General features: G+C 61.8%; 44 protein-coding genes, 2 tRNA genes, 2 rRNA genes and 1 riboswitch (2 of these 49 running past the window's edge). Of the genes, 27 read left to right on the plus strand and 21 right to left on the minus strand.

The features are described 5' to 3' along the window. Both HNQ36_RS12830 and HNQ36_RS12835 read left to right on the plus strand, forming a co-directional pair. A protein-coding gene (locus HNQ36_RS12830) for a 3-hydroxybutyryl-CoA dehydrogenase (RefSeq protein WP_184085590.1) crosses the window boundary here: on the plus strand, positions 1-851 show its 3' portion. Its footprint begins 28 nt before the window's first position; 851 of the gene's 879 nt are visible here — the last part of the coding sequence; its start codon lies off the left edge, out of view; it ends in the stop codon at positions 849-851. A 93-nt stretch (positions 852-944) separates the two neighbouring features. Next, positions 945-1124, plus strand: coding sequence for a putative motility protein (locus HNQ36_RS12835; protein WP_184085592.1), 180 nt, complete (start codon positions 945-947; stop codon positions 1122-1124). Between the two features lie 6 nt (positions 1125-1130). Here the strand turns inward: HNQ36_RS12835 and HNQ36_RS12840 are convergent, their stop codons facing one another. The 9 genes from HNQ36_RS12840 to tlpA all read right to left on the minus strand — a co-directional run bounded on the left by HNQ36_RS12840 (position 1131) and on the right by tlpA (position 6016). Continuing rightward, entirely contained in the window at positions 1131-1508 is a 378-nt protein-coding gene (locus HNQ36_RS12840; protein ID WP_184085594.1) for a VOC family protein, read from the minus strand. Between the two features lie 65 nt (positions 1509-1573). After that, positions 1574-2122, minus strand: a complete 549-nt coding sequence (locus tag HNQ36_RS12845; protein WP_210311998.1) for a VOC family protein — start codon at positions 2120-2122, stop codon at positions 1574-1576. Continuing rightward, entirely contained in the window at positions 2106-2582 is a 477-nt protein-coding gene (locus HNQ36_RS12850) for a VOC family protein (RefSeq protein WP_184085596.1), read from the minus strand. Before HNQ36_RS12850 ends, HNQ36_RS12845 begins: the two co-directional genes overlap by 17 nt. Before the next feature lie 23 nt (positions 2583-2605). Beyond that, positions 2606-2968 (minus strand): DUF1428 domain-containing protein, encoded by a 363-nt coding sequence (locus HNQ36_RS12855; RefSeq protein WP_046828743.1) that lies wholly within the window; start codon positions 2966-2968, stop codon positions 2606-2608. Between the two features lie 54 nt (positions 2969-3022). Further along, positions 3023-3814: a DUF899 domain-containing protein gene (locus tag HNQ36_RS12860; RefSeq protein WP_184085598.1), complete on the minus strand. Its 792-nt coding sequence runs from the start codon at positions 3812-3814 to the stop codon at positions 3023-3025. A 41-nt stretch (positions 3815-3855) separates the two neighbouring features. Beyond that, positions 3856-4482 (minus strand): glutathione S-transferase family protein, encoded by a 627-nt coding sequence (locus HNQ36_RS12865; protein WP_184085600.1) that lies wholly within the window; start codon positions 4480-4482, stop codon positions 3856-3858. Between the two features lie 33 nt (positions 4483-4515). Then, a complete protein-coding gene (locus tag HNQ36_RS12870; RefSeq protein ID WP_347339966.1) occupies positions 4516-4863 on the minus strand; it encodes an SRPBCC family protein in 348 nt (115 codons plus the stop codon). After that, positions 4830-5279: an ArsR/SmtB family transcription factor gene (locus HNQ36_RS12875; RefSeq protein ID WP_019199975.1), complete on the minus strand. Its 450-nt coding sequence runs from the start codon at positions 5277-5279 to the stop codon at positions 4830-4832. The genes HNQ36_RS12870 and HNQ36_RS12875 overlap by 34 nt, the downstream gene beginning before the upstream one ends. Positions 5280-5341: 62 nt before the next feature. Beyond that, complete coding sequence (tlpA, locus tag HNQ36_RS12880; protein ID WP_184085602.1) at positions 5342-6016, minus strand: thiol:disulfide interchange protein TlpA; 675 nt, start codon at positions 6014-6016, stop codon at positions 5342-5344. A 113-nt stretch (positions 6017-6129) separates the two neighbouring features. Here tlpA and argH point away from each other — a divergent pair, with 113 nt between their 5' ends. From argH to lysA, 3 genes are all read left to right on the plus strand, one after another. Then, positions 6130-7527: an argininosuccinate lyase gene (gene argH / locus HNQ36_RS12885; protein WP_184085603.1), complete on the plus strand. Its 1398-nt coding sequence runs from the start codon at positions 6130-6132 to the stop codon at positions 7525-7527. Positions 7528-7650: 123 nt separating this feature from the next. Then, positions 7651-7932: a hypothetical protein gene (locus HNQ36_RS12890; RefSeq protein WP_184085605.1), complete on the plus strand. Its 282-nt coding sequence runs from the start codon at positions 7651-7653 to the stop codon at positions 7930-7932. Positions 7933-7939: 7 nt separating this feature from the next. Further along, positions 7940-9199 carry a diaminopimelate decarboxylase gene (lysA, locus tag HNQ36_RS12895; protein ID WP_184085607.1) on the plus strand — a complete coding sequence of 420 codons (1260 nt, stop codon included), beginning with the start codon at positions 7940-7942 and terminating at the stop codon, positions 9197-9199. 16 nt (positions 9200-9215) lie between these two features. Here the strand turns inward: lysA and HNQ36_RS12900 are convergent, their stop codons facing one another. Continuing rightward, a complete protein-coding gene (locus HNQ36_RS12900) occupies positions 9216-9944 on the minus strand; it encodes a methyltransferase family protein (protein ID WP_347339959.1) in 729 nt (242 codons plus the stop codon). A 172-nt stretch (positions 9945-10116) separates the two neighbouring features. On the opposite strand from HNQ36_RS12900, the gene HNQ36_RS12905 reads away from it, so the two are divergent. From HNQ36_RS12905 to HNQ36_RS12935, 7 genes are all read left to right on the plus strand, one after another. Continuing rightward, on the plus strand, positions 10117-12690 hold the full coding sequence (locus HNQ36_RS12905; protein ID WP_184085611.1) for a TIGR02302 family protein: 2574 nt from the start codon (positions 10117-10119) through the stop codon (positions 12688-12690). Positions 12691-12830: 140 nt separating this feature from the next. After that, the gene (locus HNQ36_RS12910; protein WP_184085613.1) at positions 12831-13223 is read left to right on the plus strand and encodes an ArsR/SmtB family transcription factor; all 393 of its coding nucleotides are present in this window, start codon (positions 12831-12833) and stop codon (positions 13221-13223) included. A gap of 71 nt (positions 13224-13294) precedes the next feature. Next, entirely contained in the window at positions 13295-13744 is a 450-nt protein-coding gene (locus HNQ36_RS12915) for a VOC family protein (RefSeq protein WP_184085616.1), read from the plus strand. 18 nt (positions 13745-13762) lie between these two features. Next, positions 13763-14284, plus strand: a complete 522-nt coding sequence (locus tag HNQ36_RS12920) for an SRPBCC family protein (RefSeq protein ID WP_184085618.1) — start codon at positions 13763-13765, stop codon at positions 14282-14284. Positions 14285-14361: 77 nt separating this feature from the next. Further along, the gene (locus HNQ36_RS12925; RefSeq protein ID WP_184085620.1) at positions 14362-14760 is read left to right on the plus strand and encodes a DoxX family protein; all 399 of its coding nucleotides are present in this window, start codon (positions 14362-14364) and stop codon (positions 14758-14760) included. A 39-nt stretch (positions 14761-14799) separates the two neighbouring features. Beyond that, positions 14800-15333, plus strand: a complete 534-nt coding sequence (locus tag HNQ36_RS12930; RefSeq protein ID WP_184085622.1) for an SRPBCC family protein — start codon at positions 14800-14802, stop codon at positions 15331-15333. 18 nt (positions 15334-15351) lie between these two features. Then, positions 15352-15672: an MmcQ/YjbR family DNA-binding protein gene (locus HNQ36_RS12935; RefSeq protein ID WP_184085624.1), complete on the plus strand. Its 321-nt coding sequence runs from the start codon at positions 15352-15354 to the stop codon at positions 15670-15672. A 23-nt stretch (positions 15673-15695) separates the two neighbouring features. On the opposite strand, the gene soxR is transcribed toward HNQ36_RS12935, so the two are convergent. After that, entirely contained in the window at positions 15696-16172 is a 477-nt protein-coding gene (gene soxR / locus HNQ36_RS12940; protein ID WP_184085626.1) for a redox-sensitive transcriptional activator SoxR, read from the minus strand. A 103-nt stretch (positions 16173-16275) separates the two neighbouring features. Here soxR and HNQ36_RS12945 point away from each other — a divergent pair, with 103 nt between their 5' ends. Then, entirely contained in the window at positions 16276-16680 is a 405-nt protein-coding gene (locus HNQ36_RS12945) for an antibiotic biosynthesis monooxygenase family protein (protein WP_184085628.1), read from the plus strand. 31 nt (positions 16681-16711) lie between these two features. Here the strand turns inward: HNQ36_RS12945 and HNQ36_RS12950 are convergent, their stop codons facing one another. After that, positions 16712-17500: an SDR family NAD(P)-dependent oxidoreductase gene (locus tag HNQ36_RS12950; RefSeq protein ID WP_184085630.1), complete on the minus strand. Its 789-nt coding sequence runs from the start codon at positions 17498-17500 to the stop codon at positions 16712-16714. Between the two features lie 152 nt (positions 17501-17652). Between HNQ36_RS12950 and HNQ36_RS12955 the strand changes: the two genes are divergently transcribed. Next, positions 17653-18855 (plus strand): multidrug effflux MFS transporter, encoded by a 1203-nt coding sequence (locus HNQ36_RS12955; protein ID WP_184085632.1) that lies wholly within the window; start codon positions 17653-17655, stop codon positions 18853-18855. Position 18856: 1 nt separating this feature from the next. On the opposite strand, the gene HNQ36_RS12960 is transcribed toward HNQ36_RS12955, so the two are convergent. Continuing rightward, a complete protein-coding gene (locus HNQ36_RS12960; RefSeq protein ID WP_184085634.1) occupies positions 18857-19234 on the minus strand; it encodes a response regulator in 378 nt (125 codons plus the stop codon). Continuing rightward, positions 19235-20116 carry a zinc-ribbon domain-containing protein gene (locus tag HNQ36_RS12965; protein ID WP_184085636.1) on the minus strand — a complete coding sequence of 294 codons (882 nt, stop codon included), beginning with the start codon at positions 20114-20116 and terminating at the stop codon, positions 19235-19237. Positions 20117-20456: 340 nt separating this feature from the next. On the opposite strand from HNQ36_RS12965, the gene ftsE reads away from it, so the two are divergent. The 4 genes from ftsE (at position 20457) to HNQ36_RS12985 (ending at position 23876) form a co-directional block, all read left to right on the plus strand. Next, positions 20457-21116 carry a cell division ATP-binding protein FtsE gene (gene ftsE, locus HNQ36_RS12970; RefSeq protein WP_184085638.1) on the plus strand — a complete coding sequence of 220 codons (660 nt, stop codon included), beginning with the start codon at positions 20457-20459 and terminating at the stop codon, positions 21114-21116. Then, positions 21109-22071 (plus strand): cell division protein FtsX, encoded by a 963-nt coding sequence (locus tag HNQ36_RS12975; RefSeq protein ID WP_046828762.1) that lies wholly within the window; start codon positions 21109-21111, stop codon positions 22069-22071. The genes ftsE and HNQ36_RS12975 overlap by 8 nt, the downstream gene beginning before the upstream one ends. 219 nt (positions 22072-22290) lie before the next feature. Beyond that, positions 22291-22923, plus strand: coding sequence for a YdcF family protein (locus HNQ36_RS12980; RefSeq protein ID WP_184085974.1), 633 nt, complete (start codon positions 22291-22293; stop codon positions 22921-22923). A 176-nt stretch (positions 22924-23099) separates the two neighbouring features. Further along, the gene (locus HNQ36_RS12985) at positions 23100-23876 is read left to right on the plus strand and encodes a lysophospholipid acyltransferase family protein (RefSeq protein WP_184085640.1); all 777 of its coding nucleotides are present in this window, start codon (positions 23100-23102) and stop codon (positions 23874-23876) included. An 11-nt stretch (positions 23877-23887) separates the two neighbouring features. On the opposite strand, the gene HNQ36_RS12990 is transcribed toward HNQ36_RS12985, so the two are convergent. Beyond that, a complete protein-coding gene (locus HNQ36_RS12990; RefSeq protein WP_184085642.1) occupies positions 23888-24472 on the minus strand; it encodes a gamma-glutamylcyclotransferase in 585 nt (194 codons plus the stop codon). A 191-nt stretch (positions 24473-24663) separates the two neighbouring features. On the opposite strand from HNQ36_RS12990, the gene HNQ36_RS12995 reads away from it, so the two are divergent. Continuing rightward, entirely contained in the window at positions 24664-25791 is a 1128-nt protein-coding gene (locus tag HNQ36_RS12995) for a DUF2125 domain-containing protein (RefSeq protein ID WP_184085645.1), read from the plus strand. A 3-nt stretch (positions 25792-25794) separates the two neighbouring features. On the opposite strand, the gene HNQ36_RS13000 is transcribed toward HNQ36_RS12995, so the two are convergent. From HNQ36_RS13000 to HNQ36_RS13010, 3 genes are read right to left on the minus strand one after another with little or no spacing between them, the layout of a single operon-like run. Continuing rightward, positions 25795-26739: a prephenate/arogenate dehydrogenase family protein gene (locus tag HNQ36_RS13000; protein ID WP_184085647.1), complete on the minus strand. Its 945-nt coding sequence runs from the start codon at positions 26737-26739 to the stop codon at positions 25795-25797. Next, positions 26736-27830, minus strand: coding sequence for a histidinol-phosphate transaminase (gene hisC / locus HNQ36_RS13005; protein ID WP_184085649.1), 1095 nt, complete (start codon positions 27828-27830; stop codon positions 26736-26738). The genes HNQ36_RS13000 and hisC overlap by 4 nt, the downstream gene beginning before the upstream one ends. A 23-nt stretch (positions 27831-27853) precedes the next feature. Next, on the minus strand, positions 27854-28693 hold the full coding sequence (locus HNQ36_RS13010; protein WP_184085651.1) for a chorismate mutase: 840 nt from the start codon (positions 28691-28693) through the stop codon (positions 27854-27856). A gap of 205 nt (positions 28694-28898) precedes the next feature. Further along, positions 28899-28978: riboswitch (SAM riboswitch) on the plus strand. A gap of 88 nt (positions 28979-29066) precedes the next feature. Here HNQ36_RS13010 and metX point away from each other — a divergent pair. The 3 genes from metX (at position 29067) to HNQ36_RS13025 (ending at position 31739) form a co-directional block, all read left to right on the plus strand. After that, positions 29067-30269: a homoserine O-acetyltransferase MetX gene (gene metX / locus HNQ36_RS13015; protein ID WP_184085653.1), complete on the plus strand. Its 1203-nt coding sequence runs from the start codon at positions 29067-29069 to the stop codon at positions 30267-30269. Between the two features lie 10 nt (positions 30270-30279). Next, positions 30280-30939 carry a methionine biosynthesis protein MetW gene (metW, locus tag HNQ36_RS13020; RefSeq protein ID WP_184085655.1) on the plus strand — a complete coding sequence of 220 codons (660 nt, stop codon included), beginning with the start codon at positions 30280-30282 and terminating at the stop codon, positions 30937-30939. Between the two features lie 188 nt (positions 30940-31127). Then, positions 31128-31739 (plus strand): NlpC/P60 family protein, encoded by a 612-nt coding sequence (locus tag HNQ36_RS13025; RefSeq protein WP_184085657.1) that lies wholly within the window; start codon positions 31128-31130, stop codon positions 31737-31739. On the opposite strand, the gene HNQ36_RS13030 is transcribed toward HNQ36_RS13025, so the two are convergent. Further along, positions 31723-32508 (minus strand): MOSC domain-containing protein, encoded by a 786-nt coding sequence (locus tag HNQ36_RS13030; RefSeq protein WP_184085659.1) that lies wholly within the window; start codon positions 32506-32508, stop codon positions 31723-31725. The two genes, HNQ36_RS13025 and HNQ36_RS13030, sit on opposite strands and share 17 nt — an antisense overlap. A 221-nt stretch (positions 32509-32729) precedes the next feature. On the opposite strand from HNQ36_RS13030, the gene clpB reads away from it, so the two are divergent. Next, on the plus strand, positions 32730-35363 hold the full coding sequence (gene clpB / locus HNQ36_RS13035) for an ATP-dependent chaperone ClpB (protein ID WP_184085661.1): 2634 nt from the start codon (positions 32730-32732) through the stop codon (positions 35361-35363). 53 nt (positions 35364-35416) lie between these two features. Here the strand turns inward: clpB and HNQ36_RS13040 are convergent, their stop codons facing one another. Together HNQ36_RS13040 and HNQ36_RS13045 are read right to left on the minus strand one after the other, a co-directional pair. Next, positions 35417-37048: a Vgb family protein gene (locus HNQ36_RS13040; RefSeq protein ID WP_184085663.1), complete on the minus strand. Its 1632-nt coding sequence runs from the start codon at positions 37046-37048 to the stop codon at positions 35417-35419. A gap of 167 nt (positions 37049-37215) precedes the next feature. Next, complete coding sequence (locus tag HNQ36_RS13045; RefSeq protein ID WP_184085665.1) at positions 37216-39246, minus strand: LysM peptidoglycan-binding domain-containing M23 family metallopeptidase; 2031 nt, start codon at positions 39244-39246, stop codon at positions 37216-37218. Between the two features lie 1118 nt (positions 39247-40364). Between HNQ36_RS13045 and HNQ36_RS13050 the strand changes: the two genes are divergently transcribed. The 4 genes from HNQ36_RS13050 to HNQ36_RS13065 form a co-directional block, all read left to right on the plus strand. Then, a 16S ribosomal RNA gene (locus tag HNQ36_RS13050) occupies positions 40365-41853 on the plus strand. Positions 41854-42076: 223 nt separating this feature from the next. Then, a tRNA-Ile gene (locus HNQ36_RS13055) sits at positions 42077-42153 on the plus strand. 98 nt (positions 42154-42251) lie between these two features. Beyond that, positions 42252-42327, plus strand: a tRNA-Ala gene (locus HNQ36_RS13060). A 498-nt stretch (positions 42328-42825) separates the two neighbouring features. Beyond that, a 23S ribosomal RNA gene (locus HNQ36_RS13065) occupies positions 42826-43013 on the plus strand (it continues 2632 nt past the right edge of the window). Together the 16S and 23S rRNA genes with 2 tRNA genes alongside form the textbook arrangement of a ribosomal RNA operon.

Here is a 43013-nt window from a genome sequence, read left to right on the forward strand (position 1 = left end):
TTGGGTCGGGGCAGATGGGCAACGGCATTGCGCACGTTGCCGCGCTCGCCGGGTTCAATGTCGTACTTTACGATGTGTCCGCCGATCGCCTGAAATCCGCGATGGCCACCATCAACGGCAACCTGACGCGTCAGGTCACAAAGAAGACCATCACCGAAGACGCGCACAAGCATGCGCTCGCCAGGATCACGTCATCCGACAGCCTCGACGGTCTGGCCGCCTGCGATCTCGTAATCGAAACGGCGGTTGAAAAGGAAGAGGTCAAGCGCAAGATTTTCCACGATCTCTGCGCGGTGCTGAAGCCCGAGGCGATTATCGCGTCGAACACGTCGTCAATCTCGATCACCCGGCTGGCGGCCTCGACGGACCGGCCTGAGAAATTCATCGGCATTCATTTCATGAATCCGGTCCCGGTCATGGAACTGGCCGAACTGATCCGCGGCATCGCCACCGACGACGCGACGTTCGATGCCGCGCGCGCCTTTGTCACCGCGATGGGCAAGCAGATTGCCGTCTCCGAAGATTTTCCCGCCTTCATCGTCAACCGCATCCTGCTGCCGATGATCAACGAGGCGATCTACACGCTCTATGAGGGCGTCGGGAACGTCGAAGCCATCGACGCGGCAATGAAGCTTGGTGCGCACCATCCGATGGGGCCGCTCGAACTGGCCGATTTCATCGGCCTCGATACCTGTCTGTCGATCATGCAGGTGCTGCACGAGGGGCTAGCCGATTCGAAGTATCGTCCGTGCCCGCTGCTGGTGAAGTATGTCGAAGCCGGCTGGCTTGGCCGCAAGTCGCAGCGCGGCTTCTACGATTACCGTGGCGACAAGCCGGTTCCGACGCGGTAATTCTCCCGCGCGCGGCTGAATCCTTCAGCTAAAGTTTGTTAACCGCCTCCCGCTAGGTTCACTCCACTTGAGTCGCGGAGAGAGTGCGTTTCCATGGACGTAATGAGCATCGTTAGCAGCATGATGGCCATGCAGGCTGCCAATACCCAGCAGCAGATCGCAACCAGCATCATGAAGCAGAACATCGATTCGGAAAAATCGGTGCTGCAACTGCTCCAGCCTGCGGCGAACAATCCGCCGGGCGTCGGTGGCAATCTCGATATTTCGGCCTGAACGCGGTCAGGAGGCCGGGGTGATCCACCCGATACCGGCGCCGCCGGGCTCGGTCAGGATCGCGATGCGGCCGACATGCGGCACATCGAAAATCGGCCGCATCAGTTGCGCGCCGGATGCAATGGCCGTCTTCACCCGCGCATCGACATCATCCACCGCCAGATACGGCATCCAGCCTTCGGGGACACCCTCGAAGGCCGGGCGGTTGGTCGGAAAGATTCCGGCGGCCATTTCGCCGTTCGCATAGGCGACCCAGTAGGTTGCGCCGTCTTCCATCGGCATCGGTTCGAACGTCCAGCCGATGGTCGTCTTGTAGAACTGCATGGCGCGCTCCGCATCTGGCGTCACCAGTTCATTCCAGTGAAAGTGTCCGTGCGACGTCATGGCCGTCTCCTTCGTTGAAGTCCTGACGCGCCATCGCGCGATGAAAGCGCAGACCAATGGTCGCGCTACATCGCACCGTTGACGTCGAGCACCGACAGGATATTGCCTGCGGGGTCCTTGAACCAGGCGATCGTGGGTCCGCCGTTGTCACGCGAGATGCCTTTCGCGTCGGTCTTGATGCTGGGCTCAGTGTAAATTTCGAACCGGACGCCGCGTTTCGTCAGCTCATCGACCGTCTTGTCGACGTCGTCGACCGGGAAATTGAGCACGGTGAAAGTCGCCGGGGCGTGGTTGTCTTTCGGATAGATCAGCACATCGGCGCCGCCGCCCAGATGCAGGTTCAGAAGTCCGTGCTCTTCGGACACCTCGAGTCCCAGCGTGCGGCCGTAGAATTCTTTGGCCTTGCCGATGTCGTTGGTCGAGAAGCCGCTGAATGCATGACTTGCTTTCAACATGGCTGCACTCCTTTGCATCACGATGGTTTCGGCTTGCGCCCACGCGGCAAGAAACGCGCGGGTGTAGAGATTGGTTGCGCCGCCCGGCGCCGGAATGATGCTGAAGTCATTCCGGCCCGGGAGCCCGCAGCGCTGGATCGCGCTAGGCATCCTGTTCATAGGCCTGCTTCAGGGTCTTGATCTCAAGTTTGACCATCTTCATCACAGTTTCCATCACCTTCTGTGATTGAACCGGCGTGCCGTTCTTCATCATCTCGCCAAGGGCGGTGGGCACGATCTGCCAGGACAAGCCGAACTTGTCCGTCAGCCAGCCGCATTGCTGGATATTGCCGTCTTCGGCGAGCTTGTTCCAGTAGTCATCGATTTCATCCTGGGTCGCGCAGTAGACCATAAGCGAGATTGCCGGCGTGAACTTGAAATGTGGGCCGCCGTTGAGGGCGATGAATTTTTGCCCGTTGAGTTCAAATTCAGCGGTCATGATCGATCCCTCTGCCCCCGGCATGTTCTTTCCGTAGCGGGCAATGGTTCCCATCTTCGAATTCTTGAAGATGGTCGTGTAGAATTTCACAGCTTCTTCGGCTTGGTTGTCGAACCAGAGGCATGTGGTGAATGGCTGCATTCTCTTACTCCCTGCCGGATTGTTTACGCCGTAACGAAGGTATCGAAGCCGCCCCAGAACATGCGCTTGCCATCGAAGGGCATATTTTTCGGATCATTCATCATTTTTGCGAGACGCGGATCCGCCATCACTTTTTTCATCACGCTGTCGCGATGCTTGCGCGATTTGTAGGTGATCCAGGAGAAGACGACGGTCTCACCGGCCTTCAGCTTCACGCTCTGCGGAAACGAAGTGACCTTGCCGGGCTTGACGTCTTCGGCAACGCATTCGCGATAATCGAGAGCGCCGTGATCGAGCCAGACCTTGCAGGCCAGCTTGGCCATGGCCGTGTAGGCTTTCATGTTCTTCTTCGGGACCGGCAGAACAAATCCATCGACATACTGCATTTCTAGCTCCTTTGGTGGTTTCCAGGTTTATGCCGGGTATCCGGCGGTGAAGTGTTACGAGTCCTGCTTGGCGGACGCGCAGCAGGCGTGTTCGCTGTCGGGCGCGCGGTAGCGGCCGGTGGCGTCGACATATCCGCCGCTGTCGTAGCGGTCGTGGAGCCGGACCCAGTCGGTCAGGTCGTGGTTCGGGCCGTTCTCGTTGCGGCCTTTCGGCGTGATGTCGAGATACATGTAGGTGCCGAGGATTTCTTCCAGCCCGCGGCCATAGGTCGAATAGGTATGGAAGATGTCGCCGTTCTCGCTCTTGATGAAAACGCTATTGCCGGAGAGATCCTCGATTGGAACTTCGGTCGCCTCATAGTTGTAATAGACCTTGCCGTTCGCAACCTGGTCCGGCGTGAACGAGACGTTGAAATCATAGTTGAAGTCGCTGTTGCCGGACGACACCCATGTGAAGTGCCAGCCCATGCGCTTCTTGTACGCCTCAATCTCTGAAAGCGGCGCGCGCGCCACAACAACATAGGTGACGTCATGATGCTCGAGGTGCACCAGCGCGCCCTCGACGTGATCGGCCTCGAATGAGCAGCCGACGCAGCCTTCAAGCTGGCCCGGCGCCAGCATGAAGTGTTTCACGATCAACTGGCTGCGGTCCTCGAACAGGTCGGCCAGTGTCTTCTTTCCCTGCGGCGTGTCGAAAACGTAAGTCTTCTCGACCTTCACCCAGGGCAGTGCGCGGCGCTCTTCGCTGATTTTGTCGCGCAGCCGGGTCAGTTCCTTCTCTCTGGCGAGCAGGGCCTTGCGCGCCGACAGCCATTCGTCTTTTGAGGCGATCTTGTGCGGTTGCATCGGAAGCTCCTCTGTCTGGAGAAAAGTCACACAGCTTTGATTCAAGCCGCCTTGGCCCGGTTGTGTGGAAACGGATCGCGCCAGGCGGGAAGTTCGTTGAGGCGGGCATGCCACCGCAGGATCTCCGGGAAGTCGCCGACCGGAATGTGCGCCCTGTCCGCATAGGGCAGGGTCACGGCGACGGCGAAGTCCGCGACAGTAAGTGTGTCGCCGACCAGATAATCACGGCCGCGCAGGTGGTTGTTGAGCACCGAGCCGTGCTGGCGCACCCATTTCTCGGCTTCCTGCACGATTGCCGCGTCAGGTTCGCCGAACCCGAGCTGCGGTTTGACGAGATTCTGGAAATAGAGACTGCCGGCAAAGCGCGTGAAATGGTTGGCGTCCCAGCTTAGCCAGCGCATCACCTCAATCTGGCGTTGATCTTTGGGCCACAGGTCCGATCCCGCGGCCCGCGCGAGATGGCACATGATCGCGTTGGCTTCCCACAGCGTCGTCTCGCCGTCCTGCAAGACGGGAACCTTGCCGTTGGGATTGATGCCGAGAAACTGCGGCGTCCGGTTTTCCAGTTTCGCCAGATCGACATGCACGAACTCCACCGGCGAGTTGAGATGCTTGGCGACTGCACACGCTTTCCGCGGATTCAGCGTCTCGGAATAGAAAAGCTTCATGTCGCACTCCTTTCGCTCAAGTTCTTTGCGCATTCAGGCGAAGAACTGTTCGAGCTTGTCGAGCGTTCCGGTCCAGCCGCGCTTGTGGCCGTCGCGAGCCGCTTCATCGAAGAACTTGTCGTGGGTCAGCGTGAGCAGCGTCACGTCGCCCTCCTCACGCAGCACGACAGTCACCTGCGAGACACGGTCCGGTGTGGAATGCCATGCCCAACTGAACACCAGCCGTTGATAGGGCGTCACTTCGAGATACTTGCCGCCGACCTGATGCGCTTCGCCGTCGTCGGTGCTGAAGTTGATGCGGAAGTGCCCGCCGACGCGCACATCCATGTCGGCCTTTACGCTGTCGCCTATGGTGTGTCCGGGTCCGAACCACTGGACGATTTTGGCGGGGTCCGTCCACGCTTCGAAGACTTTGGAGGCTGGGGCTTTGAGTCGTCGGGCGAGGGTGAGGCTTGGCTGGGTGAGCATAAATCCTTCTCCACAAAAGCGGCGAGACGATCGAGTTGTGCGGTCCAGAACCGCTGGTAGCGGCTGAGCCATTCCATTGCCTGCTCCATCGGGGCCGCTGTCAGGCGGCACGTGACTGTGCGGCCTGTCTTACTCCTGGTGATCAGTCCCGCGTCTGACAGCACATCGAGGTGCTTCATGACGGCGGGCAGGGACATCGCGAACGGTTTCGCCAATTCGCTGATGGTGACGCTGTCGCGCCCTTCAAGTTCGGCCAGCAACGCGCGCCGCGTCGGATCGGCGACGGCGGCAAACACGCGGTTCAGGCGGTCGGTAGAATAGTAAACCATGTGGTTAAGTATAAGGGCATGCGTGGTGACGTCAAGGGCGACGTCAGATGGGAACTGCGGCTTTATTTCGCGGTGGCGGCCTTGATGAGCTTTATCGCGTCGTCGCTGGCCCATTCAGCGGGACCTGCAATGGTCGCGATCTCGCATCCCGCGCCATCGACCAGCACGGAGGTCGGCATGCCCAGCGCGCGCCCGGCGCTTTTCAGATCCTGAAACACCTTCGCCTTCCGGTCATGGAAATAGGCGAGCTTGGTCAGCGCGGCCTCTTTGAGAAAATTCTTCGGCTTTTCGGGATCGCGGGTGTCGATATTGATTGCGACCACCTCAAAGTCCGCGCCGCCAAGGGTTTCCTGCAGCTTGTCGAGCGCAGGCATCTCCTTGCGGCAGGGCACGCACCATGTCGCCCACAGATTGACGAGGACAGTACGGCCCTTCCATTCCGACAGCTTTCTGGTCTTGCCCTCGGAATCCTCGAACGCGAGATCGGGCAGTTGAAGCGGAGCGGTGGCCATGGTTAATGCGGCGACCTCGCCTTTGGCCAAAGGGGCTATTTTCTTGGCCAGATCGACCGCCGGCGCACATTGGGCCTGCGCGTGCGCATTGCGCATGAACCCGCCGATCCCGTATATCCCACCCAGCCCCGCCGCGGCCGCTATAATGGCGGAAACGATGGTTACTCGAATGCGAGAAGCCTTCTTGCAGGGGAAACCGGGCGTTGATGGATCGATGTTGGGCATAGGTCTCGTCTCGGTTGAAACCGTCATGCTGCCGTCGATACAGAAACTGACGGTTTGACGGAAAAGTGTCGGTTGGCGGTTGGATCTGAGCAGGAACGCGTGAGTACCAGGATATGAGCAACAAGATGTGGGGCGGCCGCTTCGGTGAAAGTCCCGACGCGATCATGGAGGAGATCAACGTCTCGATCGACGTCGATCAGCACCTTTACGCCCAGGATATCGCTGCGTCCAAGGCTCACGCCGCGATGCTCGCGGCTCAGGGCATTATCACGGCGAACGATGCAAAAAACATCACGGGCGGTCTAGACACGATTTTGTCAGAAATCTCCAAGGGTTCGTTCTCGTTCAAGCGTGCGCTCGAAGACATTCACATGAATGTGGAGAGTCGCCTCGGTGAATTGATTGGCCCAGCAGCGGGCCGTCTTCATACCGCGCGTTCGCGTAACGATCAGGTCGCGACCGACTTCCGGTTGTATGTGCGTGACGTCATCGACGACATCGATCGGGCGCTGGCCGCGTTCCAGCGCGCGCTGGTGGATCGCGCCATCGAGCACGCCGACACGGTGATGCCGGGCTTCACGCATTTGCAGACTGCGCAGCCTGTGACATTCGGTCACCATCTGCTGGCCTACACGGAAATGGCCGCGCGTGACCGTGGCCGGTTCGCGGATGCCCGCAAGCGGTTGAACGAGAGTCCGCTAGGCGCCGCGGCGCTGGCCGGAACATCGTTCCCGATCGATCGTCACGCCACTGCGAGCGCGCTCGGCTTTGACCGGCCGATGGCGAATTCGCTCGACGCGGTGTCGGATCGTGACTTCGTGATCGAGACGCTGTCGGCGTCGGCGATTGCGGCGGTGCATCTGTCGCGCTTCGCCGAGGAGATCGTGATCTGGACCTCGCCGCTGGTGGGATTGGTTTCGTTGTCGGACAAGTTCACGACCGGCTCGTCGATCATGCCGCAGAAGAGAAATCCGGATGCAGCCGAACTGGTGCGCGCCAAGACCGGCCGCGTCATCGGCTCATTGACGGCATTGCTGATCGTGATGAAGGGGCTTCCGCTCGCCTATCAAAAGGACATGCAGGAAGACAAGGAAGGCGCGATGGAAGCCTTCAAAGCTCTTTCGCTCGCGATCCGCGCCATGACCGGCATGACGCTCGACATCATGCCGGAGGAAGCGCGCATGAAGGTAGCGGCTGGCGAGGGTTATGCCACCGCGACCGATCTTGCCGACTGGCTGGTGCGGACGCTGAAAATGCCGTTCCGCGACGCGCACCACGTCACCGGGCGAATCGTCGCGAAAGCCGCGGAACAGGGTCTCGCCCTGCACAAGGTGCCGCTGAGCGAGATGCAGGCGGTCGAGCCGAAAATCACAGCGTCGGTGCTCGACGTGCTGTCTGTCCAGGCCTCGGTGGAAAGCCGCACCAGTTATGGCGGTACCGCGCCGGCGAACGTCCGCGCGCAGGCCAAGGAGTGGCTCAAGCGGCTGGAAAAAGAGCAAAATTCGGGCTGATCCCGGATATTTTCGTTTAATCCGGGCCTCGCCAGAGCGGTACCTTCTTTGTATGGTGGCGCGGAATTTCAGGGACGGGTGGTCCGGTTCTGACATTGACGCAAACGTTGGATACACTAGCGCGTGACCTCTCGTTCGAATCGCTCCTTCTCGAAACTGACGGCCGTGGGCCTGATCGTCGCGTCGTGCGCGCTTGCAGGATGTGGCCGGAAGGCCTACCTCGACGCTCCGCCGGGGGCATCGGCAGACCAGAACGGGACGCCAACATCGGATTACGCCACCGCGAATCCGAATTCCGCCGCGGACGTTCAGACCGAAGTCTACCGTCCGCCGGGCAGTGCCAATGTGCCGACCGCGCCGCGCGGCGAAAAAAAGCGCATTCCGCTCGACGCGATCCTGGACTGATCAGGTCATGAATCACTTTCAGTATCGCAACGGCGTCTTGCACGCTGAAGACGTGAGCTTGACCCGCCTCGCCGACGAGGTCGGGACGCCGTTCTATTGCTACTCGACCGCCACGCTCGAGCGTCACTACCGCGTTTTCGCCGAGGCATTTGCCGGCGTGCCCACGCTGGTGTGCTACGCGATGAAGGCGAACTCCAATCAGTCCGTGCTGCGCACGCTTGCGAAACTCGGCGCGGGCGCCGATGTGGTGTCCGGCGGCGAACTCAAGCGCGCGCGCGCCGCGGGCATTTCGCCGCAGAAGATCCTGTTCTCCGGGATCGGCAAGACCGAAGCCGAGCTGCGACAGGCGCTTGCCGAAGACATTCTCTGCATCAATGTCGAGTCCGAGCCCGAACTCGAACTGCTGTCGAAACTCGCGAGCGAGATGGGCCGGACGGCGCGTATTTCCGTGCGGATCAATCCGGACGTCGATGCGAAGACGCATGCCAAGATTTCCACCGGCAAGTCCGAGAACAAGTTCGGGATTCCGCTGAGCCGTGCGCGCGAGGTTTATGCGCGCGCCGCGAAGCTTCCCGGCATCAAGGTCACCGGCGTCGATATGCATATCGGCAGCCAGATCACCGATCTTGGCCCTCTGGAAGATGCCTTCAAGCTGATGGTTGAATTCGTCGGCACGCTGCGCGCCGACGGCCACCCCATTTCGCACGTGGATTTCGGCGGCGGCCTCGGCATCCCGTACAAGCACGATCTGCCCAATCCGCCGGAACCTGCCGCGTATGCGGCGATGGTCAAGCGGGTGACGAAGGGCCTCGACGCCACGCTGATGTTCGAGCCGGGACGCATGATCGTGGGCAATGCCGGGATTCTTGTCGCCCGCGTGATCTACGTGAAGCATGGCGATGCGAAGAACTTCGTCATCATCGATGCCGCTATGAACGATCTCATTCGTCCGACGCTGTATGAGGCGCATCACGACGTTCTGCCGGTTCGCGAGGACGCCGCGCGCAACTTCACCGCCGACGTGGTCGGCCCGGTCTGCGAGACCGGCGACTATCTGGCCCTCGACCGCCGGATGCCGGAACCGAAGCCCGGCGACCTCGTGGCGATCATGACGGCGGGCGCTTACGGCGCGGTGCAATCCGGCAGCTACAACACCCGCGCGCTGGTGCCTGAGGTGCTGGTGAAGGACGGCCAGTATGCGGTGGTGCGGCCACGGATCGACGCCGAGGCGCTGATCGCGATGGATCGCACAGCGCCGTGGCTCTGACGGTGGGCCGTCGCGGCTACCACAATCCCGGAACCAGCCGGTAGCGCACGTCCGCTCGGTAAGCGTCGTAGCCCGGCAGATTGCGGCCGAGAAACCTCTCTTCGTCGATCAGGCGCACGGCGATCATCGCGCTCAGGATGATCGCGGGAAGGAACGCCCACCACGACCCGAGCGCCAGCGGCGTTGCGAGAAACAGCAAAATTACGCCGACATACATCGGATGCCGGACAAGGGCATAAGGTCCGGTCGAGACGACTGTCTGATCCTTGGCGACTTCCACGATGGCTGATGAGAAGCTGTTTTCGCGAAACACCAGAAACATGATGACGAACCCAAGCGCCACGCCGGCAAAACCTGTCGAGACCAGCGCGACCGGAACGTGCGACCACTGCCAGCGATAGTCGAATCCTGGCACCAGAATCAGGATAATGCCGGCCACGGACGTGAAAGCTAGAATGATCTTCTGGCTCTTTTCCTTTTCGGCAATTGGGCCGGCCTTGAGCCGCCGCCCGATCAGCGCGTCGTCATGCTTGGCGAGATACAGGATGATGGCGGCAGAGGCCGCTCCCATGATCGCGACATAGATCCACCCCTGCCAGTACGTCAGTGACCAGGCCGGGATAAAAAGCAGGGCCGCGATGACGACCAGCGATCGTAGCAATCCCGCGAGTGCCAGTCTGACGTTGAGGCTCATCGAATCGCTCCAGCCGTTCTCCAGCACGTGAAGTAGCTCAACCAGAGACACGGCCAAGCCCGGGAACCGGCGCGTCGCCGTCACGCTTTTGTGAGAAGCAAAGTCGCCATGTCGCGGATGATCGTGCCTTTTGGCAGCCGCTTTGCATGTGGGTAGCGCGTTGAGACCATGCCTCATTGCAGCCGCTGTGCTAGGCTGCAATGGCTTGAATCTGGAGAGCCAGTTGAACGGACCGACCCCAGAGCCATCGGAGCGTCCGCGCATTGCCGAGGAGGCCCGGAAACTTCAGCTCGCGCAAGCTTTGCAGCGTGCGCGGCTCGCGGTCGCATGGGAACGCGGCTGGCCGCATCTCGCGCGGCTGTTGACCGTCGCCGGGCTTTTTCTGGCTGCGTCCTGGGCCGGTCTTTGGGTTGCTCTTCCTTTCGTTATTCGCATCGTCGCCTTTGCCGCCTTCGTGCTGCTTGGATTCGCGGCGCTGGTGCCGGCGATCCGGTTTCGCTGGCCGACGCGCGAGGATGCGCTGCGCCGGCTCGATCGCGGCACCGGGATTCGCCATCGCCCCGCCACAGCGCTGACCGATACGCTCAAATCGCAGGATCCGATTACGCAGGCGCTCTGGCAGGAGCAGCACGCGCGTACGTTGGCGTCGATCAAGCGTATCCGCGCCGGACTGCCGTCACCGCGCCTCGCGCTGCACGATCCGTGGGCGTTGCGCGCGCTGGTGGTTGTGTTGCTGGTTGCGACCTATGTCGCCGCCGGCAGCGATCGCTTCGCGCGCGTCGTCGCGGCGTTCGACTGGAATGGTGCCTTCTCGGCCGCGAACGTTCGCGTCGATGCCTGGGTGACGCCGCCGCCTTACACCAGCCGCCCGCCGATCATTCTCTCGGCCTCCACCAATAAGGACGCGCCGCCGTCTGATGCCGGGCCTGTTTCGGTGCCGGCGGGAAGCACGCTGATCGTCCGGTCCAGCGGTGGCAGGCTCGATGTCGCCGCGAGCGGCGGCGTGACGGAAACGCCTGTCGCAGGGAATGCGCCGCAGGGCACCAACGAGCGGAACTTTACGATTACGGGCGACGGCACCGCGCATGTCCGTTCGCCTTCGGGGCAGCCGCAATGGACATTCAAGGCGATGCCCGATCGCGCGCCCAGCATTTCGCTGGCCAAGGACCCCGAACGGCAGGCCAAGGGTGCGCTGCTGCTATCCTACAAGCTCGAAGACGATTACGGCGTCACCGAAGCCCATGCGCAGTTCGCGCCCCGTGCGGCGAAAGAGGATGGTACCAGGGAGGACAGCGCCAAGGCGCAGCCGCTGTTCGATCCGCCGTCGATTACGCTCGGATTGCCGAACGTGCGCACGCGCAACGGCGTCGGCCAGACGGTGAAGGACCTGAGCGAAAATCCTTACGCCGGTGCGGATGTCACGCTAACGCTCACCGCGAAAGACGAAGCCGGCAACGAAGGGCGCAGCGAGCCGTTCGACATGCGGCTGCCGGAGCGGCTGTTCGTGAAGCCGCTGGCGCGGGCACTGATCGAGCAGCGCCGTAACCTCGCGCTCGACGCCAACCAGAAGCCACTGGTGCTGATCGCGCTCGAAGCTCTGATGATTGCGCCCGAGGCGTTCACGCCCGAGCTAGGGCATTATCTCGGCCTGCGTAGCGTTTCGAACCGGCTGAACCGCGCAAAGACGCGCGACGCCATGCGCGAGACCGTCGATAGCTTGTGGGCGCTCGCGATCGCGATCGAGGACGGCAACATCACCGATGTCGAGAAGGCGCTGCGCGCCGCGCAGGACGCGCTCAAGGAGGCGCTGGAGCGCGGCGCGAGCGACGAAGAGATCAAGAAGCTGACCGACAACCTGCGAGCGGCGCTGGACAATTTCATGCGCCAGCTGGCCGAGCAACTGCGCAACAATCCGCAGCAGCTGGCGCGGCCGCTCGATCCCAATACCAAGGTGATGCGCCAGCAGGATCTCAAGAACATGATTGATCGCATGGAGCGGCTGTCGCGCTCCGGCGACAAGGATGCCGCGCGCGCGCTGCTCGATCAGATGCAGCAGATGCTGGAAAACCTGCAGATGGCGCAGCCCGGGCAGGGCGACGGCGAGATGGAGCAGGCGCTGAACGAACTCGGCGACATGATCCGCAAGCAGCAGCAGTTGCGCGACAAGACGTTCAAGCAGGGACAGGAATCCCGCCGCGAACGCGGCCGCGGCGAGCAGGGTAATCAGGGCCAGATGGACGGGCTGCGCCAGGACCAGCAGGCGCTGCGCGACCGGCTGAGCAAGCTGCTCGAGGACATGAAGAAGAACGGCATGATGCCGGGCCAACGCGGCGAGAAGGGCCAGCCGGGTCAAGGTCAGCAGGGCCAGCAGGGTCAGGGCCAGGACGGTCAGGACGGCGGCGATGCGCTTGGCGACGCCGACTCCGCGATGGGCGATGCCGGCAGTCAGCTTGGACAGGGCAATGCCGACAGCGCCGTCGATTCACAAGGCCGTGCGCTTGAGGCCCTGCGCAAGGGCGCGCAGAATCTCGCGCAGTCGATGCAGCAGGGCGAGGGACAGGACACCGGGCCGGGCGAACGCATGGGCCGTCAGCAGAACAGCGGCAACACCACCGATCCGCTGGGACGGCCGCTGAGCGGCCGCGAGTGGAGCGACGATCTTTCCGTGAAGATTCCCGGTGAGATCGACGTGCAGCGCGTGCGGCGGATTCTGGAAGAACTGCGCCGCCGTCTCGCGGACCCGCAGCGGCCGCAGATTGAACTCGATTACATCGAGCGTTTGCTCAAGGATTATTGAGCCTTAGGCGCGCTTCGGCCTTCATGCCGGGCGCAGCACAGTCCCCATCCGTTTTTTCGATCAGGAGCGCTTGACAGTTTCGGCCAGCGCTTGTACTTAACCATCAGGTTATTTAACCGAATGGTTATATGAAGGCGCCGATGGACCCGCTCAGCACCAAGTTCGCTGCCCTTGCCGACCCTACCCGCCGCGCCATCCTCGCGCGGCTGGTGCTGGGCGAAACATCGGTGACGGAACTCGCCGAGCCGTTCGCCATGAGCATGCCGGCGGTGTCGAAGCACCTAAAGGTGCTGGAACATGCCGGTCTGGTGACGCGCGGTCGCGCGGCGCAGTGGCGTCCGTGCAAGATCGAACCGGCGGCGCTCCGGGAAGTTGACGACTGGCTCGAGAGCTATCGCCGGTTCTGGGAGGCGGGGCTGGACCGTCTTGAGGAATATCTCGGCGGATTGCAGGCGAAGGAAACAAGCGCCGCTAGCAAGCCCGGAAAGCCCAAGCACCGGAAGACGACAAAGCGCGCATCGCCCCGAAAATAGAATTCCCTTCGCGGCTGCGCCGCGAACCACCCGAAGACGTCACAAGTACATCCAAAGCCGAGGAGCACACCATGACCGATCAAATGCCGCCGCTACCACCGCTCGTTCCGCATCTCGTGGTCAGGGGCGCAAGTGAGGCCATTGAATTTTACAAGAAGGGGCTCGGCGCCACCGAATTGATGCGGATGCCCGCCGAGGACGGCAAGCGCCTGATGCATGCGCACCTCATCATCAACGGCGCGGTTGTATTCCTGATGGACGACTTTCCCGAGTACCGCGGCACGACCGATCACGGCGACGGCAAGACCATTCCGCCCGACGAACTCGGCGGCTCCAGCTTCCTGCTGCATCTCGAAGTGCCGAACTGCGACGAGGCCGTGAAGCGCGCGGTGGATGCAGGCGCGAAAGTCATTGTGCAGCCATGGGATGCGTTCTGGGGCGCGCGTTACGCCGAAGTGCGCGATCCGTTCGGTCACGGCTGGAGTTTCGGTCATCCGCTGGCCACCGGCTGCACGGCCTGAGCCATTCAGGAGAAAACCATGCTGACTCAAGCAAAGCCCATCGCCATCGCGGCGCACGCACTCGCTGTCACGCGCACGTTCAACGCGCCGCGCGATCTTGTGTGGAAGGCATGGTCGGAGGCAGATCGCCTTGCGCAATGGTGGGGGCCGAAAGGCTGCAAACTCGATGTTGCGAAACTCGAGTTTCGGCCGGGCGGGGTGTTTCACTACAGCATGCTGATGCCGGACGGCGCGACCACATGGTGGGGCCGTTTCGTCTATCGCGAGATCGTCAAGCCCGAGCGCATCGTGTTCGTCAGTTCGTTCTCGGACGCAAAGGGCGGAATTGCGCGCGCGCCGTTCGACCCGACGTGGCCGCTGGAAGTTCACAACATTCTCACGCTCTCCGAGCATGACGGGAAAACCATGCTGGAGTTACACGGCGCTCCCGTAAATCCGTCCGCGGAGGAGCGTGTGAGCTTCGAGGGTCTGTTCGATTGCATGCAGCAGGGTTACGGCGGCACCTTCGACCAGCTCGACGAACATCTGGCGAAGACCTGATCTCCAGATTCACTGCAATCGCTGGGCCTGCCATGGCCCGGCCAAGGTTCCGGCTCGATGCCGAAAGGATTGTCACTATGAACGAACTCGTTCCGATTTCGCCGACCGCGCTATGGACCGGCCGCATCCTCAGCGGTCTGGTCGTCCTGTTCCTGCTGTTCGACGGTGCCATCAAGCTGATCCCGCTCGATATAGTGATCGAGACGTCGCGTCAGCTCGGCATCCCGACCGATCTCGCGGTTACCCTCGGCGTGCTGACGCTGGCCGGCACGCTGCTCTATGCCTATCCCAAGACCTCGGTGCTCGGCGCCATCCTGCTGACCGGCTACCTCGGCGGCGCGATCTATGTGCATGTCCGCGCCGGAAGCCCGCTGTTCAGCCACACGCTGTTCGGCGTCTACCTCGGCATCCTGCTCTGGGCCGGGCTGTATCTGCGCGACGAGCGGCTGCGTCTGATCTTTCCCTGGCGTCGCTGACGTCTGATTTCACGCTTTCACGTAAGACGGAGTAAAAACATGACTACCCTGATGTACATCGCTATAGCTCTCGCCGTTCTGATCGCAATCGTTCTCATCGTCGCGGCGATGCGACCGGATATTTTCCGCGTGCAGCGGTCCATCGACATCAACGCGCCCGCGGAGAAGATTTTCCCGCTGATTAACGACTACAGGCACTGGGGCTCGTGGTCGCCTTACGAGAAGCTCGATCCGGCCATGCAGCGGACGTTCAGTGGCGCGCCGAACGGCAAGGGTTCGGTGTATGAGTGGAACGGCAACAAGAATGTCGGCCGCGGTCGCATGGAGATCCTGGACGCGACGCCTTCGTCCAAAATCGTCATCAAGCTGGATTTCTTCAGCCCGTTCGAAGCGCACAATACGGCTGAGTTCACCATGCAGCCCAAGGGCAACGCGACCAACGTGACCTGGGCGATGCAGGGTCCTGTGCCTTACATGATGAAGATCATGCACATGTTCATGAACATGGATCGCATGTGCGGCGACCAGTTTCAGCAGGGATTGAGCAGCATGAAGGCCGTCGCCGAAAAGTAGCTTTGATGGTGGTCTGCCATGGCAACGGGCAACGATCTGCGGCGCATCGCGCTGTCTCTGGACGGTACCACCGAGGCGCCGCATTTCGATCGGACGGCGTTCAAGGTAGCCCGGATCTTTGTGACGCTCGCCGCCGATGGCCGCACCGCCAATATCAAGTTCACGGCGGAAGAGCAGGAGTTCAAATGCATGCTTGCGCCCGGAGCATTCACACCGGTGCCGAATGCCTGGGGCAAGCAGGGATGGACGACACTAAGTCTTGCGGCGCTGGGCGTCGCTGAACTCAGGAACGCACTGGAAATGGCATGGCAACATGCGCAACCAAAGAAGCGGAAGTAACAGGTGGTGATGGTCGTCGGTTACTAGGACGGATCGAGCAGTCTTGCTCCGGAACCCTGCTTTGAAAGCTGATCTGAAGGATTGCGCAGCGGGCAGGTTTTGAGTGAGAGGCATCCGCATCCGATGCAGCCGCCGAGTTGATCACGAAGACGGGTCAGCTTGGCGATGCGTTTATCCAGATCGGCGCGCCAGCTGGCGGAAAGTCTCGCCCAGTCCCTTGCCGTCGGCGGGCGTCCCTTGGGTAACGACGTTAAGGCGTCGTGGATCGCGGCAAGCGGCACGCCGGTGCTTTGCGCCACCTTGATGATGGCGACCTGGCGCAACACGGCTCGCGGATAGCGGCGCTGGTTGCCTTGGTTGCGGCGGCTCGCGATGAGTCCCTTGGACTCATAGAAATGGAGAGTGGAAACGGCGACGCCGGAACGTTGGGCGACCTCGCCGACAGTCAGTTCGCGGGCAATCCCGGCGGATGGTTTGCCGTGGTGGTCCTTGTTCGTCATCGCTTGACCTCAACTTAAGTTGAGGTTGTAGGCTGCCTTGTCCGTCATCGCAAGACGTCGCGATGGCGGAGCTAACCTCCCATGGCAATCAGGAATGAAATCGATGAGCGGAACCATTCATCACGATCGGACACAGTCGCCGGGCAACGAGCCGCAGCCGTTTGTCCTGATCAACAGCTTCACGCCCAAGCCGGGCAAGCTCGACGAACTCGCTGCTCTGCTTGAGGCCGCCCGGGATTCGTTCTCGGAAAAGATCTCGGGGTTTCACGGTGGCCGGATCTATCGTGACGTCGATGGAAGCTCAGCCCTGCTGATCGGCGTGTTCGAGACCGAAGATCACTACGAAAGCTGGACCACGACCGATCTGTTCGCCAGTTACCGGGCGCAAATACTGCCGCTGATCGAAAGCATGGGGCAGTCACGTATAGAGGCACGCAATGCACGCAAGACCGCACACCGCAGGACGCCAGAACGCACGCGGGACGATATGGATGCCTGTGCGTCTTAAGGCCGAAACGCGAACCGGTGCCGTCTCGCCGTCAGCTGTTGCGGCCTTCGCCGCGCAGCGTCGGCAGGCCGATCCCGGTAGCCTCGAAGCCGCCGTCCACCGACAGCATCTGTCCGGTGATGTAGCTGGCGCGGTCGCTGCACAGGAAGAAGATCGCCTCGGCGAGTTCTTCCTCGAGTCCATAGCGATTGAGCGGGATGGTATCGTGATAGTCAGCGCGGATCGCGGGTGTATGAACCGCTTTCGCCATTGCAGTATCGACCGGGCCGGGCGCGACCGCGTTGACGCGAATGCCGAGTGTCGCGAGTTCGACGGCGAACTGCTTGGTGAGATGGGCGAGGCCAGCCTTGCTGGTCCCGTATGCGGTGCGCAGCGTCGAGGCGCGAAGCGCCGAAATCGAGGTGATGTTCACGATTGCGCCGCCGCCGTTCTCGCGCATCAGCGGCGCGGCCGCCTGGGTGCAAAGGAACGGTCCGGTCAGGTTCACCGCCAGCACGCGGTCCCAGTCGGCTTGCGTGGTTTCGAGCAGCGGTTTGAAGATCGCGATACCGGCATTGTTGACCAGTGCGTCGAGCCGCCCGAAATGCTGGACCGCCTGCTTGAAAGCGGCGGCAACGGCGTCGGCGTCAGAGACGTCGCAATGGATCGCCAGCGTCGTGTCGGGTGCCGCGAGCGTCTTGAAGGTCTGCGCGAGCAGGTCCTTTTCGATGTCGAGCAGCGCGACATGCCAGCCGTCGGCCAGAAATCGCTTCGCTGCGGCCAGTCCAATGCCCCGCGCGGCGCCGGTCACCAGCGCGACCTTCTTGTGTCCCTTGGTCATGTCCCGTTCCGTTTCTTGATTGATGCCGTCAGAACTTCCCATGGCATTGACCATTTTTCACGGCTCATCACAACAGCCGCCCGCGCCTGTCGCGCGAATTGACTGTCTAACCCCTCACACAATCGACAAGAATGTTCAGGATACGTCACGCCATGTCTTCAAGCTTTGCAAAAAACGCGATCGTGCTCGGTCTGTTGTCCGCGATCGGCCCTTTCGCCATCGATATGTATCTCCCTGCGCTGCCGGCCATCGCGTCGGACTTGCAGGCATCCACCGCGGCCACGCAGATGACGCTGATGGCGTTTTTCGTGGCGTTCGGGGTGTGCCAGATCGTCTACGGGCCGGTCTCGGACATGGTGGGCCGCAAGCCGCCGCTTTATTTCGGAATCGTGGTCTTTGCGCTCGGCAGCATCGGCTGCGGTCTTGCGCCGAGCATCGCATGGCTGATCTTCTTCCGCTTCGTGCAGGGCCTCGGCGCGGCGGCGGTGATGGTGATCCCGCGCGCGGTGATCCGCGATCTGCATACCGGCGTCGATGCGACGCGCCTGATGTCGCTGGTGATGCTGGTGTTCAGCGTCTCGCCGATTCTGGCGCCGCTGGTCGGCAGCGGCCTGATCGTTCCGTTCGGCTGGCGCTCGGTGTTTGCTGCTGTCACCGCCGCCTCTATCCTCTCATTCCTGCTCGTCGCGTTCGTGCTGCCCGAAACGCGGCCGCCCGAAGAGCGGGTCGAGGTCAGCGTCCGCAGCGTGCTTGACGGCTTCGGCGAACTGTTCCGCGACTGGCGTTTCCTTGGGCTGACCTTCATCGGCGGCTTCGGCATGGCGAGCTTCTTCGCGTTCCTTGCCAGCTCGTCCTTCATCTATATGGGCCACTTCGGCCTGACGCCGACGCAGTACGGCCTGACGTTCTCGGTGAACGCCATCGGCTTCATCGGCGCCTCCCAGTTCAGTGCTTATCTGGCGTCGCGCTTCGGCATCACGCGCGTGGTCTCGGTGGCGGTAACTTGCTTCACAGTGGCGACGCTTGCCCTGTTCGCGGTGACGGCTGCCGGTGTCGACAGCCTCATTGTGCTCGTTGTGATGCTGTTCATCGCCAACGCCTGGCTGGGGCTCGTGATTCCCTCAACCATGGTGCTGTCGCTGGAAGATCATGGCCCGATCGCCGGCATGGCGTCGGCGCTGGGCGGTACGTTGCAGATGATCACGGGGGCCGTGATGATCGTCGTCGCCAGCGCTTTCTTCGACGGCACGGCGATGCCGATGGTGGCGACCATCGCGGTGTGCGCGGTTGCGGCCTTCATCCTGACGCGCATGACGTTGCGCTCCGGCAAGGCCGCGCCGCAGTTGGCGGAATAGCTTAGTCGGGGTCGCGCGATGCCAGTGCATCCGCGACCGCGGTGCGGATGTCCGCCACGGCGAACGGCTTAGTGATGACGTCGTGGACGATAGCTTCCAGTCCGGACGCGCGTTCGCGCTGATCGGCAAAGCCCGTCATCATGAGGACCGTTAGTCGCGGGAAGTCGCGTGCGACGGCCAGCGCCAGCGCGATGCCGTCCATCACAGGCATCTTGATGTCGGTGAGCAGAAGATCGAACGCGCCTTCTTCGCGCGTGAGGATTTCCAGCGCCTCGGCGCCGTCTTCCGCGGTGACGATCTCATGGCCATCCATGGCGATCGCCCGCGCCACAAGCAGGCGCATCGACTCTTCGTCGTCTGCGATCAGGACGCGCGACATTCAGGTTCCTCCGGACGCAATGTCCAGCTTGTGGAAGAACCTCACGGCAATTTCGCGGCCTTCCGCCGGCGGGGAGGCCAGCCGCGTCTTGAACCAGGCCTTCTCGCCGGGGTTGAGCGTTGGCTGCTCCAGCACGGCATTCCAGGCGTAGATGTCCGCACCCTTGGCGTCGCGCACGATGAATCGCAGCCGGGGAATCTCGACGGACTTGCGCGTGACATCGACGATCGCGCCTTCGATCAGCAGGACCGGCTTGTTGTTCACCGTCTCGGTGCTGATCCTGAGATCCTCAAAGGCGAGGCCGCGCAGGTTCACGCCCATGCCGATCATCTTGAAGAACGCCGCAGTCTGCGGCAGTACCCGCACCACGTCGGTGCGCCAGGCGGTCAGGCCGAACACCATCGCGCCGAGCGCCACGCAGACGGTCGGCAGTGTCAGAACGCCGGGCAGGGCCTTGGCCCAGTTCGCCGATTTCAGGAAGGGCGCGACGGAGGCGCCAAGTTTTTTGAACCGGGACGATTTGGCCGGAGCGGCCTCGGTCATCGCCTCCTGCCGGGCCAGTGCGGTCCAGTTCCCGTCTGCTTCGGTGGCTGGTTGCGTGGCCTCGGGTTCGGGCCATCCGGCGGAAATCGACGGGCTTTCGACATGCGGCGCATTGTCCTCGCGCCAGTCGTCTGCCGCATCGTTTTGCGGTCCAAAACCATCCTGCGGACGGGTATCGTCCATGTCGTTCCGGGACATGGCAGCGGTGGACGCGAGTTCCTGCGGCACCGCGAGCCAGACTTCCTGACACCGGGCGCACCGGACTCGGCGTCCGGCCTCGCTGAAATTGGCCGGATCGATCGCGTAGGATGTCGTACAATTGGGACAAACGATATGCATGGACGAATCGCCGGAGTGAACGCGTCTGGTGGAGTGGATTTGACATTCGCGATCCAGTGACCGCGAATCCGCATCGCGAATGTCAAATCCAAAGCTCCACCAGAAGCTTATGCTTGCTAGTGGTCCGTCGATTCCGGCATTCGCAAAGGTGCCCGCAGCGAGGGAATGCGAATGCCGGAATCGGACCACTAGATGCTATCCGGCGTCCGTTAACGAATCGGAAACCATAACGGCCTCAAAAGCGTTTATGGCGTCCGCCCCGGCGGTTGCCGGCTGATGGGGATGTCCGGAGACATCCCGCGCAGCGCGTCTCCATCGGTCATGTCGAACGGAGCTGAGATTGGTCCGGTTCGAAAATGTCGGTTTGCGTTACGGGCTCGGCCCGGAGGTTCTGCGCGACCTGACCTTCCAGATTCCTGCGCGCTCGTTCCAGTTTCTCACCGGACCGTCGGGTGCCGGCAAGACGTCGCTGCTGCGCATGCTGTTCCTGTCGCTGCGGCCGACGCGTGGTCTGGTCAATCTGTTCGGCAAGGACGTGTCGCTGCTCGACAAGGATGCGCGCGCCGAATTGCGTTCGCGGATCGGGATCGTGCTGCAGGACTTCCGGCTGCTCGATCACATGACAACCTATGAAAACGTCGCGCTGCCGTTCCGCGTGATGGGACGCAGCGAATCCAGCTACCGCAGGGAGGTCATCGACCTTCTCAATTGGGTCGGGCTCGGCAAGCGGATGGATGCGCTGCCGCCGATCCTGTCGGGCGGTGAGAAGCAGCGCGCCGCGATCGCGCGCGCGGTGATCGCCCGTCCGCAGTTGCTGCTGGCGGACGAGCCGACCGGCAACGTCGATCCGTCACTGGCGCGGCGGCTGCTCAGCCTTTTCATTCAATTGAACAAATCCGGCACCGCCGTCATCATCGCGACCCACGACATCGCGTTGATGGATCAATACGAGGCGCGGCGCATGGTGCTCCATGAATCGCGGCTGCACATCTATGATTGATGACCGCAAGATCATGATGGATCTGGGCGACAGCAAGTCGGAAGTCGCGGCGAGTGCGCGAAATCTGTCGCCAATCGTTCCGCGCGGCTCGATCGCCGGGCGCGCGCTGATCGCGGTCGTGGCCATCATGACGTATCTCGCCTCGATGACGACCGGTGCGGTGTTGCTGGTGCGGTCGTCGGCGGCCCAATGGCAATCCGACGTGTCCAGCGAATTGACGATCCAACTGCGGCCTTCGCCGGGGCGCGACATCGAGCGTGACATTCGCAGTGTCACCGAGGCGACGCGGACGCTGCCCGGCATTTTGGAAGTGCGCCCCTTCAGCAAGGACGAGTCGGCCAAACTTCTTGAGCCGTGGTTGGGCACCGGATTGTCGCTCAACGACCTGCCCGTTCCACGCGTCATTGTCGTGCGCATCGCGCCGGGGGCGACGCCGGATCTCGCGGCCATGCGCCGCAGCGTCGCGCAGGCGGCTCCATCCGCAACCATCGACGATCATCGCGCCTGGATCGAGCGGATGCGCTCGATGACCGGGGCCATCGTGCTGGCGGGCACCGGCATCCTTATTTTGGTGATCGTGGCGACGGTGATTTCGGTGTCGTTTGCCACCAGAGGTGCGATGGCCGCCAACCGGCCAATCGTCGAGGTGCTGCATTTCGTCGGTGCGCAGGATCGCTATATCGCCAACCGCTTCCTCCGCCATTTTCTGCGGCTGGGCCTGGAGGGCGGCCTGATCGGCGGGCTGGCCGCGATGCTGACCTTCGGCTTTTCGGAATCGATCGCGAGTTGGTTTTCCGGCACGCCGGTCGGCGATCAGTTCGCAGCGCTACTCGGGACATTCGCGTTGCCCGCTTCGGGCTATCTGGTGCTTGCCGCCCAGACCCTCCTGATTGCTGCTGTGACCGCATGGGCGTCGCGGCGGACACTTTTTGCAACCCTTGAGGAAATCGATTGAGCGCATTTTCGAGCGGGCAGGCATCGGCTAGAATGAAATCGACGCGTCAAAACATGGTGTTGGTGACGTTTGAGGCCACAGCCGCGCCGGATTTTGCGATAGACTGATGCAGGAACGGGTGGCACTCCATTGATGCGCCTGAGCGAGTTGAGATTGTCCGAGACCTCACACAGCCACGATGTCACGCCGACGCGCGGGCGCTTGCGCCACCGTGTGGTGATGCTTGCGGCTGCCGGCATCCTTCTGTTTATCGGGCTGGGCTTCGTCGATTTCCTGTCGCGGGTGCCGCCGGCCGAGGAAAAGCCGTCGCGCAATGCCGACGGCATCGTGGTTCTCACCGGCGGATCGTCGCGCGTCTCCGATGCGCTGGAATTGCTGTCGGCCGGCTATGGCCGCCGGCTGCTGATTTCCGGCGTGCATCCGACCAACGGCTACAGCGACATTCAGCGCACGCTGCCCGACAGCCAGCGCCTCTTGGCCTGCTGCGTGGATCTGGATCGTTCCGCGGTCAATACCCGGAGCAATGCGACCGAGACGCGGCGCTGGGCGACGGAGCGCGGCTTTCACTCGCTGATCGTGGTGACGTCGAACTATCACATGCCGCGTGCGATCGTTGAACTGTCCCACTCGATGCCCGATATCGAACTTGTTCCGTTTGCCGTGGTCGGCGAAAAGTGGCGCGAGGAGCCGTGGTGGACGAGTGGCGCGGCGTTGCGGCTCCTGCTATCGGAATACGCCAAGTATCTTTTTGCGCAGACGCGGGTTGCTTTCGGCGGCGTAGGGCAGGGCGGCATGCCGGAAATCGGCACGCCTCCATCGCCCTTAAAACCAGCCACCGCGTCCGCCAACTAGTAACTAGTGGTCCGGTTTTGACATTCGCATCCCACCTCAGCGGCACTCTTGCGAATGTCAGAACCAAAGGACCACTAGCAATTATTATTTTCTAGTGTCCTTTCGAATCCGACGTTCGCTTGGAGGGGCTGCAACATGAGGCGAACGTCGGATTCGGGACACTAGGCGAGTTTATGATGGTTTCGGTATTTCTGCGGTCGCTGCTCTACAATATCGTCTTCTATCTGAATCTGGCGTTCTGGGTGCTGCTCGGACTTCCGACCTACGCGATGCCGCGCTGGGGCATCGTCTGGATTGCAACGAACTGGGGGAAGACGAGCATCTGGTGGATGCGGATCATCTGCAATACCAAGGTTGAATACCGCGGCCTCGACAAAATCCCGAAAGGCCCGCTGATCGCCGCATCGAAGCATCAGTCGACCTGGGAAACCTTCGCCCTGCTGCAATTTTTCGATGAGCCGCTTTACATCCTGAAGCGCGAGTTGCTTTGGCTGCCGTTGTTCGGCTGGTATCTCAGCAAGGCCGGCATGATCGGCGTCAATCGCAAAGCCGGCGGACGCACATTGATCGACATCACCAAGCGCGCGGCCCGTGAAATCCAGCGCGGCCGTCAGCTGCTGATTTTTCCCGAGGGGACGCGGCGTGCTGTCGGTGCGCCACCCGACTACAAGAGCGGCGTCAGCCTGATCTATGGGGAGGCCGGTGTGCCGTGCATTCCGGTGGCGCTGAATTCAGGATTGTTCTGGCCGCGCCGGACCTTCATGCGTTACCCCGGAACCCTCGTCATCGAATTTCTGGATCCGATCCCGCCTGGCCTCAAACGTCAGGATTTCACCGCGCGCATGCAGGCCGCCATCGAGGAAGCGACCGACCGGCTGGTAAAGGCGGGACGCGAGGAGCAGGTGCGATTGATCGGCTTTTCCGCGCCGGTGGCCGCGTCCGTCCGGTCCTGAGTGGCAACCGATCAGATGTGACGATGCAGGGCGCCTTCGCCATGCAGCAGCGCTGCGAGACGATGCAGCGGCGCGTCGCGAACACCCTGCGCCTCCAGTGCGGTCACCGTGGCGATGACGTATTCGTCATTCGGTCCGTACGCGCCGTGCCCCTGGCGCACGAGCCGCAACTGTTCGTCCATCGTCAGCCGGCCTGCGTATTGATCGTGGCTGCGGTCGGCGACATAGGCAAGCGCGCTGACGCGCTGGCGGGCGTCGCCCTGAAGCCAGACCGAACGCATCACTTCGCGGTAGACCCCCGTCACCTGCTCGCGCTCGCGCAGATAGGCGACGGTTGCTTTTCTTTCAGTTGCTGCCACCCGGAACGCGACGCCCTGACAGGCGCCGCCGCGATCGAGCCCCAGGACCAGTCCGGGTTTTTCCGGCGTGCCGCGATGAACCATCGAATAGATGCAGAGCGAGCGATGTTCGCCGATCAGCCGCGCTGGCTTCTGTTCGAGAAACGCGAAGCCCGGCTTCCAGATCAGCGATCCGTAGCCGAACACCCACAGGTCGCCCTCGGGAAATTCCGATTCTGAAAGGGTTTTTGCGGCCATGATTACGTTACCTGATAGATGACGCCTATCAGTCTGCTTCCGTAGGTGCAACCGAAGGACGTCCAACCATCTGGACTCCAAAGGGATTTGCGCGAAAGTGCATCTTTCAATTGCCCGATTCCTCTGATTTAGCTCGCGTTATGCAGACATCCCCCATCATTCCCCGGCGCCGCCTCTGGCCCGTTTTCGTAATGCCGGTTCTGGTCCTCGCCGCAGCCGCGGCATGGAGCGGGTTCTGGTTCTATGCCGCCTCCCATGTCGACGAGAAATTCGAGGAATGGCGCACGCGCGAAGCGAAATCCGGCCGCGCCTATGAGTGCGCCAGCCGCTCGGTTACGGGCTTTCCGTTCCGCATGGAGGTACGTTGCGAAAGTCCGGTGGTAACGCTGACATCGCAGACCGCCGATCAAACGCAGCTCACTGCGCGGTTGAAGGACATTCTGGTCGTCGCGCAGGTTTACGATCCGACCAAGATCATTGCTGAATTCACCGGACCGGCGACCGTCGCGGGCAGAGGAGAGGCTCCGTCCTTCGTTGCGGGCTGGACCACGGGCCGCGCCAGCGCTTCCGGTCTGCCCACGCCGCAACGCGTCTCGCTGGTGTTCGACGATCCGGCGCTCGATCGCATGAACGGTTCTGCGCAGACACCTTTGTTGCGTGCAAAACATCTCGAACTGCATACGCGTCTGCTGGAAGGCTCGCTGTCGAACAATCCGGTGGTGGAAACGGCGTTTCTGGTGACGGCGGGAAGCCTGCAGGGGTTGCATCCGATTCTCGTTGAGCCGTTCGACGCGGACATCCGCGCGATGTTGCGCGGCCTGAAGGACTTCGCACCGAAACCCTGGCCGGAGCGCTTCCGCGAAATTCAGGCCGCCGGTGGCCGCCTCGATTTCACCCAGTCGCGCGTGCAGCAGGGCGAGACCATCGCGGTTGCCGCGGGTTCGCTCGCCCTGACGCCGACGGGCTATCTCGACGGCGAGCTGACGATGACGGTTGCGGGGATCGAGCGGGTGGTGTCGCAACTCGGCATCGACAAGCTGTTGATGGACGGCGTGCCGCAATCGACCGTCGATCGCATCGCGCCCGGCGTCAGCGCGCAGGACGTCAACAAGGTGATCGGCGCGCTCGACCGGATGATTCCGGGATTAGGCAATGTCGCACGCAAGAATGCCAATGCCGGTGTGGTTACAGGCATCAACCTGCTTGGTCAGGCCTCGACGCTGGAAGGCAAGCCGGCGCGGGCGTTTCCGCTGAAATTCACTGAAGGCGTGATTTCTATCGGTCCCTTGCGGATCGCACAGACCGCACCGCTGTTTTGACGGCTACTTCCCGTCGGGTTTCGGCAAATTCGCGTGCTTGCGGCCGAAGTCGGGATCGGCGGTTTCCTGACCGAGGCTGACGATGCCGCGGCGGATCGCGCGGGTGCGGGTGAAGTGATCGAACAGCGCTTCGCCGTCGCCGCGGCGGATCGCGCGGGTGAGCTTCGAGAGGTCTTCCTGAAACGCGCCGAGCATCTCCAGCACGGCATCCTTGTTGGCGAGAAACACGTCGCGCCACATGGTCGGGTCCGACGCTGCGATGCGGGTGAAATCGCGGAAACCGCCCGCCGAAAACTTCAGCACCTCTGCCTGTGTCACGTCTTCCAGTTCATCGGCGGTGCCGACGATGGTGTAGGCGATCAGATGCGGCAGATGGCTGGTGACGGCGAGCACGAGGTCATGATGGTCGGCCCCCATGGTTTCGACATTGGCGCCAAGCGCGCGCCAGAATTCCGCGAGCTTCTCGACGGCAGCCGGATCGGCCTTCGGCGGCGGCGTCAGGATGCACCAGCGGTTGATGAACAGTTCGGCGAAGCCTGAATCGGGGCCGGAATGTTCGGTGCCCGCTACAGGATGCGCCGGAATGAAATGGACGGTCTTCGGCAGATGAGCGGCCATGTCCCGCAGCACCATGCCTTTGACGGAGCCGACATCGGAGACGATTGCGCCTGGTTTGAGATGCGGCGCAATTTCCTCCGCGACCGGCCCGCAGGCGCCGACCGGGATGGACAGTATGACGAGGTCAGCGTCCTTCACTGCCTCCGCGTTTGTGTCCACCACGCGATCGACGATACCGAGTTCCTGCACGCGCGCGCGGGTCGCCGGCGAGCGCGCGGTGGCCACGATCTCGCCTGCAAGCCCCTGGGCGCGTGCCGCACGCGCAATCGAGCCGCCGATCAGGCCGAAGCCGATCAGCGCGATTCGCCCGAATAGTGGTTGCGCGTTCACTTCTGCCCCATGAATTCGGCGAGTGCGACGACCACAAGCCGGTTGGCTTCCTCGGTGCCCACGGTCATGCGCAGCGCATGCGGCAGCTTGTAGTTTTTCAGCGCGCGCAGGATCAGGCCGCGCTTGGTCAGGAATGCATCGGCGTCCTCTGCGGTCTTGCCCTTTTCCTGCGGGAAGTGGATCAGAATGAAGTTCGCAACGCTCGGCGTCACCTCAAGTCCGAGCTTGCCGACCTCTTCGGTGAGCCATGTGCGCCACGTGTCGTTGTGCACGCGGGATCGGTTCTGGTGTTCGGCGTCTTCCAGCGATGCGATCGCTGCTTCCGACGCTGCCGTCGAGACGTTGAACGGGCCACGAATGCGATTGACGGCATCGATGATGTTGGCCGGCCCGTACATCCAGCCGACGCGCAGTGACGCGAGCCCGTGAATCTTCGAGAAGGTGCGCGTCATCACCGTGTTGTCGTGGGTGGCGACCATTTCGATGCCGGCTTCATAGTCGTTGCGCGAGACATACTCGGAATACGCAGCGTCGATCACCAGCAGTACATGCGATGGCAATCCGGCGCGCAGCCGCTTGACCTCGTCGAACGGCACATAGGTGCCGGTCGGGTTGTTCGGATTGGCGAGCCAGACCATCTTGGTGCGCGGCGTCACGAGATTCAGGATCGCATCGACGTCGGCGGTGAAGTTCTTCTCCGGCGCGATCACATTGATGGCGCCGTTCGCCATGGTGGCGATCGGATAGACGAGAAAGCCGTGGGTGGTGTGGATAGCCTCGTCGCCGGGGCCGAGATAGGTGTTGGCAAGATAATTGAGAAGTTCGTCCGAGCCCGCGCCGCAGATGATGCGGTCAGGATCGAGGCCGAAGGTGCGTCCGATGGTTTCACGCAGCGCGCGCGAGGTGCCCTCCGGATAGTCTTCCAGATGATCGGCTGCAGCCTTGTAGGCCGCGATGGCCTTCGGCGACGGCCCGAGCGGGGTCTCGTTCGCGGACAGCTTGAACACGCGGCCGCTCAGCCCGGCGCCGCTTTTGCCCGGCGTGTAGGGTGCAATATCGAGAATGCCCGGCTTCGGCACTGGACGTGACATCAACTCAACTCCGAAAGAAAAGACTATTTGGACGCAGTGGTCGGCGGCACCGTATAGCGCGTTGCATGGCTTCCGACGAGGGCCGATGAACGCACGGAAGCCCCTGCGGCGACCAGCGCAGCGGTGATCTTGTCGAGGCCGCCCGGGCCCGGAACCGAGATCAGCAGGGCTGCACCGTCGGAGGCGGTGTCGGGAACGGCGATAATTTCGGAGAACGGCGACAGCGCGCGCGCCACATCCGCGCTCCAGCCGGAGACGCGAACGCTCCACATCTCGACTTCGGTGACCATGGCATCGGCGGCGACGCGCGAGACCACGAACACCGGCAACGCGGCGGGATGATCGGCGCGCTCGACGAATGGCAATCGCGCGATGATCTTCGGGGCGGCTGCAGGCTCCAGCGCGATCCACCACGGCGAGCGGCTGCTGATCGCCGAGATCAGCGCCAGATCGCCCTTGGATTTCGCCACGGCTTCGACCGCGGCCTCGGCATTGAAGTGCGCGAGAAACGGAACGGTGAACCCGAAATGAAATCGCGCCGAATCCCGCATCGCGGATTCGCCGACGGACAGATCGGCGTGCACCGAGAACGGCGACTGCACATAAGTGAACGTCGAGATGATGACGCGCCAGATGCTCTCGACGGTGTCGAGCGGCAGGATGCCGCGATGGCGCTGCGCCAGGCGGCGCATCATGTCGGCCTCGCGCGCGGGCCGGAAAGCCGAACCGACTTCCTGCGTCTTCTTCACCGAGATGAGGCGGTCGATGATGTCACCGCGCTGCATCAGCAGACCATGCACCTGCTCATCGATGGAATCGATTTCGCGGCGCAGGTCCTGCAGTGACGGCGGTTGCTTGGTCATCGGTTCAACTTGGGTCCGAACGCTGCTGGCGGCGCAAAGGCCGCCTGGAATTGATCGAAAACGGGATAGGTGACGGGCGCATTGATAGGCAGGAGAGCGCCTGAAAGCAAAGAAAACATTGGCAATTCCAGCCTCAAACCGTGGCAGGGACAGTCCGCGCTTTCGCGGTGCAGCTTGACGAAAAGGCCGTTCGTGATTAGTAACTTAGCTATTCCGTGGTCATTTGAGCCGGCCGGCTTGCAGCCACGTTAAACAACTCGCTAAACAGGCCGGGGACATAAGTGATCCCGGCCGAACCTCGTTTCAGGCCGGGTTTTTTGTGGCCTGATTTCCGATGTTGGTCTCGCGACCTTCTGAGGAGGCCAGTAGCAAGATGGTTAATGTCAAACCGTTGAAGAGTGGTGATACGGCGTCTACCGAGCGCGCGCACGAGGCGGATCATCCGTCGTCGCTGGTCGCGCAATTCGGTGCGGACAAGCCGCTGCGGCTGGACTGCGGCATCGATCTCGCGCCGTTCCAGATTGCCTATCAGGCCTACGGCCAGCTCAATGCGGATCGCTCCAACGCCATTCTGATCTGCCATGCGCTGACCGGGGATCAGCATGTCGCGAATGTGCATCCGGTCACCGGCAAGCCCGGTTGGTGGGAAACGCTGGTTGGCCCCGGCAAGCCGATCGACACGGATCGCTACTACGTCGTGTGCGCCAACGTGGTTGGCGGCTGCATGGGTTCGACCGGTCCGTCATCGACAAATCCTGCGACCGGTAAACTGTGGGGCCTCGATTTCCCTGTCATCACCATTCCCGACATGGTGCGGGCGCAGGCGATGCTGCTCGATCATCTCGGCATCGAGAAACTGTTCGCTGTCGTCGGTGGATCGATGGGCGGCATGCAGGCGCTGCAATGGACCGCGGCCTATCCGGAGCGCGTGTTTTCCGCGCTGGCGGTGGCGTGCAGCACGCGGCATTCCGCGCAGAACATCGCGTTCCATGAGCTTGGCCGTCAGGCGGTGATGGCCGATCCGGATTGGCGCGGCGGGCGCTATTTCGAGGACGACGCCCATCCGCGCCGCGGGCTCGGTGTCGCCCGCATGGCCGCGCATATCACGTATCTGTCCGACGCCGCCTTGCATCGCAAGTTCGGCCGGCGTTTGCAGGATCGTGAGGTTCCGACCTTCTCATTTGACGCCGACTTCGAAGTGGAAAGCTATCTGCGCCATCAGGGCTCGTCGTTCGTCGAGCGGTTCGACGCCAACAGCTATCTCTACCTGACACGCGCGATGGATTATTTCGACATCGCTGCCGACCATGACGGCGTGCTGGCGGAAGCCTGGCGCGGTACGCGCACGCGCTTTTGCGTGGTGTCGTTCACCAGCGACTGGCTGTTTCCGACGTCGGAATCGCGCGCGGTCGTGCATGCGCTCAATGCCGGCAGCGCGCGAGTGTCGTTCGCGGAAATCGAGACCGACCGGGGACACGATGCGTTCCTGCTCGATGTGCCTGAGTTCATTGAAATCTCGCGCGCATTTCTGGAATCGGCCGCGTCGGCGCACGGCCTGACCTCGGCGAGCCGGTAGGAGCGCGATCATGACGATCCAGGATCAAGCGTTTCGCCAGACCGCGGTTCTTCCCGTCACCGAGAACGGCTATCGCGCGGACCATCTGCTGGTCGCACAGATGGTCGAGCCCGGCTCAAGGGTGCTCGACGTCGGCTGCGGCGAGGGCGATCTGCTGCGGCTGCTGGAGACGCGCGGCGTCGACGGGCGTGGCATCGAACTGTCGCGCGAGGGGGTGAATCGCTGCGTCGCCAAGGGACTCGCGGTGGTGCAGGGCGACGCCGACACCGATCTGATCAACTATCCCGACGATGCGTTCGACTACGTGATCCTGTCGCAGACCTTGCAGGCGACCCGCCAGCCGCGCGTGGTGCTGGAAAACCTGCTGCGCATCGGCCACCGCGCCATCGTGTCGTTTCCGAATTTCGGGCACTGGAAAATGCGGCTCCAGTTGCTTGTGAAAGGCCAGATGCCGCGCACCGACAACCTGCCAGCGACGTGGTACGACACGCCGAACATCCATTTCTGCACCATCAAGGATTTCGTCCAGCTCTGCGACGAGATCAACGTCAAGATGGAGCGTGCCGTCGCGCTCGATCTTTATGGCCGGCCGCTGCGGCTCAACGCGCCATGGTGGTTCTGGAACATGTTCGGCGAGCAGGGTGTCTTCCTACTCACGCGCCGCGATTAATATTCACGGCTCCAATGTGGCCGTGTATGTTCGCATTCTCGCCACGAAATCTTCCCGCTATCGCCGCGAAATGACTCCGCGGGGCGCCTTATCGCGTCTTGCTCCCGTCACACCGACCCGTTTTGTGCGCTGCAGTATGTCGTTCGCGTGCGAACGATGGGGCACAGGGGTGTCACGGGGACTATTGGATGACTGTATTGCGTAAATTTCGCCTGCCACTTCGAGGCGCCGCGCTGGCGCTATGTTCGGTGGCAATCGTCGCAATGGCGACACCGGCTTCGGCGAGGCCACATCACGGCGCAAGCCGGCACTATCACGCCCACCATTCCAAGCATCACGCCAAAAAGCACTATAGCCACCGCACTCGCCATCACGCGCGGCGCGGCCGTTCCGTCAAAGCGGCGCCGGTCGAAAATTCGACCTCGCAGGGTTTCGGTGGCTTCGGCGGATCGAACCTTGTTGCCGAAGCGCGGCGGTACATCGGCAGCGGGAATCCCACGAGCCGGGCCAGTCTGTGGTGCGCGCGCTTCATGAACATGGTTCTCGAGAAGTCCGGGCACAAAGGCACCGGTTCGGACATGGCGCGTTCGTTCGCGAGCTACGGCCAGCGCATCTCCGGCCCGCAGGTCGGCGCCATTGCGGTCATGTCACGTGGCCGCCGCGGCGGCCATGTCGGGGTCGTTAGCGGCATCGATGCCAAGGGCAATCCGATCGTGATCTCCGGCAACCACGGCCGCCGTGTTGCCGAGGCAAGCTATTCGCGCGGGCGCATCTACGCCTACGTCATGCCGTCGAGCTGATAAGCTCAGTTACCGTATCGCCGGTGGCAATGCTGCCTCCGGCGATCACCTCGGCATAGACGCCGCAATCGGCGTGATCGAACGTCTGCATCAATGCGTGCGGGATATTCATATCGCGTTCGGCGGTGACCGGATCGACATTGACGGCGGCGCAGCGCACGATCCGCTTGATCACCTTCAGCTGTACGCTGCCGATGGTCAGTTCTTTCCCGAGCAGATCGAATTCATGCCACGCGGGCCAGCCGTTGACATAGAGATTGCCGCGAAAGCGCAGCGGGTGAACCGGCTGCCCGACGACGGTTTCGATCGCCGCCACGCTGGCCAGATTGATGATCGACACGACCTTAGCGGCTACATCGGAGAAGCTGTGGCCGGGAGCCGCGAGGATCTTCGGCGGTCCCTTCAACTCGGGCGCAAAATTCTCCTTGAAAAAGGTCTCGATGGCGGCGCGGCCCTCCTGCGTTTCGAGATCGCCGCGCACGGCCTCCGCGCCGTTGGCGTGGATGGTCAGGATGTTGCTGGCGTCGTCATACCGGGTCTGAAGTCCCGCGAGACTTTCATTGCGCATCAGCATCAGGAAACGGCTTTTCGGAAAGTACTTCGGATCGGCCGGGGCGAAACCGCTCGGGCCGTTCTCGATGGCGTAGCGCCGGTCGGCTGGCAGCGTCTGGCCTTCACGCAGGGTGACGCTGGGGAGCGCTTCCGGTGACAGGCCTTTGACGGGATAGCGATAGATACCGTTAACGGTGACTGCGGGGGTTCCGTGCATGTGGTTTTCTAGGGCATGATTTTGTCCCGCGCTACCCGGCGATTTCGAGGGGCAGGCCTCTTTCCGAATCCGGACCAAGTTCCCACATGAGGACCAAGCCGGCCGTGGCGCCGGCGACATCTCCGCCCCGGCCGAGCCATCGGTGCCGGGAGGGCGGAAACCCATTGAAGATGCTAAAATCCGTGCCTTCGGGGCGGATATGGCAGGCTGAGGGAAACCGAATGAACATTGAGAAATACACCGACCGCGTGAAGGGATTCATCCAGTCGGCGCAGACATTGGCCGTGCGTGAGGGCCATCAGCAATTCACGCCCCTGCACATCCTGAAAGTGTTGCTCGACGACAGCGAAGGTCTGGCCGGCGGCCTGATCGATCGCTCGGGCGGGAATTCGCGCGCGATCCTGAAAGCCACCGAGGATGCGTTGGGCAAGATGCCAAAAGTGTCTGGTGGAGGCGCAGGGCAGGTGTATCTGGCCCCGGCGACCGCGCGCGCCTTCGACGCCGCCGAGCAGGCCGCCGACAAGGCCGGCGACAGTTTCGTCACCGTGGAGCGGCTGTTGCTGGCGCTCGCGCTCGACAAGGACAGCGAGGCGGGCACCCTGCTCGCGAAAGGCGGCGTCACGCCGCAAAATCTCAACGCCGCCATCAATGCACTGCGCAAGGGCCGCACCGCCGATAGCGCGTCGGCGGAAAACGCCTACGATGCGCTGAAGAAATATGCCCGCGACCTCACTCAGGCCGCGCGCGACGGCAAGCTCGATCCGGTGATCGGCCGCGACGAGGAAATCCGCCGCACGATTCAGGTTCTGTCACGCCGCACCAAGAACAACCCGGTGCTGATCGGCGAGCCCGGCGTCGGCAAGACCGCCATCGTCGAAGGTCTTGCGCTGCGCATCATCAACGGCGATGTGCCCGAGAGCCTCAAGGACAAGATGGTCCTGTCGCTCGATCTCGGCGCGCTGATCGCCGGTGCGAAGTATCGCGGCGAGTTCGAGGAGCGGCTGAAGGCCGTGCTCTCCGAGGTCACCGGTTCCGATGGTCAGATCATCCTGTTCATCGACGAGATGCACACGCTGGTCGGCGCGGGCAAGGCCGACGGCGCGATGGATGCGTCGAACCTGCTCAAGCCCGCTCTGGCGCGCGGCGAACTGCATTGCATCGGCGCGACCACGCTCGATGAATACCGCAAGCATGTGGAAAAGGACGCGGCGCTCGCCCGCCGTTTTCAGCCGGTGTTCGTCAGCGAACCGAGCGTCGAGGATGCGGTGTCGATCCTGCGTGGTCTGAAAGAGAAGTACGAGCTGCATCACGGTGTCCGCATCACGGACTCCGCGATCGTGGCTGCCGCGACGCTGTCGAACCGCTACATCACCGACCGCTTTCTGCCCGACAAGGCCATCGACCTGATCGACGAGGCCGCGGCGCGGCTGAAGATGCAGATCGATTCCAAGCCGGAAGAGCTCGACAATATCGACCGCGAGATCGTGCGGTTGAAGATCGAGCAGGAGGCGCTGAAGAAGGAAACAGACTCGGCCTCAAAAGATCGCCTGCAGCGACTGGAGAAGGAACTTGTCGAGCTCGAAGAGAAGGGCAACGCGCTGACTGCGAAGTGGCAGTCGGAGCGCGACAAGCTGTCCGATGCCCAGAAGGTCAAAAGCGAACTGGAGCAGGCGCGTCAGGAACTCGCCGACGCGCAGCGGCGCGGCGAATTCCAGAAGGCGGGCGAGCTGGCCTATGGCCGCATTCCCGATCTCGAAAAGCGGCTGAAGGCGCTCGAGGAGAGCGAGAAGGCCGGCAATATCGTGCTCGAGGAAGCGGTGACGGCCAGCCACGTCGCGCAGGTGGTGTCGCGCTGGACCGGCATTCCGGTCGACAAGATGCTCGAGGGCGAACGCGAGAAGCTGCTCAAGATGGAGCTGCAGCTTGCGCAGCGCGTGATCGGCCAGGCCGAAGCGGTGACGGCGGTGTCCACCGCGGTGCGGCGTTCGCGCGCCGGATTGCAGGATCCCAACCGTCCGATCGGCTCGTTCATGTTCCTTGGCCCCACCGGCGTCGGCAAGACCGAGCTGACCAAGGCGCTCGCCGAATATCTGTTCGACGACGAGACCGCTTTGGTGCGCATGGACATGTCCGAATATATGGAGAAGCATTCGGTCGCGCGGCTGATCGGCGCGCCTCCGGGCTATGTCGGCTATGACGAGGGCGGCGCGCTCACCGAAGCGGTGCGTCGTCGTCCGTATCAGGTTGTGCTGTTCGACGAGATCGAGAAGGCGCATCCCGATGTGTTCAACGTGTTGCTGCAGGTGCTCGACGACGGCCGCCTGACCGACGGTCAGGGCCGCACCGTCGATTTCCGCAACACGCTGATCATCATGACCTCGAATCTTGGTTCGGAGTATCTGGTGAGTCAGGCCGAGGGCGAGGATACGGCCGCGGTGCGCGATCAGGTCATGGCCATCGTGCGCTCGAGCTTCCGTCCGGAATTCCTCAACCGCGTCGACGAGATCATCTTGTTCCACCGATTGCAGCGAACTGAGATGGGCCGCATCGTCGACATCCAGATGCAACGGCTGTCGAAGCTCTTGGCGGATCGCAAGATCACGCTGACGCTGGATGACAAGGCGCGCGACTGGCTGGCTGCGAAGGGATGGGATCCGGCTTACGGCGCACGGCCCCTGAAGCGTGCGATCCAGCGCGCCGTGCAGGACCCGCTGGCGGAGATGATTCTGGCTGGCCGTGTCCATGACGGCGAAACCGTTGCGGTTTCGGCCGGCGATGGCGGCCTGACCTTCAACGGTCAGCTCGCCAAGATCGATGCCGAGGCGCCGCCGGTGCCGAAGAGCAAGCTGAACTAAGAAACAAAAAGCCGGGCAACATGCCCGGCTTTTTTTATCAGCATCTGCGCCGATTATTTTTTCTTCAGCGTGTAGATCGCGTTTTCGATGTCGGATGACACATAGATCGTTCCCGATGCGCCGACGCCGACGCCGGTCGGAATGTTCGTCGGCAAGGTTCCCGCAGCACCCGCAAGCCCGATCGGCAGGTTGCCGGCGAGTTCGGTGACGGTGCCGGTCTGCGGATCGATCGAGATCACGCGCTTGGCACCGACCTCCGCGACGATCAGCTTGCCGTCCGGCGCCAGCGCGATGCCTTCCGGACCTTTCAGATCCTTGGCGACGACGCTCTTGGCGCCGCTCGCGACATCGACCTTCGACACCAGCCCCGCAAACGCTTCCGTCACATAGGCGGTGTTGTCGTTCGCAGCGACAAGGCCAACCGGACCGGCCAGATCGCTGGCGATCGTTTTGCGGTCCTTGCCGTGCTCGCTGCTGGCGCGCACCAGCGATTTCGTGCCGAGTTCATTGACCAGGATACTGCCGTCGCCGAGGCGGACTGCGTCGTGCGGAGCCGTGAAGCCGTGCAGCATTTCCACGGTCTTGCCGGTCTTACGGTCGATCAGTTGCACCGTGCCGGTGAACCAGCTCGACAGCAGAACGAAATCGCCTTTCGCCGTCGCGCTCATCGGATATTCCAGCGTGACGCCCTCGGCGTGCATGCGCGCCGGTTCGCTGACCTTGCCGGTAGAGCCGTCAACGGTGCGATAGGCAAAAACGTCGGCGACGTAGACCGTGTCCGTGCCGTTGTCGCTCACGACGCCGATGCCGCCGGGCAGCGAGAGTTGCCCGATGATGACCTGCTTGGCGGCGCCGGTTTCGGGATCGATCTCCTGAATGCCGTTATCGGCCATGTTGGACACGAAGATGCGGTCGTTTCCGTCGATGGCGAGATTGTCGAGCGCAGGCTTGAGCTGGGCCGTGACCTTCTTCGTGCCGGTCTTCGGATCGACCTTCACGAGCTGGCCGAGTGCGGTGTCCACCACCCAGAGATTGCCCTTCGAATCGAAGTTCACCGCGGCCGGAACCTTGAAGCCTTCGGCGACGACGGCGAACTCGCCCTTGTCGACATCGACCTTCACGACCTGGCCTTTGAACCAGAGCGGCCCGTACAGCCTGTCGTCGGGACCGAATTCGAATCCGTTCAGACCGCCCATCTTCTCCATGATCTTGCGCGGAGGTTTCGCGCCCTCAATGTCGATTTCGTAAAGCGCGTCGCCAAGGAACACCTGCGTGGCGTACAGCCGGCCATCCTTGCGGAACGCCAGCGAATTGATTCCGGGCAGGCCGGACGCGAGTTTCCTGATCGGGCCGTCGCCCTTGCGCGCGTAGAGATCGCCGGTGAGGAATCCGGTCCACGCCATGGTGCCGTCGGGCGCAAGGGCGATGTCGTCCGCCATGCCGCCGTCTGCGGTGGAGATCGAAATTTTCGCCGTGCCGGCGTTGCGGTCGACTTCGTAAAGCGCGGCACCGGCGACGCTGCCCGCGAACAGCCGCCCGCTCTTGTCGATGCCGAGCCCATGCACGCCGTGGAATGCCGAACCCGGCACCAGCTTCGTCACCTCGTAGGCTTGCGCGAAGGCTGCGGTGGCGGCGCCGACCGCGAGCGCGGCAATTGTCGTGCACACGACGAACCGATGTCTCATGACCGAACCTCCCGGCGTTTACGTATGATTTTTATGCGGGGAGTATTTGTCGGTGCGCCTTGCTTGGCAACGGAAACCGACATTGCAACGCACGCGACATCAACCGCGCAGCGCGGCGCTGTTTTAAACATCGAGAAATTTTGTCGTGAAACTTAACCGTCGTGAAATCAGCGGTCGTTTGCCTGCGCCGTCTTCTGGCCCTTGGCGGCCTGCGGCTGCGGACGTGTGCCGCCCGGGCGGCTGTTGATCATGCCGTCGAGCCGGTCGCGTTCGGTCTCAAAGCTCGCCAGCATCGGACCATCGAGCGAACGTCCGCGCGGCAGCTTGATGCGCATCGGATCGACGAAGCGGCCGTTGACCAGAATTTCGTAGTGCACATGCGCGCCGGTGGAGAGGCCGGTCGATCCGACGAAGCCGATCACCTGGCCCTGCCGCACGCGCTTGCCGGGCTCCATGCCCTTGGCGAAAGCGGTCATGTGGCCATAGGCGGTTTCATATCCGTTGGGATGCTTGACGCGGATATATTTGCCGTAGCCGCCTTCCCAGCCGGCTTTCTCGACGGTGCCGTTGCCGGATGCGAAGATCGGTGTGCCGTAGGGCGCGGCCCAGTCCACGCCGGTGTGCATCTTGGTATAGCCGAGGATGGGGTGACGGCGGCCGCCGAAGCCGGAGCGCATGATCGCGTTGTTGACGGGTTTGCGGACCAGGAACTTCTTCGCGCTCTTACCGGTCTCGTCATAGTAATCGACGATGGAATCGTCGGGCGCCTGGAAGCGGTAGTATTTCTTGGTTTCGCCGCCGACGGTGAGGGCGGCGTACAGCACTTCGGTTTTTTCGGTGTTGACCGGAGCTTCGTCTTCGCCGGCGAAGAACACTTCGAACGAGTCGCCGGCCTGCACCTTGCGCTGGAAGTCGACGTCGTAGGAGTAGATGCGGATCATGTCCTCGATGACGGTGGCCGGGACCTTGTTGCGCATCGCGGTCTCGTAGATGCTCTGATAGAGCCGCACGCCGGTGCCGTCATCCTCGTCATCGTCGTCGCTGGCATTGGCGGTTTCCGTCACGCTGTTGAAACTCTGGACGTCGACGGCGACATATTTGCCGAGATCCGACAGGGCGGCGACCGCTTCGATGGTGGTTTCGTTGGCGACGATGACGCGGACCGGCTGCTGGCGCTGAAGTCCCGGACCGGTGCCGGCCATCATGATGCGCAGCTTCTGGCCTTCCTTCAGGCCGCCGTCGCGGCCGCGCGCGCCGAGATTGTTGGCGATCGCCAGCGCTTCGCCGGGGCTGGCTCCCATTTCACGCAGGATGGTCTGGACGGTTTCGCCCTTCTTGACGATGTGAATGCGTTCGCTTGAAGGGTTGCCGCCGGTGATCTGTTCCTTGGTCTTCGGCAGCAGGGTGACGTTTTCCGGCACCACGCGGGCCTCGAAGCCGGCATACGGATCGGGCGTGCCTTCCGCGGCGTAGGCCATCTTGAGATCGGCCGGGTTGCTCGATGCATATTTGACGGCGCTGTTGCCGCGCCAGTTCGATGCATCGCGCACCCGCAGCAGCACCTCGTCGATTGCGACGTTGGCTGCAATCTTGGCGCGAGGCAGCACCGAGGCGAGGTCGCGCGTCACAAACGAGACTTCGGCATCCGGCTCGGCGGCATTGGGATTCTGCGAATCGTCGCCTTCCGCGGGCGCCGCTGTGCCGACATCGGTCAGCATGCGCTGGGCGTTAAAGGCGGGAATCTTGGAGGAGAGGTCGCTGGTCGTCAGCGACAGGTTGCCCGCGATACGGACGAACGGGCGCACCTTCATGACGTCGCGGTTGCCGGCGCGGGCAACGGTGGAAACGCGAATGACCTGGCGGGCGGCTGCCGATTCGCTCGGCGGCGGAAGGCGATCGCTCTTGCGGGCGACGGCCCCCTTGTCATTGGCGCCAAACGCGCCGCGCAGCGCGCCTTCGACCCGCTCGGGGACCTTGGCAAATGTCATTTCGCCATCGAGCGACGCAAAAACGGCGCCGCCGATCAGAGCCGCGCCGCACAGACCAGTGAGAATCGTTCCGCTGAACCACTGCACGGAGACACGGCGGCGGTCGATGACCGCGGCTTCCGACCCGTCGACGGATAGCGGGGGCTCATGACCGAGATCAATGATCCCGGCACGCCCATAGTGTCCCCCGCGTGACGTCCCGTGGTTCAAAACTGCCGTCCCCCAAGTCTTGTCTTAGTCTCTCAGATCTCAGCACTCAAACGAAACGCCACTCAACGAACTGCCAGTGTGCCTTCGTCCAGCTCATGGCGCCCCGGGTGGGTTGCCGATCGAGCCACAAGCGCCTGGTTGTCTTTCCGTCACCGATATTCGCCGTACGCCAAAGTACTGGCGAGACCTGCCGAACGTCGATGCCGTGCAACTCTTCGATGTTTTCGATCCCCAGGATGATTATTCGATCCCAAGCTTGATCCAAAGTTCGGCGACAATCCTACATCATCTCCGAATCTTCGAACCGGCCGGCCGAAACTATACTTCTATTCGCCCGGCCAGGGCATGTTTCCTGTGCAGAACGTCGCAGGAATGTGGCTCTAGTACGGCGTGAAGGCCCGATAAAATGGGGACTTCTTCGCGTTGCAAAATTTCTTCGGTGCAGTGCGACGGATTTTTGACAAGGGCGTTGACAACCTTCGAAAGCCTGCCCTATAAGACGGCCACTGAGCGCGGCGGCGCCGGGGCCCAACGGCCCGGGCGATTGTCTGTGTCTCACAAGCTCCTCACCTTGAAGAGTGAAACATCAACCGATATATGTCGGTTGAGAATTTGCTTTCGAGGTAAGGTTGCCGGGTGGTCTAGGAATAGATGCTTGGCAAATCTTCTTCTTCAGGAAGGTTCGCTGATTTCTTCGAAAGAAAAAATCGCCGGATAATCTGAAAAAAGAGATTGCTTCCTTCTTCGGGAGGGTCTACTGGTTCGCTCCCTTCGGGGCGCTGGCATCCTACGGGGTGCCGCCTGATGACCTTCACTTTGGAAGATCAGAACGAGATTTTCTCCCTTACGGGGAGGGCGACGCTTCTGCGTCGGGTTGTTTGACAAGTAAAGATGAAGAAAGAGAAACGTGGACGGCGGAGTCCTTGCGGGTCTCGATCACGAGAAAGCTTCGGCTTTCAAAGGGTTGGGGCCGGACGAAAGACTTCGGCGGTACACGTTTTATAAGGTTACACCATCGCTGTCAGTGATGTGAATCACGGACGGCGGTCAGCTTCGGTTGACCAAAAATGGTGGGACCTCGTCAAAACGATGTGATCAGCCGGTTCAAAGTTCAAGTCCAACTTGAGAGTTTGATCCTGGCTCAGAGCGAACGCTGGCGGCAGGCTTAACACATGCAAGTCGAGCGGGCGTAGCAATACGTCAGCGGCAGACGGGTGAGTAACGCGTGGGAACGTACCTTTTGGTTCGGAACAACTGAGGGAAACTTCAGCTAATACCGGATAAGCCCTTACGGGGAAAGATTTATCGCCGAAAGATCGGCCCGCGTCTGATTAGCTAGTTGGTGAGGTAATGGCTCACCAAGGCGACGATCAGTAGCTGGTCTGAGAGGATGATCAGCCACATTGGGACTGAGACACGGCCCAAACTCCTACGGGAGGCAGCAGTGGGGAATATTGGACAATGGGCGAAAGCCTGATCCAGCCATGCCGCGTGAGTGATGAAGGCCCTAGGGTTGTAAAGCTCTTTTGTGCGGGAAGATAATGACGGTACCGCAAGAATAAGCCCCGGCTAACTTCGTGCCAGCAGCCGCGGTAATACGAAGGGGGCTAGCGTTGCTCGGAATCACTGGGCGTAAAGGGTGCGTAGGCGGGTCTTTAAGTCAGAGGTGAAATCCTGGAGCTCAACTCCAGAACTGCCTTTGATACTGAGGATCTTGAGTTCGGGAGAGGTGAGTGGAACTGCGAGTGTAGAGGTGAAATTCGTAGATATTCGCAAGAACACCAGTGGCGAAGGCGGCTCACTGGCCCGATACTGACGCTGAGGCACGAAAGCGTGGGGAGCAAACAGGATTAGATACCCTGGTAGTCCACGCCGTAAACGATGAATGCCAGCCGTTGGGGAGTTTACTCTTCAGTGGCGCAGCTAACGCTTTAAGCATTCCGCCTGGGGAGTACGGTCGCAAGATTAAAACTCAAAGGAATTGACGGGGGCCCGCACAAGCGGTGGAGCATGTGGTTTAATTCGACGCAACGCGCAGAACCTTACCAGCCCTTGACATGTCTATGACCGGTACCAGAGATGGAACCTTCCCTTCGGGGCATAGAGCACAGGTGCTGCATGGCTGTCGTCAGCTCGTGTCGTGAGATGTTGGGTTAAGTCCCGCAACGAGCGCAACCCCCGTCCTTAGTTGCTACCATTTAGTTGAGCACTCTAAGGAGACTGCCGGTGATAAGCCGCGAGGAAGGTGGGGATGACGTCAAGTCCTCATGGCCCTTACGGGCTGGGCTACACACGTGCTACAATGGCGGTGACAATGGGACGCTAAGGGGCAACCCTTCGCAAATCTCAAAAAGCCGTCTCAGTTCGGATTGGGCTCTGCAACTCGAGCCCATGAAGTTGGAATCGCTAGTAATCGTGGATCAGCATGCCACGGTGAATACGTTCCCGGGCCTTGTACACACCGCCCGTCACACCATGGGAGTTGGTTCTACCTGAAGGCAGTGCGCTAACCCGCAAGGGAGGCAGCTGACCACGGTAGGGTCAGCGACTGGGGTGAAGTCGTAACAAGGTAGCCGTAGGGGAACCTGCGGCTGGATCACCTCCTTTCTAAGGATGGTCCTTCAGCTTGCCAAAGTCTTCCAAGATTTCGGCAACTATCGGATCGTTTTAGAAACATCAGTGGCCAGTGATTGGATCAATCGCTGAGCTGCATTGGCGGGACACCGCCGTCTTCGTTTCTCTTTCTTCGCGGACGAACACGCGCCAGGGGCGGCGTTGAGCGATGCACGTTGCATATGCGACGTCGCGCCGACCGAGCTCCTCGTCGTTAGGGCTTGTAGCTCAGTTGGTTAGAGCGCGCGCTTGATAAGCGTGAGGTCGGAAGTTCAAGTCTTCCCAGGCCCACCATATATGCGCGACTATCCATTGCGGTTGCTGCGCTCACGTCACGACATCGCATCTTGTATTGACGCTGTCTTTTGCGTTGAGCATTCGTCTTCTGGAACGGGGGCATAGCTCAGCTGGGAGAGCGCGTGCTTTGCAAGCATGAGGTCGTCGGTTCGATCCCGTCTGCCTCCACCAGAAGTCTGGATGGAGCGACGGGTTCATGACGACTGCTCAGTGCAGCGTGTTCACAGTGTGCCCCATACGGGTGGCGCCTGTTTTATTGTCCGCGATATATCAATTCGCATGCAGATGTTCTCACCAGAACGCTGCTTGCGGGATTTCTGACATCGTAAAGAGGAGATCGATCCGAGCTTGGATCGCGAGGCATATCGCAAGATATGCGTTGCGGATTCTTGCATTATCTCCTGGCCGCTCATTCTGAAGCATCGCAAGATGGTTCGGGTGGCATTGGCCGTCGCAAGACGGCCGGTGTTGTTACCTTGTGTGACAGCGTCTTTATTAGTGAAGCTTGACCGCCTCACTATCGGTTCGATCTTACGAAGCAAGCTGGTCTTTCTAATCATATCCAGCTGCATGCAGCCTCTATCGAGGGGGCGCGCTGATGACTTTCGGGTCTTCAGCAAGTGTGCAGTTCAACATTCTGCCGAGTGTGTGGATATTGATAATGAGAGCAATCAAGTGCCTTAAGGGTGTTCGGTGGATGCCTTGGCGATGAGAGGCGATGAAGGACGTGCTACGCTGCGATAAGCTGTGGGGAGCTGCGAAGGAGCTTTGATCCACAGATTTCCGAATGGGGAAACCCACCTTCGATAGCCGAAACTCTAAGCGCACGATGACGCAAGTCACCGTGGGTTTGGATT

Origin of the sequence: Afipia massiliensis (assembly GCF_014203115.1) — a bacterium.
GTDB classification, from domain to species: Bacteria; Pseudomonadota; Alphaproteobacteria; order Rhizobiales; family Xanthobacteraceae; genus Afipia; species Afipia massiliensis.

Coding starts and splice junctions, on each gene's coding strand:
- HNQ36_RS12835 (WP_184085592.1), top strand. CDS start 945: ATGGACGTAATGAGCATCGTTAGCAGCATGATGGCCATGCAGGCTGCC.
- HNQ36_RS12840 (WP_184085594.1), bottom strand. CDS start 1,508: ATGACGTCGCACGGACACTTTCACTGGAATGAACTGGTGACGCCAGAT.
- HNQ36_RS12845 (WP_210311998.1), bottom strand. CDS start 2,122: ATGAACAGGATGCCTAGCGCGATCCAGCGCTGCGGGCTCCCGGGCCGG.
- HNQ36_RS12850 (WP_184085596.1), bottom strand. CDS start 2,582: ATGCAGCCATTCACCACATGCCTCTGGTTCGACAACCAAGCCGAAGAA.
- HNQ36_RS12855 (WP_046828743.1), bottom strand. CDS start 2,968: ATGCAGTATGTCGATGGATTTGTTCTGCCGGTCCCGAAGAAGAACATG.
- HNQ36_RS12860 (WP_184085598.1), bottom strand. CDS start 3,814: ATGCAACCGCACAAGATCGCCTCAAAAGACGAATGGCTGTCGGCGCGC.
- HNQ36_RS12865 (WP_184085600.1), bottom strand. CDS start 4,482: ATGAAGCTTTTCTATTCCGAGACGCTGAATCCGCGGAAAGCGTGTGCA.
- HNQ36_RS12875 (WP_019199975.1), bottom strand. CDS start 5,279: ATGGTTTACTATTCTACCGACCGCCTGAACCGCGTGTTTGCCGCCGTC.
- tlpA (WP_184085602.1), bottom strand. CDS start 6,016: ATGCCCAACATCGATCCATCAACGCCCGGTTTCCCCTGCAAGAAGGCT.
- argH (WP_184085603.1), top strand. CDS start 6,130: ATGAGCAACAAGATGTGGGGCGGCCGCTTCGGTGAAAGTCCCGACGCG.
- lysA (WP_184085607.1), top strand. CDS start 7,940: ATGAATCACTTTCAGTATCGCAACGGCGTCTTGCACGCTGAAGACGTG.
- HNQ36_RS12910 (WP_184085613.1), top strand. CDS start 12,831: ATGGACCCGCTCAGCACCAAGTTCGCTGCCCTTGCCGACCCTACCCGC.
- HNQ36_RS12915 (WP_184085616.1), top strand. CDS start 13,295: ATGACCGATCAAATGCCGCCGCTACCACCGCTCGTTCCGCATCTCGTG.
- HNQ36_RS12920 (WP_184085618.1), top strand. CDS start 13,763: ATGCTGACTCAAGCAAAGCCCATCGCCATCGCGGCGCACGCACTCGCT.
- HNQ36_RS12925 (WP_184085620.1), top strand. CDS start 14,362: ATGAACGAACTCGTTCCGATTTCGCCGACCGCGCTATGGACCGGCCGC.
- HNQ36_RS12930 (WP_184085622.1), top strand. CDS start 14,800: ATGACTACCCTGATGTACATCGCTATAGCTCTCGCCGTTCTGATCGCA.
- HNQ36_RS12935 (WP_184085624.1), top strand. CDS start 15,352: ATGGCAACGGGCAACGATCTGCGGCGCATCGCGCTGTCTCTGGACGGT.
- soxR (WP_184085626.1), bottom strand. CDS start 16,172: ATGACGAACAAGGACCACCACGGCAAACCATCCGCCGGGATTGCCCGC.
- HNQ36_RS12945 (WP_184085628.1), top strand. CDS start 16,276: ATGAGCGGAACCATTCATCACGATCGGACACAGTCGCCGGGCAACGAG.
- HNQ36_RS12950 (WP_184085630.1), bottom strand. CDS start 17,500: ATGACCAAGGGACACAAGAAGGTCGCGCTGGTGACCGGCGCCGCGCGG.
- HNQ36_RS12955 (WP_184085632.1), top strand. CDS start 17,653: ATGTCTTCAAGCTTTGCAAAAAACGCGATCGTGCTCGGTCTGTTGTCC.
- HNQ36_RS12960 (WP_184085634.1), bottom strand. CDS start 19,234: ATGTCGCGCGTCCTGATCGCAGACGACGAAGAGTCGATGCGCCTGCTT.
- HNQ36_RS12965 (WP_184085636.1), bottom strand. CDS start 20,116: ATGCATATCGTTTGTCCCAATTGTACGACATCCTACGCGATCGATCCG.
- HNQ36_RS12975 (WP_046828762.1), top strand. CDS start 21,109: ATGATTGATGACCGCAAGATCATGATGGATCTGGGCGACAGCAAGTCG.
- HNQ36_RS12980 (WP_184085974.1), top strand. CDS start 22,291: ATGCTTGCGGCTGCCGGCATCCTTCTGTTTATCGGGCTGGGCTTCGTC.
- HNQ36_RS12985 (WP_184085640.1), top strand. CDS start 23,100: ATGGTTTCGGTATTTCTGCGGTCGCTGCTCTACAATATCGTCTTCTAT.
- HNQ36_RS12990 (WP_184085642.1), bottom strand. CDS start 24,472: ATGGCCGCAAAAACCCTTTCAGAATCGGAATTTCCCGAGGGCGACCTG.
- HNQ36_RS12995 (WP_184085645.1), top strand. CDS start 24,664: ATGCCGGTTCTGGTCCTCGCCGCAGCCGCGGCATGGAGCGGGTTCTGG.
- hisC (WP_184085649.1), bottom strand. CDS start 27,830: ATGTCACGTCCAGTGCCGAAGCCGGGCATTCTCGATATTGCACCCTAC.
- HNQ36_RS13010 (WP_184085651.1), bottom strand. CDS start 28,693: ATGACCAAGCAACCGCCGTCACTGCAGGACCTGCGCCGCGAAATCGAT.
- metX (WP_184085653.1), top strand. CDS start 29,067: ATGGTTAATGTCAAACCGTTGAAGAGTGGTGATACGGCGTCTACCGAG.
- metW (WP_184085655.1), top strand. CDS start 30,280: ATGACGATCCAGGATCAAGCGTTTCGCCAGACCGCGGTTCTTCCCGTC.
- HNQ36_RS13025 (WP_184085657.1), top strand. CDS start 31,128: ATGACTGTATTGCGTAAATTTCGCCTGCCACTTCGAGGCGCCGCGCTG.
- HNQ36_RS13030 (WP_184085659.1), bottom strand. CDS start 32,508: ATGCACGGAACCCCCGCAGTCACCGTTAACGGTATCTATCGCTATCCC.
- clpB (WP_184085661.1), top strand. CDS start 32,730: ATGAACATTGAGAAATACACCGACCGCGTGAAGGGATTCATCCAGTCG.
- HNQ36_RS13040 (WP_184085663.1), bottom strand. CDS start 37,048: ATGAGACATCGGTTCGTCGTGTGCACGACAATTGCCGCGCTCGCGGTC.